General features: G+C 69.8%; 50 protein-coding genes, 1 tRNA gene and 3 pseudogenes (2 of these 54 only partly in view). 25 read left to right on the forward strand and 29 right to left on the reverse strand.

Features of this window, described 5'->3' with window-relative positions; all coding sequences use genetic code 11:
* The 3 genes in view from B079_RS0129840 to B079_RS0129850 are tightly spaced (at most 53 nt apart) and all read right to left on the reverse strand, a layout consistent with a single transcriptional unit that may run on beyond the window.
* A protein-coding gene (locus B079_RS0129840) for an alpha/beta hydrolase (protein ID WP_420705803.1) crosses the window boundary here: on the reverse strand, positions 1-312 show its 5' portion. The gene continues 648 nt to the left of window position 1, outside the view; 312 of the gene's 960 nt are visible here — the first part of the coding sequence; the start codon lies at positions 310-312; its stop codon lies beyond the left edge, outside the window.
* Positions 313-349: 37 nt separating this feature from the next.
* On the reverse strand, positions 350-1,279 hold the full coding sequence (locus B079_RS0129845; RefSeq protein ID WP_018549525.1) for an alpha/beta hydrolase: 930 nt from the start codon (positions 1,277-1,279) through the stop codon (positions 350-352).
* Positions 1,280-1,332: 53 nt separating this feature from the next.
* Positions 1,333-2,244, reverse strand: a complete 912-nt coding sequence (locus tag B079_RS0129850) for an alpha/beta hydrolase (protein WP_018549526.1) — start codon at positions 2,242-2,244, stop codon at positions 1,333-1,335.
* Between the two features lie 196 nt (positions 2,245-2,440).
* On the opposite strand from B079_RS0129850, the gene B079_RS0129855 reads away from it, so the two are divergent.
* Positions 2,441-3,319 carry a helix-turn-helix domain-containing protein gene (locus B079_RS0129855; RefSeq protein WP_018549527.1) on the forward strand — a complete coding sequence of 293 codons (879 nt, stop codon included), beginning with the start codon at positions 2,441-2,443 and terminating at the stop codon, positions 3,317-3,319.
* 125 nt (positions 3,320-3,444) lie between these two features.
* Positions 3,445-3,606, forward strand: a complete 162-nt coding sequence (locus tag B079_RS35385) for a hypothetical protein (RefSeq protein ID WP_158685067.1) — start codon at positions 3,445-3,447, stop codon at positions 3,604-3,606.
* Between the two features lie 223 nt (positions 3,607-3,829).
* Here the strand turns inward: B079_RS35385 and B079_RS0129865 are convergent, their stop codons facing one another.
* Entirely contained in the window at positions 3,830-5,446 is a 1,617-nt protein-coding gene (locus B079_RS0129865) for a cation acetate symporter (RefSeq protein WP_018549529.1), read from the reverse strand.
* Complete coding sequence (locus B079_RS0129870; RefSeq protein ID WP_018549530.1) at positions 5,443-5,883, reverse strand: DUF485 domain-containing protein; 441 nt, start codon at positions 5,881-5,883, stop codon at positions 5,443-5,445. The genes B079_RS0129865 and B079_RS0129870 overlap by 4 nt, the downstream gene beginning before the upstream one ends.
* A gap of 366 nt (positions 5,884-6,249) precedes the next feature.
* On the opposite strand from B079_RS0129870, the gene B079_RS33025 reads away from it, so the two are divergent.
* Both B079_RS33025 and B079_RS0129880 read left to right on the forward strand, forming a co-directional pair.
* The gene (locus tag B079_RS33025) at positions 6,250-6,657 is read left to right on the forward strand and encodes an FKBP-type peptidyl-prolyl cis-trans isomerase (protein WP_018549531.1); all 408 of its coding nucleotides are present in this window, start codon (positions 6,250-6,252) and stop codon (positions 6,655-6,657) included.
* A gap of 406 nt (positions 6,658-7,063) precedes the next feature.
* Positions 7,064-7,831, forward strand: a complete 768-nt coding sequence (locus tag B079_RS0129880) for an ArsR/SmtB family transcription factor (protein ID WP_018549532.1) — start codon at positions 7,064-7,066, stop codon at positions 7,829-7,831.
* An 85-nt stretch (positions 7,832-7,916) separates the two neighbouring features.
* Here the strand turns inward: B079_RS0129880 and B079_RS0129885 are convergent, their stop codons facing one another.
* Together B079_RS0129885 and B079_RS0129890 are read right to left on the reverse strand one after the other, a co-directional pair.
* On the reverse strand, positions 7,917-8,453 hold the full coding sequence (locus B079_RS0129885; protein WP_026249217.1) for a hypothetical protein: 537 nt from the start codon (positions 8,451-8,453) through the stop codon (positions 7,917-7,919).
* 187 nt (positions 8,454-8,640) lie between these two features.
* The gene (locus B079_RS0129890) at positions 8,641-9,513 is read right to left on the reverse strand and encodes an SDR family NAD(P)-dependent oxidoreductase (protein ID WP_018549534.1); all 873 of its coding nucleotides are present in this window, start codon (positions 9,511-9,513) and stop codon (positions 8,641-8,643) included.
* Between the two features lie 81 nt (positions 9,514-9,594).
* Here B079_RS0129890 and B079_RS0129895 point away from each other — a divergent pair, with 81 nt between their 5' ends.
* Entirely contained in the window at positions 9,595-10,302 is a 708-nt protein-coding gene (locus B079_RS0129895; protein WP_051095389.1) for a TetR/AcrR family transcriptional regulator, read from the forward strand.
* Positions 10,277-10,444, forward strand: a complete 168-nt coding sequence (locus tag B079_RS35390) for a hypothetical protein (protein WP_158685068.1) — start codon at positions 10,277-10,279, stop codon at positions 10,442-10,444. Before B079_RS0129895 ends, B079_RS35390 begins: the two co-directional genes overlap by 26 nt.
* Positions 10,445-10,528: 84 nt before the next feature.
* Here B079_RS35390 and B079_RS0129905 read toward each other — a convergent pair whose 3' ends face one another.
* Complete coding sequence (locus B079_RS0129905) at positions 10,529-11,680, reverse strand: ATP-binding protein (RefSeq protein ID WP_018549537.1); 1,152 nt, start codon at positions 11,678-11,680, stop codon at positions 10,529-10,531.
* Between the two features lie 386 nt (positions 11,681-12,066).
* On the opposite strand from B079_RS0129905, the gene B079_RS33030 reads away from it, so the two are divergent.
* The 4 genes from B079_RS33030 to B079_RS0129925 all read left to right on the forward strand — a co-directional run bounded on the left by B079_RS33030 (position 12,067) and on the right by B079_RS0129925 (position 16,647).
* Entirely contained in the window at positions 12,067-13,011 is a 945-nt protein-coding gene (locus B079_RS33030; protein ID WP_018549538.1) for an SDR family NAD(P)-dependent oxidoreductase, read from the forward strand.
* Complete coding sequence (locus tag B079_RS33430; RefSeq protein WP_018549539.1) at positions 13,008-13,643, forward strand: TetR/AcrR family transcriptional regulator; 636 nt, start codon at positions 13,008-13,010, stop codon at positions 13,641-13,643. The genes B079_RS33030 and B079_RS33430 overlap by 4 nt, the downstream gene beginning before the upstream one ends.
* A 529-nt stretch (positions 13,644-14,172) precedes the next feature.
* Entirely contained in the window at positions 14,173-15,375 is a 1,203-nt protein-coding gene (gene solA / locus B079_RS0129920; RefSeq protein ID WP_018549540.1) for an N-methyl-L-tryptophan oxidase, read from the forward strand.
* Positions 15,376-15,405: 30 nt separating this feature from the next.
* Positions 15,406-16,647 carry an MFS transporter gene (locus tag B079_RS0129925; protein WP_018549541.1) on the forward strand — a complete coding sequence of 414 codons (1,242 nt, stop codon included), beginning with the start codon at positions 15,406-15,408 and terminating at the stop codon, positions 16,645-16,647.
* Here the strand turns inward: B079_RS0129925 and B079_RS0129930 are convergent.
* Positions 16,609-17,250 carry a TetR/AcrR family transcriptional regulator gene (locus B079_RS0129930; protein ID WP_026249218.1) on the reverse strand — a complete coding sequence of 214 codons (642 nt, stop codon included), beginning with the start codon at positions 17,248-17,250 and terminating at the stop codon, positions 16,609-16,611. The genes B079_RS0129925 and B079_RS0129930 overlap by 39 nt on opposite strands.
* 112 nt (positions 17,251-17,362) lie before the next feature.
* Here B079_RS0129930 and B079_RS0129935 point away from each other — a divergent pair, with 112 nt between their 5' ends.
* The 9 genes from B079_RS0129935 (at position 17,363) to B079_RS33050 (ending at position 29,766) form a co-directional block, all read left to right on the forward strand.
* Complete coding sequence (locus tag B079_RS0129935; protein WP_018549543.1) at positions 17,363-18,853, forward strand: MFS transporter; 1,491 nt, start codon at positions 17,363-17,365, stop codon at positions 18,851-18,853.
* Positions 18,854-19,228: 375 nt separating this feature from the next.
* Positions 19,229-23,878: a non-ribosomal peptide synthetase gene (locus B079_RS33040; RefSeq protein WP_051095377.1), complete on the forward strand. Its 4,650-nt coding sequence runs from the start codon at positions 19,229-19,231 to the stop codon at positions 23,876-23,878.
* 71 nt (positions 23,879-23,949) lie between these two features.
* A complete protein-coding gene (locus B079_RS33045) occupies positions 23,950-24,639 on the forward strand; it encodes a thioesterase II family protein (protein WP_267880482.1) in 690 nt (229 codons plus the stop codon).
* 61 nt (positions 24,640-24,700) lie between these two features.
* A complete protein-coding gene (locus B079_RS34775) occupies positions 24,701-25,753 on the forward strand; it encodes an LLM class flavin-dependent oxidoreductase (RefSeq protein ID WP_026249219.1) in 1,053 nt (350 codons plus the stop codon).
* A gap of 2 nt (positions 25,754-25,755) precedes the next feature.
* The gene (locus B079_RS0129955; protein ID WP_106432416.1) at positions 25,756-27,399 is read left to right on the forward strand and encodes a (2,3-dihydroxybenzoyl)adenylate synthase; all 1,644 of its coding nucleotides are present in this window, start codon (positions 25,756-25,758) and stop codon (positions 27,397-27,399) included.
* Positions 27,399-28,661 carry a DegT/DnrJ/EryC1/StrS family aminotransferase gene (locus tag B079_RS0129960; RefSeq protein WP_018549547.1) on the forward strand — a complete coding sequence of 421 codons (1,263 nt, stop codon included), beginning with the start codon at positions 27,399-27,401 and terminating at the stop codon, positions 28,659-28,661. Before B079_RS0129955 ends, B079_RS0129960 begins: the two co-directional genes overlap by 1 nt.
* Positions 28,661-28,849: a tautomerase family protein gene (locus B079_RS0129965; protein WP_018549548.1), complete on the forward strand. Its 189-nt coding sequence runs from the start codon at positions 28,661-28,663 to the stop codon at positions 28,847-28,849. Before B079_RS0129960 ends, B079_RS0129965 begins: the two co-directional genes overlap by 1 nt.
* 12 nt (positions 28,850-28,861) lie before the next feature.
* A complete protein-coding gene (locus B079_RS0129970) occupies positions 28,862-29,254 on the forward strand; it encodes a hypothetical protein (protein WP_018549549.1) in 393 nt (130 codons plus the stop codon).
* Positions 29,251-29,766 carry a flavin reductase family protein gene (locus B079_RS33050; RefSeq protein WP_018549550.1) on the forward strand — a complete coding sequence of 172 codons (516 nt, stop codon included), beginning with the start codon at positions 29,251-29,253 and terminating at the stop codon, positions 29,764-29,766. The genes B079_RS0129970 and B079_RS33050 overlap by 4 nt, the downstream gene beginning before the upstream one ends.
* A gap of 158 nt (positions 29,767-29,924) precedes the next feature.
* Here the strand turns inward: B079_RS33050 and B079_RS0129980 are convergent, their stop codons facing one another.
* The 16 genes from B079_RS0129980 to B079_RS0130055 form a co-directional block, all read right to left on the reverse strand.
* Complete coding sequence (locus tag B079_RS0129980) at positions 29,925-30,647, reverse strand: HAD family hydrolase (RefSeq protein ID WP_018549551.1); 723 nt, start codon at positions 30,645-30,647, stop codon at positions 29,925-29,927.
* 657 nt (positions 30,648-31,304) lie between these two features.
* A complete protein-coding gene (locus tag B079_RS33435) occupies positions 31,305-33,677 on the reverse strand; it encodes a glycosyl hydrolase family 28-related protein (protein ID WP_018549552.1) in 2,373 nt (790 codons plus the stop codon).
* Positions 33,674-34,486, reverse strand: a complete 813-nt coding sequence (locus tag B079_RS33060; RefSeq protein WP_158685070.1) for an ABC transporter permease — start codon at positions 34,484-34,486, stop codon at positions 33,674-33,676. Before B079_RS33060 ends, B079_RS33435 begins: the two co-directional genes overlap by 4 nt.
* An 8-nt stretch (positions 34,487-34,494) precedes the next feature.
* Positions 34,495-35,268, reverse strand: a complete 774-nt coding sequence (locus B079_RS0129995; protein WP_018549554.1) for an ABC transporter permease — start codon at positions 35,266-35,268, stop codon at positions 34,495-34,497.
* A gap of 2 nt (positions 35,269-35,270) precedes the next feature.
* Positions 35,271-36,197, reverse strand: a complete 927-nt coding sequence (locus B079_RS0130000; RefSeq protein WP_018549555.1) for an ABC transporter ATP-binding protein — start codon at positions 36,195-36,197, stop codon at positions 35,271-35,273.
* Positions 36,198-36,287: 90 nt separating this feature from the next.
* On the reverse strand, positions 36,288-37,598 hold the full coding sequence (locus B079_RS0130005) for a glycosyltransferase family 4 protein (protein WP_018549556.1): 1,311 nt from the start codon (positions 37,596-37,598) through the stop codon (positions 36,288-36,290).
* A complete protein-coding gene (locus B079_RS0130010) occupies positions 37,598-38,509 on the reverse strand; it encodes an aminoacyl--tRNA ligase-related protein (protein ID WP_018549557.1) in 912 nt (303 codons plus the stop codon). Before B079_RS0130010 ends, B079_RS0130005 begins: the two co-directional genes overlap by 1 nt.
* Positions 38,506-39,072 carry an HAD-IIIA family hydrolase gene (locus tag B079_RS33065; RefSeq protein ID WP_018549558.1) on the reverse strand — a complete coding sequence of 189 codons (567 nt, stop codon included), beginning with the start codon at positions 39,070-39,072 and terminating at the stop codon, positions 38,506-38,508. The genes B079_RS0130010 and B079_RS33065 overlap by 4 nt, the downstream gene beginning before the upstream one ends.
* A 29-nt stretch (positions 39,073-39,101) precedes the next feature.
* The gene (locus B079_RS34480) at positions 39,102-40,406 is read right to left on the reverse strand and encodes a UDP binding domain-containing protein (protein WP_158685071.1); all 1,305 of its coding nucleotides are present in this window, start codon (positions 40,404-40,406) and stop codon (positions 39,102-39,104) included.
* Complete coding sequence (locus B079_RS0130025) at positions 40,399-41,358, reverse strand: NAD-dependent epimerase/dehydratase family protein (protein WP_018549560.1); 960 nt, start codon at positions 41,356-41,358, stop codon at positions 40,399-40,401. The genes B079_RS34480 and B079_RS0130025 overlap by 8 nt, the downstream gene beginning before the upstream one ends.
* Entirely contained in the window at positions 41,355-41,963 is a 609-nt protein-coding gene (locus tag B079_RS33440) for an SIS domain-containing protein (protein WP_018549561.1), read from the reverse strand. Before B079_RS33440 ends, B079_RS0130025 begins: the two co-directional genes overlap by 4 nt.
* A complete protein-coding gene (locus B079_RS33445) occupies positions 41,960-42,964 on the reverse strand; it encodes a Gfo/Idh/MocA family protein (RefSeq protein WP_018549562.1) in 1,005 nt (334 codons plus the stop codon). The genes B079_RS33440 and B079_RS33445 overlap by 4 nt, the downstream gene beginning before the upstream one ends.
* Positions 42,949-43,977: a hypothetical protein gene (locus B079_RS0130040; protein ID WP_078496134.1), complete on the reverse strand. Its 1,029-nt coding sequence runs from the start codon at positions 43,975-43,977 to the stop codon at positions 42,949-42,951. The genes B079_RS33445 and B079_RS0130040 overlap by 16 nt, the downstream gene beginning before the upstream one ends.
* Entirely contained in the window at positions 43,974-44,750 is a 777-nt protein-coding gene (locus tag B079_RS0130045; RefSeq protein ID WP_078496135.1) for an NTP transferase domain-containing protein, read from the reverse strand. The genes B079_RS0130040 and B079_RS0130045 overlap by 4 nt, the downstream gene beginning before the upstream one ends.
* Positions 44,747-45,913: a DegT/DnrJ/EryC1/StrS family aminotransferase gene (locus B079_RS0130050; protein WP_018549565.1), complete on the reverse strand. Its 1,167-nt coding sequence runs from the start codon at positions 45,911-45,913 to the stop codon at positions 44,747-44,749. Before B079_RS0130050 ends, B079_RS0130045 begins: the two co-directional genes overlap by 4 nt.
* Positions 45,910-46,557, reverse strand: a complete 648-nt coding sequence (locus tag B079_RS0130055) for a transaldolase family protein (protein ID WP_158685072.1) — start codon at positions 46,555-46,557, stop codon at positions 45,910-45,912. Before B079_RS0130055 ends, B079_RS0130050 begins: the two co-directional genes overlap by 4 nt.
* A 217-nt stretch (positions 46,558-46,774) precedes the next feature.
* Between B079_RS0130055 and B079_RS0130060 the strand changes: the two genes are divergently transcribed.
* Complete coding sequence (locus tag B079_RS0130060) at positions 46,775-47,266, forward strand: nucleotidyltransferase domain-containing protein (protein ID WP_018549567.1); 492 nt, start codon at positions 46,775-46,777, stop codon at positions 47,264-47,266.
* Between the two features lie 182 nt (positions 47,267-47,448).
* On the opposite strand, the pseudogene B079_RS34485 reads toward B079_RS0130060, so the two are convergent.
* Both B079_RS34485 and B079_RS0130065 read right to left on the reverse strand, forming a co-directional pair.
* Positions 47,449-47,838, reverse strand: a pseudogene (locus B079_RS34485) (family 1 glycosylhydrolase); the annotation flags it as partial.
* A 511-nt stretch (positions 47,839-48,349) separates the two neighbouring features.
* A tRNA-Pro gene (locus tag B079_RS0130065) sits at positions 48,350-48,423 on the reverse strand.
* A gap of 105 nt (positions 48,424-48,528) precedes the next feature.
* Here B079_RS0130065 and B079_RS0130070 point away from each other — a divergent pair.
* The 4 genes from B079_RS0130070 to B079_RS0130085 all read left to right on the forward strand — a co-directional run bounded on the left by B079_RS0130070 (position 48,529) and on the right by B079_RS0130085 (position 54,966).
* Positions 48,529-49,044, forward strand: coding sequence for a DUF309 domain-containing protein (locus tag B079_RS0130070; protein WP_018549568.1), 516 nt, complete (start codon positions 48,529-48,531; stop codon positions 49,042-49,044).
* Between the two features lie 117 nt (positions 49,045-49,161).
* On the forward strand, positions 49,162-49,935 hold the full coding sequence (cobF, locus tag B079_RS0130075; protein ID WP_018549569.1) for a precorrin-6A synthase (deacetylating): 774 nt from the start codon (positions 49,162-49,164) through the stop codon (positions 49,933-49,935).
* Between the two features lie 82 nt (positions 49,936-50,017).
* Positions 50,018-50,467 carry an effector-associated constant component EACC1 gene (locus B079_RS0130080; RefSeq protein ID WP_018549570.1) on the forward strand — a complete coding sequence of 150 codons (450 nt, stop codon included), beginning with the start codon at positions 50,018-50,020 and terminating at the stop codon, positions 50,465-50,467.
* Positions 50,464-54,966, forward strand: coding sequence for a caspase, EACC1-associated type (locus tag B079_RS0130085; RefSeq protein WP_018549571.1), 4,503 nt, complete (start codon positions 50,464-50,466; stop codon positions 54,964-54,966). Before B079_RS0130080 ends, B079_RS0130085 begins: the two co-directional genes overlap by 4 nt.
* A 195-nt stretch (positions 54,967-55,161) precedes the next feature.
* Here the strand turns inward: B079_RS0130085 and B079_RS36220 are convergent.
* A pseudogene (locus tag B079_RS36220) lies at positions 55,162-55,269 on the reverse strand (IS5/IS1182 family transposase); the annotation flags it as partial.
* Between the two features lie 20 nt (positions 55,270-55,289).
* A pseudogene (locus B079_RS36490) lies at positions 55,290-56,042 on the reverse strand (helix-turn-helix domain-containing protein); the annotation flags it as partial.
* Positions 56,043-56,095: 53 nt separating this feature from the next.
* Between B079_RS36490 and B079_RS0130095 the strand changes: the two are divergent.
* A protein-coding gene (locus B079_RS0130095) for an MDR family MFS transporter (protein WP_018549573.1) crosses the window boundary here: on the forward strand, positions 56,096-57,355 show its 5' portion. The gene runs 216 nt beyond the window's last position; only the first 1,260 of its 1,476 coding nucleotides appear in the window; it begins with the start codon at positions 56,096-56,098; the stop codon falls past the right edge of the window.

Consider the following 57,355-nt stretch of genomic DNA (forward strand, 5'->3'; position numbering starts at 1 on the left):
CTCGTCCCGCGAGATGAGGTACGACACCGCGTCCTTGACGTTCTCGCTGCGGATGAACGGGTCTTCCAGGAGGCGGGGTTCCCCCTCGCTCTCCCCCTGGAAGGCGGCGTCGAAGGTGAGGACCACGAATCCGTTCTCCACCAGACGCGCGGCGTAGAGCGCGGGAGACTGCTCTTTCACGCTGGTGACGGGATGCGAGATGACGATTCCCGACAATCCCGCACCGTCCGCCTTTTCCTGCGGAATGAACAGTTCTCCGGCGAGTTCCAATCCATTGCTGAGGAATGTGACTTTTTCTCGCATACGTCTCATCTTTTCACTCGCGTGGAGGACGGCCACCCCCGTGCGGCTACAGGTTCTCCGCGAAGAAGGACTCCAGCTTCTCCAGCGCCTGCGCGGTGTACTTCGGCTGGTCGTACAGGTCGTAGTGGCTCGCGCCCTGGACGACGAAGATGTCCTTCTTGGCCGAGCGGGCCCGGTCGAACAGCTCGAAGCCGTCGCGGTACGAACCGAAGGCGCCCGGCACGTCACCGACGATGACCTGGAGCGGCTGCGTCAGCAGCACCTCGGCGAGGTGGAAGGCATCGAAGCCCATCGCCGCCTCCAGGCCCGAGAAACGCAGCTTGTTCGGCGAGTTCGGGTTCTGCCCCCGGGGCGTGCGGTAGTACTCGACGGCGTTGACGATGTCCACGTCGCCGATGCCCGCCTTCTGCCGCTCCTCAGGGGAGTCGGGGATGTAGGTGGTGATCACCGGCTCGGCGCCGCGCGCCTCGGCGGTGCGCTGCTTGCCGATCGCCTCGATCGTCTCGATCGCCGCGTCCGGGGTCAGATTGCCCTCGCGCATGATCCGGCCGTAGTTCGCGGCGACCACGGTGCCGAGCGCCTTGATCCGGTGGTCCGTCATCGCGGCGTTCGCGGCGTAACCGCCACCGCCGCAGACGCCGACGACACCGATGCGGTCCTCGTCGACGTAGTCGAGCGTGACCAGGTGGTCCACGGCGCAGCGGAAGTCCTCCACGCGCGCGGCGGGGTCCTCCAGGTAACGGGGCTCACCGCCGCTCTCGCCCTGGTACGAGGCGTCGAACGCCAGGGTCACATAGCCCAGCTCGGTCAGCCGCTCGGCGTAGATGTCGCCCGAGGTCTGCTCCTTGCAGCTGCTGATCGGGTGGCCGCAGATGATGGCCGGGTACTTCTTCGCGGGGTCGAACCCGTCCGGGAGGCGCAGGTCGGCCGCCACGTCCCAGGTCCGGTTCCTGAAACGTACGGATTCCTTCTGCATGGTTCTGCTTCTTCCTTGGTGCGAGCCGTCGCGGGGCGGCGGCAGGGGGTGGCTCAGGCGGCCAGGTGCTCGCCGAAGAAGCCCGCGAGCCTGGCGATCGCCGGGGTGACGTACTCGTCCTTGTCGTACAGGTCGACATGGGTGGCGCCGTCCACGACGAACAGCTCGGCGTTGTCACCGGCCTCCGTGACGGCCTCACGGCTGAAGTAGCCGGTGTCCGCCTTCGAGCCGATGACCATCAGCAGCGGCCGGGGAGCGATGAGCCGGATCATCGCGTAGGAGTCGTACTGGGCGAGCTGGTCGATGCTGCGCAGCACCCAGCCGGTGTTCGAGCGGCAGTGGTGGCCGCGCTCCGTGTAGTAGTACTCGGAGCCCTCACGCCACAGGGTGCCCTCCGCCAGGCCGTCCTGCGACTCGGGCACCCAGTTCTCCATGGTGGGGGCCTCGCCGCGGGCCTCGGCGGTGCGCAGGGCACCGGCCTGGTCGAGCATGGCCTGAAGGACCTCCGGGCCCTGGGTGCGGCCGAGTCCGCGGCGGAACAGGTCGCCGGTGTCGGCGGCGCTGACGGTGCCGACGGCCTTGATCCGGTGGTCGGTCTGCGCGGCGAACGGCACGTAGCCGCCGGAGGCGCAGATGCCGAGCGCGCCGATGCGGGCGGGGTCGATGTCGTCACGGGTAGTCAGGTACGTGACGGCGGCGCGGACGTCCTCGGCGCGCTGGAAGGGGTTCTCCAGACCGCGCGGGGTGCCCTCGCTGTCGCCCTGGTAGGCGGCGTCGAAGACGAGGGCGGCGAAGCCCTCGCGGGCCAGGCGCTCGGCGTAGACGCTCGCGGTCTGCTCCTTCACACCGCCCGCGGGGTGGGACACGACGACGGCGGGCAGCGGGGCGCCGCTGTGCCCGTCCGGGGTGAACAAGGTTCCGGCCAGCTGCAGGCCGGCGCTGTCGAAAGTGACGTTCTGCTTCATGTCCTCGGTGTTTCCTTGGTGCGGCGGGGAATTCGCCGGTGGCCCGGAATATGGATCTCATGGCCACCGGCCATGCCATCGACATTCGCACGCGTCGGACTCTCGCGAAATGGGCCGCTCTTGTCCCCGGACAGTTCTGTCCTGGGACAGAACTGTCCCCCTCTCGGAAATCACCTTTCCTGGCATCATCGTCCACATGAGCAGCAGTACGCACCGGAACGAGCTGGGTGATTTCCTCAAGGCCCGGCGGAAGGATCTCAGCCCCGCCATGGTGGGGCTGGCGGACGACGGAGGAGGACGGCGCCGCGTCACGGGCCTGCGCCGGGAGGAGGTGGCCCTCCTCGCCTCGATCAGCACCGACTATTACACCCGCCTCGAACAGGGCCGCCGTCAGGCTTCGGCTGCGGTGCTGGACGTCATCGCCGATGTGCTGCGGCTCGACGAGGACGAGCGCGCGTACATGCTGGAACTGGCCGGGAAGGACGCGCACCGGCCGCGTCGGCAGGCCCCGCAGCGGGTCCAGCCGCAGCTGCGGCAGCTGCTGGACGATCTGTCCCACATCCCGGCCATGGTCCTGGGCCGCCGTATGGACGTCCTCGCCTGGAATCCGCTGGCCGCGGCGCTCCTCGGCGACTTCGACAACATCCCCGACAAGCAGCGCAACTACGTACGGATGGTCTTCCTCGACCCGGCGGTCAGGGCCCTCTACCGGGACTGGCCCGAGGTCGCCCAGACCGGCGTCGCCCAGCTGCGCATGGAGGCCGCCCGCGACCCGAAGGACCCGCGGCTGACCTCCCTGGTCGGCGAGCTGTCGATGCGGGACGAGGACTTCCGCCGCTGGTGGGGCGCCCACCGCGTCGCCACGCGCGGCATGGGCACCAAGGTGCTGCGCCATCCGGTCATCGGCGACCTCAGCCTCGACTGGAACACCCTCACCTGCGTCACCGACCCGGACCAGCAGCTGGTCACCTACACCGCCCCGCCCGGCACCCCCTCCCACGACGCCCTGCGCATACTGGCCTCCTGGACCACAAGCCCCCAGAACGCGGACCGCACGGGGCCCACACCACACTGACGGGTCTCCGCCCCATGATCCATCACCGGGACGTCGACGGCACCGAGCCCGCCTGGAGGTGCTGCGCGGCTTCTACGACCACCTGGACCGCGCCGCCCTCCCCCGCATCCACGCTGTCGAACAGCATGGCCCGCATGCTCCTGGCCGCCACCCCCGACTGGCACCGCTTCCTCGACCGGCTACTGACGGATAAACTCCCCACCGTAGCCACCCCGTTGACGGAAGACGTCCCCGCCTTCCCCGCTCTGGTGGACGACATCCGCGCCAGTACGCACCCGACCGCCTGACCGTCTGGCGCGAACTGCTCGACCTGGCCGCCGGTCGGACCCCCGCCGCACGCGCCGGGCTGCTGCGCACCTACGCCGAGATCATCGCCGTCCTGACCTGCGATCTGTACCTCCAGCCGGGCCAAGCGCTCCCGGCCGACGGGCACTACCAGTGGGCCGTGGCGGTTCTCCGCGAGTTGAAGTGGCGGCCCTGACGGTCCGCGTATCGGCCGGGCGCCCCGCCTCACCCCGTCCGGTCGCGTGACGGCGCCCCCGTCAGAAGGTGATGCTCGGCGGATTCGTAGCGGCCCCGTTCCCGGTCGGCGGCGGACTTGCCGGAGAGCAGGGTGGTGAGCCAGCCGGCCAGGAAGCCCGCGGGGATGGAGGCGAGGGCCGGAGTGTTGTAGGGGAACCAGTCGAAGTCGGCCTCGGGGAAAGCGGACAGGGGGGTTCCGGAGACGAGGGTGGTGCCCGGGGTGAGGGCGAGGACGGTGAGGGAGCCGACGATGAGCGTGGCGAGCAGGCCCGCGCGGGTGTAGCGGCGCCAGAAGAGGGTGTAGAGCAGCGCGGGCGCGATCGCGGAGGCGCCGAGGGTGAAGGAGAGGGTCGCCAGGGGCTGCAGGCTGCGGTGCTGGGCGAGGGCGGCGACCAGGATGACGGGGATGCCGACCAGCAGGGCGCACGAGCGGGCGAGGGCGAGTTCGCGCGCCGGTGGCAGCGGGGTGGGGCGGGAGGCCGTCAGGTCGTGGGCGAGGGCGTTGGCGCAGGCGAGCGTCATGCTCGCCACGGAGGCGAGCAGGGTGAGGAAGACGGCGGTGGTGACGGTCGCGAAGAGCAGGGCCTCGGGGCGGGACAGGCCGGTGCCGAACGCGGCACGGGCGCCGAGCAGATAGGCGGTGGTGCCGTGCGGGTCGGCCCCGGCGATGCGCGCGCGGCCGAGGAGGGCGGTGGCCCCGGTGCAGATCAGGACGAGCATCAGGATGAACAGGGTGACCGAGGAGACCGCCCAGGACATGGCCCGGCGCACCTGGCGCGGTGTCCCGGCGGTGTACATGCGCATGGTGACGTGCGGCAGACAGGCGGCGCCCAGCACGATCGCACACTGGGTGCTCGCCATGTCGAGCGCGGGATGCGGGCTGCTGGCGTACTGCAGTCCCCAGCGCAGATAGCCGGGCCCGGCTCCGCTGCGGCGTTCGGCGGTGCGGAACAGCGCCTCGGTGCTCCAGCCGAAGCCGTGCAGGATCAGCCCGCTGACGACGAGCCCGGAGGCGAGCAGCATCACCGTCTTGAAGATCTGGACGAGCGCGGTGCCCCGCATCCCGCCGAGGGCGGCGTAGCTGATCATGAGGATTCCGGCTCCGACCACGCAGCCGTTCTTCATGGCGGGTTCGGTGAACCCCAGGACGTAGGCGAGGAGTTCACCCACACCGGCGAGCTGGACGATCATCATCGGGACGAGCGCGACGAGAGTGACCGCGCAGGCCGTGACGCGGACGCTCCGCGCGGGATGGCGGTGGCCGAGAACGTCGCCCATGGTGTAGCGGCCGGTGTTGTGGAGCGGTTCGGCCAGCAGGAACATCAGCAGGAGCAAGGACAGTACGGCGCTGAGGGCGAGGACCACCCCGTCGTAGCCGCACAGCGCGATGATGCCGCCGATGGTGAGCACGGTGGCGGCGGAGATGTAGTCCCCGGCGATGGCGAGTCCGTTGCGCAGCGGCGAGAGGGACTTGTAGCCGGTGTAGAACTCGGCCAGGTCGTCCGTGTCCGGGCCGGTGAGCACGCAGAGCAGCAGGGTCAGCGCGACGACGGAGCAGAAGGCGGCCAGGGACCAGGACTGCGCGGGACCGCTGAACGCCGTCACCGGCCTCCTTCCTGGTGCCCGGGCGCCGGGTACGACTGGCGGACGCGCTGGGCCAGCGGGTCGACGACGGAGCGCGCGGAGGCTTCGTAGAGCAGGACGGCCAGCCAGGTGACGGGGATCTGTGCGAGGGCCAGGACCAGACCGGTGGGCAGGCCGCCGGGCCCCGGGCGGGTCATGAGTCCCGGGGCCTTGACCGTCAGGGCGAGGAACCCGGCGAAGTAGCCCAGCGCGGTGAGGGACGGCACACGCCGCTGCCAGCGGTAGGCGCGGCGCAGCAGGCGCAGGGTGCGGTGCGGGCTGGAGCGCCGGCCCGTCGGCTCGGGTCCGGATGCTCCGTCCCCCTGCGACCAACTGGGGGTGTGCGGGGGCGCGCCGGTGGGGTGGGGCTGGTCGGTGGGCGGTGGGCCGGGGGGAAACTCGGAGCTGTCGTGGGACATTTCGGAATCTCCTGGCGGGGACTGGGTCCGGGACGCGCGGATCGGCGGATCGGAGTCGTGGGCCCCTCGCACATAGTGCGGGTCGAGGTCGTGGAGTGCGCGAATATGTCGGCCGACAGGGACAGTTACCCATGACCTTATGTCGACATGTTTCCAGTCGACGGCCGTTATCGGCCAAAGCGAGGAGCGGCTCACCGCGTCGGGCTCTCATGCCAGGTGCTGGGTGCGGGAGTGCGGGCGGGGACGGGGTGGTGACGAGGTGGTGGGCTTCGCCCACGGGGCTCCCGCGACCGGAGCGGCCCTTCTCGGTAGCGTGATCACCAGCGCGCGTGGGCTGTCCACGCACCGGAGATTGCTGAGGCCGCGATGACTGAACCGACGAAGCCCGAGGTCGACATCCCGGAGGGCGACGCTCCCACCGAGCTGACCGTCCGGGACCTGATCGTCGGTGACGGGCCCGAGGTGAGGCCCGGCATGGTGGTCAGGGTCCACTACGTCGGGGTGACCTTCGCGTCCGGCAAGGAGTTCGACGCCTCCTGGGACCGCGGTGAGCCGTACAAGTTCGCCCTGGGCGACGGCAAGGTCATCAAGGGCTGGGACCGGGGTGTGCGGGGGATGAGGGTCGGCGGTCGCCGCGAGATCATCGTCCCCCCGCGCCTCGGCTACGGCAATCAGTCACCGTCGTCCTTGATCCCGCCGGGCTCGACACTCGTCTTCGTGGTGGACCTGCTGGACGCGTACTCCAGCACGACGGGGTGGAGCAAGGGGCAGTAGCTCCGGCCGGTCCTCCCGTACGACGCGCGTCGTCCGTCCAGGGAGGTTGGCGCCCCCGTGCCCCGCAGACGCGCCGTCAGAGAACCGGCGCCCGGGCGCCCAGCTGCCGCTGTCGGGAGCCGAACACCTCCAACACTGCACCTCCCGGACACGCCGCTTGCCTTCGGGCAGGGGATTCCCGGGCACGGGCATGACGCCCATGGGGCTGCCGTCGGGCGGGAGCCCAGTTTCAGCCCACCACGCGCCGCGGCAGCGCACCCAGACCCCGCCTCCGCCGACCGATACCCACCCCGGCCACCCCTGGCGAGCATCGCGAACAGCCCGGCCGGCCCCAGGGCGTCCGACCGCGCCACCCCGCATTGACATGCAGGCATTTACCTGCATTATTGAAGGTGTGAGCAGCGAGATGGACCGGGTCTTCAAGGCCCTGGCCGATCCGACCAGGCGGTTCGTGCTGGACAAGCTGCGCGAGAACAACGGCAGGACGCTGGGCGAGCTGTGCGAGAGCGTGCGGATGACCCGGCAGTCACTGACCCAGCACCTCGGTGTGCTGGAGGCCGCCCACCTCGTCAGCACCGTCCGCAAGGGCCGCGAGAAGTTGCACTACCTCAACCCCGTACCGCTCCACGAGATCCAGGAGCGGTGGATCAGCGCCTTCGACCAGCCCCGGCTGGACGCGCTGAGCACACTGAAGCAGAAAGCGGAGTCCGCCATGAGCGCCGAGAACGAGCCGCGCCCCGAGTTCGTCCACACCACCTACATCGCCGCCACCCCGGAGAAGGTCTGGGAATGCCTCATGGACCCCGAGGCGACGGCGGCGTACTGGTACCACCACAACGTCTCCGACTGGCAGCCCGGCTCCCCCTGGGCACACCGCCGCCTGGACGAGTCCGGCACCGACGACGTCGTCGGCACCGTGGTGGAGATCGACGCACCGCGCCGCCTGGTGCTGACCTGGGCCGGGCCCGGCGAGGAGCGCCCGCACGGCCCGTCCCGGGTGACCTTCGAGCTCAAGCCGTACGGCGACACCGTGCAGCTCACCGTGACGCACGTCAACCTGCGCGACGAGCAGGAGCTGCGCCAGATCTCGGGCGGCTGGAACTTCGTCCTGTCCAACCTCAAGACGTACGCCGAGACGGGCAGCACTCTGCCGGTCCCGGCCTGGAACGCCTGAGGCCGACCGGGCTCCGGCAGATCACGGGAGGGGCCGTACCTGAGCCCACACCCCACGAGCTGCCGAAGCCCGGCGCACGCCGCCGTCAGGCCTGGTCCGCTCCGGACAGCGCCTCGACGATCAGGCGGGTGGCGAAGTCGCGGTCGTCGGTGACCCGGTTGACGTGTTCCGCGAGCAGGACGGTCGTCGCCTCCAGGGGGTTCATCTCGGCGTCGGACCAGCGTCCGTACTGGGCGCGCCACAGGTTGGGGCTCAGGCCGGTGCCCGCCGCGACCAGCAGACCGGCCATGATGGGAACGACCTCGGGCGGGAAGGTCTTGGGCATCTTGCGCATCGTGGCGACGAGCGGGACCACCACGTACTCCATGACGTCCTTGTCCTCCGCCTCACACGCCATCCGCAGCCATTTCATGAACACGTAGATGAGCGTGCAGGTGCCGTCGAGCAGGTCGTCGAGGCCCGTGGGGCCCAGGGCCGCGGCGAACCGGTCGAGCAGCTCCCGCTGTTCGGGGTCGGCCTCGGTCTTGTCGTCGTAGAGGGTTTGGAGCCGGGAGTCGATCATCATGAGCGCCGCGCTCACATCACCTACGGGAGCGCGTGCCGGATCACAGGGAGATGACACAGGGCTCCTCCTTGCGGGGCCGCAGCTGACAGTACGTCATGACGTCACGTTAGACCGCCGGACGGCCGAGGGTCGGGCATTCTCGGCACCCGGCGTTATCCTCCCGAATCCCCCACCCTCCCCGGCGCCGCCGCCACCGCGCGCATCGACCGCCTGACCAGCGGCGCGGCGGCCGTAAGCCGGACTTTCAGGGCAGCTCCACCGGATAGGGCTGCCCGAAGTCGGCCGAGCGGCTGACCTTCTCCCAGGCGGTGGCCTCGGCGATCTGGTGACGGGAGTGGTCCAGCGCCATGACCGCCGCGTTCACACCGAGGGGCAGGTGGCCCGGGACCTCGTCGCGGTGGACCGTACGGACGATGATCTCCGCGGCGCGGGCCGGGTCGCCGGCCGCACCGGCCGTGTTCTGCCGCATACGGCGGTTCATCTCGCCGACCGTCGCGTCGTACGCCTCGGGGATGTCGTGCACCGTCATCGACGAGCCCGCCCAGTCGGTGGCGAAGCCGCTCGGCTCGACGACCATCACCCGCACCCCGAACGGCGCCGTCTCCGCCGCCAGGACCCGGCTGAAGCCGTCGACCGCGAACTTGGCCGCCTGGTACGAGGCGATGCCCGGCGAACCGCCGACGCGGCCGCCGATCGAGGAGATCTGCACGACCGTGCCCGAGCCCTGACGGCGCAGGACGGGCAGGGCCGCCTTCGTGACGTGGTAGACACCCCAGAAATTGGTTTCGAACTGCGCGTGGAAGTCGGCGTCGGCCGAGGTCTCGATCGGTGACACGTTCGCGTACCCCGCGTTGTTCACGAGCACGTCGATACGACCGAAGCGGTCCAGGGCCGCGTCGATCGCGGCGCGCGCCGCCGCCGGGTCCGTGACGTCCAGGGCGAGGGGGAGCACGCGGTCGTTGTCCTCGCCGAACGCCTCGGCAAGGACCTCGGGGTGGCGTGCGGTGGCCACGACGAGGTCGCCCGCCTCCAGTGCGGCGGCGGCCAGGGCGCGGCCGAGCCCTCGGGACGAACCGGTGATGAACCAGACCTGCTGCTGCTCGTTCTTGCTGCTCATGTCGGCACTCATGAGTTTAGTGAAACACCGTTGCCGTATTAACGCAACACCGTTTCACTAGCCCCGCCTATCATGGCGTCCATGACTGATCAGGCCTCCTTCCAGCGCGCTCGCAGCGCCCAGGCCAAGCAGGCGCGCGAGGCCGCCATCCTGGACGCGGCCCGCACGCTCGGGCGCCGGCACGGCATCCGGGAGGTCACGCTCACCGACATCGCCGCCGAGGTCGGCATGCACAAGTCGGCACTCCTGCGGTACTTCGAGACGCGGGAGCAGATCTTCCTCGAACTCACCGCGGAGGGCTGGCAGGAGTGGTCCGCCGCACTGCGCGCGGACCTCGGGACACGGGGACAGGCCACACCCGCGACGGTCTCCGCCGCCTTCGCCGCCACCCTGTCCGCCCGCCCCCTCTTCTGCGACCTGCTCGCCCAGGCACCCCTGAACCTGGAACGCAACGTCTCCATCGAGGCGGTACGCCGCTTCAAGCTCGTCACACTGGAGGAAGTCGCCCTGATCGCCCGGGAATTGGACCGACTCCTCGGCCTGACCGAACAACAGGCCGTCGACACCATCGCCACCGCCACCGGCCTGGCCGGAGCCCTGTGGCAGATGGCCACCCCGGGCCCGCGCCTACGGGAGCTGTACACGAGCGATCCCCGCCTCGGCCACGCCATCGTCGAGGTGGAACCACGCCTGCACCGGGTCCTCACGGGGCTGCTCACCGGGCTGGAGAGGGCCGGGGGCCGAGCAGTGACAAGATGCGCCGATGGGGATGACCGACAGCGGCGATGAGGCCGCACACGGCGTCGACTGCCGCGCTCTGCGGTCCGCAGACCCGGGACGGGTCGTCCACGAGGACGACGTACAGATCGTGGTCGTGCCCCACGCACGGGACGCGGCTGCTGTCCACGAGCGCACCAACACCCGGAAGTGACGCGGGGCGCGACCAGGTCGCGGGGCAGGTATCGCGCCAGTTCGGGGTGGATTCACGGGTGGGTCCGCGGCTCATGTACCGCTGTCAGTCGCGGGCGGTCGTCGGGATCCGGGCGAGGACGGCCGTCGCGTGTGCCGGGTTGGTGCGGAGCCAGGCGGTCAGGTGCTCTCGGACGGCCTCGGTGACGCAGGCGCGGACGGGTGGGTTGCTCAGTCGGTTGCGGGTCGGTCCCTCGAATTCGGGCTGGTCGAGCTTGACCGATACGACCGCTGTCAGGCCCGCGCCGAGCTGGGCGGGGGTGAAGCCGGGGTCGGACGAGCTGAGCAGCTGCCGTTCCCGGGCGCAGGCGGTGAGCGCGGTCGCCAGGCCGTCTCTGAAGCCGAGTTCGTGTGTGCCGCCGCCGGTGGTCGGCAGGCTGTTGGCGTAGGTCGCGATCCGTTCGTCGTGGCGGTCACACCAGCGCAGGGCCACCTCCACGGTTCCCGCCATCTCGGGGTACTCGCGCTCGAAGCCGATGACGTCCGGGTGGAGCGGGGCGCGCTGTTCCGCGATGTACTCCGCCGGGCCGCCGGGGAAGCGGAAGCGGATGGCCCGGGGCGCGGCGGGGTCGCGGTCGTCGGTCAAGGTGATGTCCAACTCACGGTTCAGGAAGGCCACTTCCCTGAAGCGCTCGGCCAGTGCGTCGTACGAGAATTCCAGCGTCTCGAAGATCTCGGCGTCGGGCCGGAAGGTGATCACGGTTCCGCTGTCGTCGGCCGGTCCGGTGCGGGTGGGCACCCCGAGCGGCACGCCCCGCTCGTACTCCAGCACCCAGCGGGCGCCGTCGCGCCGTACCTCTGCCGTCAGACGGCTCGACAAGGCGTTGACGACGGCCAGTCCCACGCCGAAGTGGCCGCCGGACAGCAAGCGCCGGTCGGCGGGCGTCGTCCCGCACCACAGCTCGGTCAACCGGGTCTCCACCGTAGGCCCGTCACCGTGACCGGCGTGCCCGACCGCGAGCCCCGCGCCGTCGTCGGCGACACGGACACAGCCGTCTGCGGTGAGGGCGATCCCGACACGGTCGGCGCTGCCGCCGAGGATCTCGTTCAGCGCCCGCTCGGCGACCTCGAACACGAGGCGGCGAAGACCGCGTTCACCGACCGACCCGACATACATGCCGGGCCGCTTCCGAACGGCCTCCAGACCCTCCAGAACCACGATCGCACTGGCGTCGTACGTATGGGATTCCTCGCTCATGATGCCCCCTCCGAGGGTGTCCGACAGCGCGCTCTCAACCTAGGGGATTTCGAAGAAAACACCAGGTCAGAGCCGATATAGCGAGGCTGCGGACAGACTCCTGACAGGCGATCAGGAACGGTGGGCGGGAGGAGTCCAGGCCGACGCGGTAAGGCCGCCGGTGACCCTGCGAGGGGCGCCTGCGGCGCTGTTCCGGGCGGCTCCAGAGCCACGAATTCCAAGGAATTTCCACCTCGGCCCGGTGTGACCGCGCAGGGCGTCATGGATGCGCTCCACCGTGCCGTCGTCGCGCCATCACACCGCAACGGATGTTCCTCTCGACGCCCACCCTCCGGACCCGTTACGGTACTGAGTACCACATGGAACTCGATACCGAGGAGCCTGTCATGGACAGCCGGACCATCGTGTTGACCGGAGTGACCCGTGGTTTCGGCCGCGAGGCCGTCGAGTTGCTGATCCGGGGACGGCCGCAGGACCACTACGTCGTGCTGGCTCGCCGGGGCGGTGAACGCCTCGCCGCGGAACTCGCCGAGGCCACCGGCGCCTCCGGGGTCACCGGCGTGGACTGTGACCTCGCTTCGCTCGCCGAGATCAGGCGGGCGGCGGAGGAGATTGCGCGGGGGCTCGACACCGGGCACCTCCCGCCGCTCGGCGGCTATCTCGGCAACGCGGGCCTGACGGTCACGACGACCGGGGAACGCACCACGGACGGGTACGAGATGACGTTCGGAGTCAACGTACTGTCCCATTACCTGCTCGTCAGGGAGCTGCTGCCCCGGTTCACCGGCCCGGGCTGGATCGTCCTCACCACGAGCGACTGCCACTTCGGGCAGTTCCGCTACACCCTCGGCGCCACGGCGGCGCCGCGCTGGGAGGCGCCGGAACGACTGGCCACGCCGCGTACCGGTGGCGCGCGGGAGGCCGGGCGGGCGTACGCGACCAGCAAACTCGGCGTCATCCACCTGACCCACGCGCTGGCCCGCCGCCTGCCCGACAACGTCGGCGTCTACTCCTACAACCCGGCGCTCGTCGCGGGCACCGACTTCTTCCGCCACGCCCCGGGGCCCGTACGGGGCGTGCTCAACGGGTTCTTCCAGCTTCAGCGGTTCCTCGGCCGGGGCATGACGCCGCAGCAGGCGGGCGCCCGGCTCGCCGAGACGATCCTCGCCGGACCGACCGCCCGGACGGGGTCCTACCTCGATCGCGGACGCGACGTCCCGTCGTCGCCGGAGTCGTACGACGAGGCCCGCGAGGAGGAGCTGTGGCGCGAGGCGGCCCGCCTCGTCGACGCTGATCGCCGGGCGGAAGGGGCGGATATCCTGGCCGAATGAGCGTGAACGAGTTTCCGGTGGAGTCCTTGCGGGACCGCAAACGCCGCCAGACCCGGGAACGGATCATCGAGACGGCCTTCGCGCTCTTCAGGGAGCGCGGGTTCGATGCCGTCACCGTGGACGAGATCGCCCAGCGGGCCGAGATCGGCCGCACCACCTTCTTCCGCTACTTCGGCGACAAGCAGGAAGTCGTCTTCTCCACCGAGGACGACTTCCTGACCGCGCTCACCACGGCCATGCGCGAGGCGCCCACCGAACCGCTCCAGACTCTCGCGCGGGCACTGGCCACATCGAGGCGGCTACTACTCGCGCTCTGCACCGAGGCCGCCCGCGACCCCGGCCACTACGCGGTCTACCACCGCCTGGTCACAGAGCACCCCGAACTCGAAGACCGCCACACCCGCAAGACCCGGCTCTACGCCGACCTCCTCGAAAAACACCTCCTCGCCCACGGCACCCCACCCCCCACCGCCACCCTCGCCGCCCAACTGACCCTCGCCTGCTACCAGACGGCATGGCGCCTGGGCGGCCACGACGCTACGGCGGTGCTTCGCGAGGCGAATGACGCCTTCGACCTCCTACTGGGCGCCACCCCGTCCGTGCAACCGGCTGACAAACCGTCGCCCAGCTGACCGCCGCGCTCGTAGCTCTCGCTCCCTACCGAGCCCGATTGTCATGCCCCGCTGACCCCGGTCAAGGGCGCTGGTCCCCAAGAGTGTGACCGTGAGGTGGGCATCCAAGGGCTGCCCCCGGGTCAATGTGCCAGCTCACCACGGCCTGTCACAGCCTGAGCCACGCAGCGCCGCTGCCCCTTCAGGTCTCAAGAACAGTGCTCCGTCGAGTCGTTGAAGGACGCCGCTTCATCAAGCACAAGCGCTTAATCAACACCGACGCTGCGAGAGCACCGGTGTGCACCAGAGACTGGTCCCCAGGCCAACGCCACGACACCGGTCAACGAACACGGAATGATCAGCCAGGGCGGGGTCACGGTACGGACTTGCACACGCCTCCGGTGGTGCCCGCACAGCGGGGCATCCAGTAGCGAGGACATCGGTGCTCGGCGCGCCGTCACTTCCCTGGCCTGATCCGCGCCCTCGGCCCGCCGCGCCACGCGGCGCCCTGGCTACGGTTGCCCTCGGCTTCACGGAGGTGGTGGGTGAGATGGCGGTGAGCGGTTTGGACGCCGAGGTCGCGGTGGTCGGCCTCGGAGCCTGGGGCTCCGCAGCTCTGTGGCAACTGGCGGCGCGAGGGGTGGACGTGATCGGGATCGACCGGTTCGCGCCGGGACACGCGTGGGGAGCCTCGCACGGTGGGTCGCGGATGTTCCGGATCACCTGCCTGGAGCATCCGGGCCTGGTACCGCTGGCTCGGCGCTCCGAGGAGCTGTGGCGCGACCTGGAGAAGGCGTCGGACGAGAAGCTCTTCGTGCGCTCGGGCGGACTGCTGATCGGGCCGCCGGACGGGCCGATCACCGGGGGGACACTGCGCGCGGCCGAGGCACACGGGGTTGAGGTGGAGGTGATGACCGCCGCCGAACTGGCGGACCGGTACCCGCTCCACGCGGCGGTACCGGCGGGACACATCGGCGTCCGGGAGCCGAGCGCAGGCATCGTACGGCCTGAAGCGACAATACGGGCCGCCCTGGAACAGGCCCGTGCCGCGGGCGCACGCGTGCTGACGGGAAGCCAGGTGACCGGCCTCTCGACGGTGGGCGGCATGGTGGACGTGGCGATGTCCCCGGGCACGCTGCGTGTCCGGCGGGCCGTGGTCACCGTAGGGGCCTGGCTGCCCACCCTCGTACCCGGCCTGCCCCTGGAAACCGTCCGGATGCCGATCTGCTGGTTCCACCCCGGCGGGGGTGGCAAAAGCTTCGAACTCGATCAGTTCCCGGTGTTCATGCGGGAGATCGACGGCGGCCGGGTGTTGTGGGGCAACGGCCGCGAGAACGGACACGACGTCAAGCTCGGTCTGGAATACGGCGGCGGCGGTTTCCGCCCCATGGACCCGGAGGACACCGACCGGTCCGTGGGAGCCGAGGACTGGTCGGAGCTCACGCAACTGCTGGCCGCGTATGTCCCCGGCCTGGACCCGGCGCCGGCGAGGGTGGCGGTCGGCATGTTCTCCCGCACCCCGGACGGCCAGTTCGTGATCGGCAGCCCGGGCGGCGATCCCGGCCTGATCGTCGCGGGCGGCTGCAACGCGCACGGGGGCAAGCACGCTCTGGGAATCGGTGAGGCGCTGGCCGATCTGGTGACAGAGGGCGAGACCAGGATGCTGCTGGATTTCACCGACGTGGACCGAGACTTCTTACCCGCCCCGGCGATTTCCGGTCACATTAGCGACCGCCGTTCTCAAATAAGTTAGGCTCCCCTTACTTGACTCTGGGGAGGATGGATGACCAGGCGCACCCGGCTGCTGACCCTGATGGCTCTCTACGCCGGCCAATACCTGGCGATGAGCCCTCTGACAGCCCTTCCGGCGATCCTGCGGGCCGAGGGCGCACCGCTCCGAGAGGTCGGTGCCGTATCCCTCGTGAACTTCATGGTCATCGCGAAGGTGTTGTGGGCCCCACTCGTCGACCGCTACGGCCGCCGCCCTCGCGGTCACTACCGCACCTGGTTGGCCGTGACCCAACCGTCGATCGCGGCTCTGCTCCTGGCCCTCGCCGCCGTGGACGTCACCAGGGACTTCGCCCTGCTGATGACGATGGCCTGCCTCCTCGGCGCCCTGATCGGCACCCAGGACATCGCCACCGACGGCCTCGCCGTCCGCCTGATCGACCCCGACGACCGCGGGCGCGCCAACGCCGTACAGGTCGGCGCGGGCTTCGCCGGCGCAGCCGTCGGTGGCGCCGGGCTGCTCGCCGTCGTCGAAGATGCCGGATGGTCGTGGTCGGTCATCGCCCTGGCCTGCGTCTGCCTGCTACCGATGGCCGTGCTGCCCCGCATCACCGAGACCATGGAGCCGCCGTCTCCCCGGGCGCCCGCCACCCGCCCCGGTCGGCGGGCCGTGCGGTCACTGGTGCGCCAGCCGGGGGTCGCCGTATGGGCGGGCGTCCTCGTGCCACTGGTATGGATGGGCATCATGCTGCCACAGTCGCTCATCCCGCCGCTGCTGGTGGACCGGGGCTGGCCGCTCGGCCGCATCGGACTGCTGACCGTCCTGCTCGGTGGGGCGGCCGGGATCGCAGGCGCGTCCGTCACCGGGCGGCTGACCGCCCGACTGGGGCGCGGCCGGGTACTGCTCGCGGGCTGTGGGGTACAACTGGCCGCAACAGCAGTGCTGTTGACGGTGGCCATAGGGGCGAGAGGCGTGGTCGCGGCGGTCGCGGTCGCCGCGCTCGGCCTGGCTCGTGGTGCGCTCAATACCGTGATCTTCACGGTCTTCATGGACTTCTGCCGACCGGCCACCGCGGGTACCGACTTCACCCTCCTGTCGGCCTGGGGCTTCGCCGTCGCCGTGGCAGCGCAGTCCGCCGGGCCGCCGCTCGCCGGGGCCGTCGGCTACGGGGCCGCCGTCATGGTCGCGGGGGTGATGACCGTCGCTGCCCTGGTGTGGGCACGGGCACTGCACGGTCGTGAGGCGTCGGTTTCGCCGTCAGGGAGTGCCGAGCATGCCGTCCAGGACGCGAGGTAAAGCCCAGACCAAATCGTCGCGGGAGGTACTCGCCGCGTGAGGGCCGGGGGCCGGCACGGTGTCCGGCTCCTCGCTCTTGTCGGCACTTTCGAGGCCGGCACCCTCGGAGTGGGTGTGACCCACCGGGTGGACGTTGAGCACGTGACCGAGCAGCAGATGCCACAACACCCGGTACACGCGGGCGAGATCGGCCCGCGATTCCTGCGCGCCCCCCGCCAGCACCCTCAGTGCGTCGAGCGCGCTCTCGGCGAAGGCCGAGGCACCGTCCGCCACATGCTCGCCCTCGGCGATGATCCGAGCCGCCCAGCGATGTTGTGACAGGTAGTCATACGCGTCGAGCCACTGACCGATGACTTGTTCGCGGACATCCGGGCACTCCTTCGGGCCCGGGAGATGGACGGCGACGTCCTCCGCGAGGAGGCGGAGCAGTTCGTCGCGGTCCTCGATGTGGCGGTAGAGGGACGCCTGTCCGGTGCCGAGGCGCTGTGCGACCCGTCGCACGGTCAGCGCGTCCAGCCCCTCATCGTCCGCAATACGCCGCGCCATGGTGACGATGCGTTCACGGGACAGGATGCGCGGTCGGCCAGGAGCACGTGCGTTCACAGGAGCACCCTACCCGTCGCCCTCCCCTGCGGGACTTGTGGCCCAGGGCGAGGGATGCCTATCCTCGTAATTAGCGAACACTGGTCGCAAATTACGAACGCCGAGGTGCCCCTTGACAGCCCCCGCCGCCGCAGCCCCCGCCCGATCAGGGACGAAAGCCCTGCTGGCTCTCATCCTGGCCGTCCTGTCCTACTCGCTCGTGCAGACGATGCTGGTGCCCACGCTGGGCATCCTGCAGACCGAGCTCGACACGAGTGCCGCGGGCGCCTCCTGGGCAGTGCTCAGTTCCACACTGCTGGCGAGTGCGGTCTTCACCCCGCTCATCAGCCGGCTCGGCGACAGTCACGGCAAGCGGCGCGTACTGCTGGCCACGCTGACGCTGCACCTGCTGGGCAACATCGGCGCGGCGGCCGCCTGGAACGTCGACTCGCTCATCGCCTTCCGCGCCGTCCAGGGCGTCAGCCTCGCGCTGCTTCCGCTGTCCCTGGGGCTGATCCGCGAGGCACTCCCCCCGCACCGGGTGGCGTTCGGACTGGGCCTCACCTCGGGTCTGGTGGGCGGCGCAGCCGGCCTCGGCCTGCTGGTCGGCGGCCTGATCGTCGACCACGCTTCATGGCGGTGGCTGTTCGTCGCGGGCGGGGCACTGGTTTTACTGGCCCTGGTCACTGTGGCGCGGTACGTGCCCGAGAGCCGCTTGAGCGCACCGGCGCGGCCAGACCTGACCGGTGCCGTTCTACTGGGCGTGGCCCTGGTCTGTGCGCTACTGGGACTGACCGAGGGGCCGTCCTGGGGCTGGTCCTCCAGCCAGGTGCTCGGGCTCTTCGTCGGCGCCGTGCTGTTCTCCGCGGTGTTCTTGCGGTGGGAGCGCTGGGTGCCGCACCCGCTGATCGACCCGACCCTGCTGCTCGGCCGCCCGATCGCGGGTGCCCACATCGGCGCCTTCCTTCTGGGCGCCACCCAGTTCGTCTTCTACGTCCTGGTACCCAAGCTCGCCGAGCTGCCGACGGGACTGCCGCCGGAAGCGGCGCGTCTCGTCGACTACGGCTTCGGGGCGTCGGTCACAGTGGCCGGCCTGATCCTCATCCCCGGGACACTCCTCGGACTGCCGGCCAGCTCGGCCGTCGGACGAGTGGAGGGCCGACTGGGCCCGCGCGCCCCGCTGATGCTCGGGCTCGCGCTGAGCACTGCGGGCGGGGCGGTCATGGCGCTGTTCCACGCCCGGGAGTGGCAGGCAATGGCGGCGTACGGCGTGATCGGCACCGGGTTCGGGTTCGCCATGGCGGCGCTGCCCAAACTGATCCACGACGCCGCCCCGCCACACGCCATAGCCACAGCCAACGGCATCAACACGGTAGCCCGGACCGTGGGCGGAGCCGTAGGCAGCCAGCTCGCCGCGGCAGTCCTGGCCTCCCACACGATCTCCGGCACCCCACTCCCCGACAACTCGGGCTTCACGCTCGCGTTCTGGATTGCCACCGCCATAGCCGCATCGGGGGCTCTCTATACCCTGATGACCGGCAATCGTTTGACCACCGAAAAAGAAAATGGTCAGCAATCCATCAGGCCACAAAGGGAGGTCGCCGACCAGGTAATGGGGGAATGAAAAAATAGCCGACTGCCGGGTCCACCAACGCTACCGAGTCCGCCAGACAAGTCACCCAAAACGAAGAGATGCCTGACGGGAAGGCACTCAACAGGCAAGTAAGGGTACCCTACCTTGGCATGAGGCGAGTGTAGTGTCAACCACTCAAACGACCCTGCCAAATGGCCGAGAAATGACTCTGCGAACACCGGTCGCAATCCATCATTGATCAACTCTTGCCAGACCCATCAGGCATGTGCTGATACTTGGGCGGCCCGGGAAAGTTTCAACCATGTCGCAATCCCGGGACATCCGAAACGCACAGGAAAACCGTCCTGGCCTGGAGGAGTCTTGCCTGGTTCCGCCCGTCACACCGCACCGTCCGCTGACCTTCCCATGAGCCAGGAGGAGTTACGCCGGCACCTCGCGCGCAGACTCCGGCTGGACCCCGCGGAGATCGGCGACGACGACGATCTCGTCGGCCTCGGCCTGGACTCCGTGACCGCCATGGCGATGGTCGGAGCCTGGCGGGACGCAGGCCTGACGGTCACCTATCGCGAGTTCACCGTCAGCCCGACGGTGTCCGACTGGTGGGCCCTGCTAGCCGACGGCCGGCCCGAGAAGCCACCCGTCGCCGAGGCCGCCGAGACGGTCGCCGCCATCGATCCGGCGGCTCCCTTCCTGCTGACGCCCGTCCAGTACGCGTACTGGATCGGGCGGAACGAGGGGCAGGTGCTCGGCGGGGTCGCCTGCCACGGGTATTTCGAGTTCGATGGGCCCGGCGCCGACCCTGCCCGTCTGGAGGACGCCGTCCACCGGCTGACCGAGCGCCACGGGATGCTCCGGGCGGTGATACGGGATGACGGCCGCCAGCAGATCACGGCCCGCTCTCCGTGGCCCGGTCTCATCTATCACGACCTGCGGTCGCTGAGCACGGAAGCCGTGGAGAAGCGACTGCGGGCCATCCGGGACGAGTTGTCCCACCGGCTGCTCGACATCCGGACCGGTGAGGTCTTCGACATCCAGCTGTCCCTGCTGCCCGGCGGCGGTGCCCGGCTGCACCTCAACGTCGACCTGATCATCGCCGACGTCATGAGTATCCAAGTGCTCCTCGCGGACCTCGCAGCCCTGTACCGGGGCGTCGACCTCCCGCCACTCACGCTGAGCTTCGCCGAGTACCTGGCCGACCGCACGAACCGCCGCCGTGCGGAGCGGGAGCAGGCGCGGGCCCACTGGCGGGAGCGCTCCGAGCGGCTGACCGTCGGCGGCCCGCGCCTGCCGCTCGCCACCGACCCGGCCCGGGTGGCGCGGCCGCGCTTCCGGCGCCGCTCCCACTTGCTGGAACAGGCCCGCTTCGACCAGCTCAAGGAACGGGCCCGTGCCCACCGCGTGACCCCCTCGATGGTGCTGGCGACGGCATTCGCGGAGGCCCTCGGCCAGTGGAGCGAGAACCGGCGATTCCTGCTCAGCGTCCCGCTGTTCGACCGACAAGCGGGCGACCCCGACACCGAGCGGATGATCGCCGACTTCACCAACCTGATCCTGCTCGAGGTGGAGACCGGCGGCACCGCGCCCTTCGTGGACCGGGTGCGCGCGCTCCAGGACCGCTTCCAGCAGGACGTGTCGTACGCCGCCTACTCCGCGGTCGAGGTGCTGCGCGATCTCGCCCGGGGCCGGACGGACGGCCCGGTCTCCGCTCCCGTCGTCTTCGCCAGCAGCATCGGCGAACTCTTCGTGGACGACGACTTCCGCGGCCTCTTCGGCGAGATGAGCTGGATGCTCTCGCAGACCCCGCAGGTGTGGCTGGACCACCAGCTCTATGAGACCACCGACGGACTGCTGCTCACCTGGGACACCGTGGACGCCCTGTTCCCCGACGGCCTGGTGGACGCGATGTTCGCCGCCTACACGGACCTGGTCCAGCGCCTGGCGGAGGACGAACGGGCATGGACCGGCCCCGTCGCGCGGGCGCTGCCACCCGCCCAGGCCGCCCGCCGCGCGAAGATCAACGCCACCACCGCACCCGTACCGGAGGGGCTGTTGCACGACGGCGTGATCACCCAGGCCCGGCGCACCCCCGACCGCACCGCTGTCGTCGCCGCAGACCGCAGCCTCACCTACGGCGAACTCCTCGGCCGCGCCGAGGCCGTCGCCGAACTGCTGCGGGAGCGAGGTCGATGTACCACCGGGGAGATCGTGGCCGTCGCGATGCCCAAGGGCTGGCAGCAGATCGTCGGCGTGATCGGCGCCCTCTTAGCGGGCTGCGCCTACCTCCCGCTCGACACCGCCCAGCCGACCGCGCGCAGGGACCGGATCCTGGCGGACGCCGGCGTCCGTCAGGTCCTGGTGTGTGAGAGTGGCCCCGGCCCGGCCGACTGGCCCGAGCAGGTCCGCGTCGACGCGGTCGACGGTCTCACCTCCGCCGCCACACCGTCGTACGGCGAACGGCCGCGGCCCGAGGACCTGGCGTACGTCATCTACACTTCCGGCTCGTCCGGCACGCCCAAGGGCGTCATGATCAGCCACCGCAGTGCGCTCAACACGGTCGTCGACATCAACACTCGGCACGGCGTGGACGAGGACGACCGGATCCTCGGTCTGGCCGGCCTCGGCTTCGACCTCTCCGTCTACGACGTCTTCGGCCCCCTGGCCCGGGGCGGTGCCCTGGTACTACCCGATCCGGACCGGCGCGGCGACCCCTCCCACTGGGCGGCGCTGATCCACGAGCACCGCGTCACGCTGTGGAACTCCGTCCCTGCGCAGCTGCAGATGCTCGACGACTGTCTTGGCCCCACCGCCGAGTGGGACCTGTCCCGGCTGCGGCTGGCTCTGATCAGCGGCGATTGGATCCCGGTCACGCTGCCCGACTCGATCCGCAGCAAGCTGCCGGGACTGTGTGTGATCAGCCTGGGCGGTGCCACCGAGGCGGCGATCTGGTCCATCCACTTCCCCATCGACACCGTCGACGAGGAGTGGACCAGCATCCCGTACGGCACCCCGCTGGCCAACCAGACCTTCCACGTCCTGGACGCCGAGGACCCCGCGCTGCCCCCGCGTCCCGACTGGGTCACCGGCGAGCTGTATATCGGGGGCATCGGGCTCGCCCTGGGATATCTCGGCGACCCGGAGCGCACAGCCGAGCGGTTCGTCCACCACCCGGTCACGGGCGAACGGCTCTACCGCACCGGCGATCTGGGACGCTACCGCCCCGACGGCGTCATCGAGTTCCTCGGCCGGGCGGACTCCCAGGTCAAGGTGCTCGGGCACCGCATCGAGCCGGGCGAGATCGAGTCGACCCTGGAACGGCATCCCTCGGTCGGGGTCGCCTGCGTGCTGGCCGACGGCGGCCGTACGGACCGCCGCCTGGTCGCCTTCGTGACCGGTCGCCACCGCACCCCGGCCGCCGGCTCCGCAGCGGAGTTGGCGGCAGCCTCCGACGCCGCCGGGCGCTCCGCCGCGAAGGCCCCGGACGCGGCCCGGATGCGCGCCTTCCACGCCGCGCTCGACGAGGCCGTGCTGCTCACCGTCGGCCATGCGCTGCGGGAGGCCCTTGCCGAAGGGCGTACCGCAGACGAGATGCTGCGGCTGATGCGGGCCGTGCCCCGGCACCGCTGGATCGTGCACCGCTGGCTCGGCCTGCTGCACGAGGCGGGCCAAGTGACCCACGATCCCATGACCGGCATGTACACCGCCGTCCCCGGGGCGCTGCCGGACAGCCGGTCCGAGGTCGACGCGGCCTGGCGGCGGGTGCGTGAGCTGCACGCCTACGGCCACGACCAGTGGTCGCCGGAGGCGGTCGCTCTGTTCGAACGCAGCGGAGCCCGCCTGCCCGAGCTGGTCAGCGGCGCCCAGGACGAGGTCCACTTGTTGTTCCCCGAGGGCCGGGCGGACACCGCCGTGTCACTCTTCACCGACAGCCTGATCGCGCGCTACACCAATGCCGCCACCGCCGGAGCCCTGCGGGAGATCGCACTGAGTCACAGTCCGGACCACGGCCCGCTGCGGGTGCTGGAGGTGGGAGCAGGCGTCGGCGGCACCAGCGCGGCAGCCTTCGAGGCCCTGGCCGACCAGGACGTGGAGTACCTGTTCACGGATGTGTCGCCGTTCTTCCTCAACGGAGCACAGGAACGTTTCGCCGACGTCCCCTTCGTGGACTACGGCCTGTTCGACATGAACGCCGACCCGCGCTCCCAGGGTCTGGCCCCGAACTCCTTCGACGTGATCGTCGCCGCGAACGTCCTGCACAACGCGCGGAACGCGGCTACAATGCTCGGCCGGCTGCGGGAGCTGCTCACCCCCGGCGGGTGGCTGCTGTTCACCGAGCCGACGCGGGAGAGCGCAGAACTCATGATCTTCATGGCCTTTCTGATGGACGTGGGTGAGACGGGCGTCGACTTCACGGACGTGCGACGCGGCCAGGACCGGATGCTGCTCGACCGGGAGGAGTGGACCCAGTTACTGCAGCGGGCGGGCGCCACCGAGCTGTGGCACCTGCCGCAGGATCCCGGCCCGGATGCCGATCGGCTCCCGCCGTCCCTCGGACAGGTGCTGCTCGCCGCCCGTTTCAAGGCCGATCAGACCCGGGTGAGCCCCGACGCCCTCGGCACGTACCTGGCCGACCAGCTGCCGGCGCACATGGTGCCCTCCCGCACCCACGTGCTCGACGCCCTGCCGCTGACCGCCAACGGCAAGGTGGACCGGGGGGCGCTGGCCGCCTGGCTGCGGGCTGCCCCGGATCCGGCCGCCACCCGCAAGAAGGCGCTCCCGCCGCGGGACGCGCTGGAGGACGCGATCGCCGGCCTATGGGCCGAAGTACTGGGGGCCGGTGAGCAGGTCGGCGTCGACCAGGACTTCTTCGCGGTCGGCGGCGATTCCCTGCTGGCCGCCCAGCTGATCGGCAACGTCCGTGAACAGGTGCCCGGGGCGGCCGGGCACGGCTTCGAGGTCCTGTTGAGGTGCCTGATCGAGTACCGGTCGATCGAGGCTCTCGCCGCAGCCGTACGACAACCTCCGGTCTCGGCGTCCGGTGCGGAGCCGGGCCGGTGAATGCCGTCCCGTCGCGTCGGTCCGGCCTGTTGCAGCGTCACACTTCCGGGCCCCGAGGCCGGACCCGGCTGGTGTGCCTGCCGCACGCCGGAGCCGTACCCGGCATGTTCGTACCCTGGGCCGACAATCTGGGCCCGGACGTGGACCTCGTCTCGGCGCGGTACAGCACGCCCGATGATGTCCCCGGCAGCGTGGCAGACCTCGCCGATCGCATCGCAGGAGAGCTGGAGCGCCTGCCCCGACGTCCCACCACGCTGTTCGGCCACAGCATGGGCGGCATCGTCGCCTACGAGGTGGCCCGCCGCTGCTCGGCCCGAGCCGGCCTGGTCCGCCTGGTTGTGTCGGGGACGGTATCTCCCACCGCGCACCTGCCGGGCGGCACCCACCTGCTCGACGACGCCGCGTTCGTTGCGGAGGTGCTCGCCCTCGGCGGCACCGCCCCGGAGCTGTTCGCGGACCCCGCCTCCCGCGCCGTATGGCTGCCGCCGATCCGTCAGGACTTCCGACTGATCGACACCTACCGGCACCGGTCCGGACCACCGCTCTCGTGCCCGGTCACCACGATGGCCGGGCAGCACGACCACGAGGCACCGCCGGACCTCATGCGGCCCTGGCGGGACATCACGTCCGCCGACTTCGATCTGAGGGTCTTTCCCGGCGGCCACTTCTATCTGCTGGACGCTCGGCACGCGGTCGTCGCCGAACTGCGGCGCCGACTGGAGCGACCGAGCGCCATGCCGTCCTCGCTCGCGCTGCCCTGACCGACGGCACGCCACTGGACGCGCCGATCCCCCACACACGCACACCCGCAAGGAGTTGCCCATGCAGTTTGGCCTGAACTTCTTCCCCGTCATCGCCCCAGCTCGCAAGAGCGCCCCGCAGTATTACCGGGAAACAATCCAACTGGCCGTGCTCGGCGAGTCATTGGGCTTCGAACACGTACAAACGGTGGAGCACTACGGCTCACCGTACGGCGGCTACTGTCCCGACCCGGTCACCCTGCTCACCGCCATCGCTGCCAGGACCAGCACGATCCGCATCACCACCGGCGCCGTCATCGCCGCCCTCAACCACCCGCTGAAGACGGCGGCCAAACTGGCCATGCTCGACAACCTTTCGGGGGGACGACTCGACGCCGGCTTCGGCCGGGGATTCCTGCCCGACGAGTTCGAATGGTTCCAGGTGCCCATGGCCGAGAGCCGGGCCAGGTTCGCCGAGATGGTCGACGCGTGCGTCGCCCTGTGGTCCGAGGAAAGCGTCACATGGACCGGGGAATTCTACCGGTTCGGCCCGGTCTCCCTGCTGCCCCGCCCCGTGCAGCGACCGCACCCGCCGGTGTTCGTCGCCTCCGCGACCAGCGCCGAGTCCTGCGCGGCCGCCGGCAAGGCCGGCCACCACCTCCAGGTCGTGCCGTCCGTCACCTCGCGCGAGCAACTGCGGGAAATGCTGGCGGCCTACCGCGAGGCATGGACGGCGAGCGCCCACCCCGGCCGTCCGCGCATCCAGATCAAGTACACCTGCTACCTCTCCGAGGACCGGGCCGAGGCGCTCGACGCGGCCGAGCGGTTCGAGCGCAATTACGTCGAGCACATGGCGGGCGCGGTGGCCGGCTGGGCGGGAGCCCGCAGCGACCAGTACCCCGGCTACGAGAAGTTCGTCGAGAAGGTCCGCGACTACGATTTCGCGGCCTCTCTGGCCGCCACGAAGGTGCTGGCCGGCACCCCGGCCGAGGTTCGCGACCAGCTCGCGGCCATCACAGAGTGGTACGGCGACGACCTGACTGTCAGCATCCAGGTCAGCCCCGGCCACATGCCCTACGAACAGAGCGAACGCGCCCTGCGGCTGTTCGCCGACCACGTGATGGCGGAGGTGTGACCGTGCTCGACGGATGCGTTGCCAGGCCGCAGGCGGAGATCGCCCGCTACCGCGCCGCCGGTTACTGGACCGGCGAGCCGCTCGGCACCGCGCTGCGGCGCTGGGCCACCACTCACCGGGACCGCACCGCCCTGGTCGGGGAGGGACGACGCATCTCGTACGCCGAACTCGACGCCTGGGCCGACCGGTTGGCGGCCGGGCTGCGCGGGATCGGCGTCGGCCCCGGCGACCGGGTGGTCGTCCAACTGCCCAATGCCCCCGACTTCGTGGCCGTCTGCTTCGGCCTCTTCCGGGTCGGCGCGGTGCCCGTGTTCTCGCTTCCCGCCCACCGGTCGTACGAGGTGCGTCACCTGTGCGAGCTGTCCGGGGCGGTCGCCCATGTCGTACCCGGGTCGAAGCGGGGTTTCGACCACGTGGAGATGTCCGTGGCCCTGCGCAAGGAGGTGCCGTCCCTCCGGCACACGCTGATGGTGGGCGAACCACGGCCCGGGACGCCGGAGAACGTCATCCTGTTGGACGACCTCACCGGGGCTCCCGGAGAAGCGTACGCGCCGGACTCCACGGACGCGGCGTTCTTCCTGCTCTCCGGCGGTACGACGGCCCTTCCCAAGCTGATCCCGCGGACGCACGACGACTACGGCTACCAGATCCGCGCCACCGCCGAGGTGTGCGGCCTGGGACCGGAGACCGTGTATCTGGCGGTTCTGCCGGTGGAGTTCAACTTCACCTGGGGGTGTCCCGGCATCCTCGGCACCCTGGGCGCCGGAGGCACTGTGGTGTTCGCTCCCGACCCGAGCCCCGGCACCTGCTTCCCCCTGATCGCCGCAGAAAGGGTCACCCTGACCTCCGTGGTGCCCACCATCGCGCACCTATGGATGGGCGGGAACGAGCACACCCGGCATGACCTGTCGAGCCTGGAGTGCCTCCAGATCGGCAGCGCCAAGCTGCACCGGCACGTCGCGGAACAGGTACGTCCGGTGCTCGGATGCGCGCTCCAGCAGGTCTTCGGGATGGCCGAGGGGCTACTGACCATGACCCGGCGCGACGACCCGGACGACGTCGTCCTAGCCACCCAGGGCCGGCCAGTCTCGCCGGTCGACGAGATACGCGTGGTCGATCCGGTGACGGGGGCTGAGACGGCGCCCGGCAGGGTGGGCGAACTCGTCACGCGCGGTCCCTACACGCTGCGCGGCTACTACCGGGCAGCGGAGCACAATCGAACCGCGTTCACCGACGACGGCTTCTTCCGCTCTGGTGACCTGGTCCGGCTCACCCCGCGAGGCGATCTGGTGGTCGAGGGCCGGGTGAAGGATGTAGTGATCCGGGGCGGCGACAAGGTGTCCGCGACTGAACTCGAAGGCCACCTGACCCGGCACCCCCGTGTCGCTCAGGCAGCCGTCGTGGCCGTTCCCGACCCGGCGTTGGGCGAGGCGATCTGCGCGTGCGTCATGCCCGACGGCGATCCACCGGGCATGCCGGAGCTGCGGCGCATACTGCGGGAGAGGGGCGTGGCCGACTTCAAACTCCCCGATCTGCTGGAGATCTACGACGCCTTCCCGCTCACCGGTCTGGGAAAGGTCGACAAGAAGGCACTCGCGGCCGACGCCGCCGACCGGCGGGCGGCGCGCGGCGAGGAGGACCACTGATGCGCGGCGACCGTGTATACGACGTGCCCTTCGCGCGCCGGGGAAGCGTATTGGACGACACCGAGTTCCAGGCGCTGACCGAGGTGCTCCACTCCGATGCCCCGCTGTCCATGGGAGAGTGGCGCACCGCGTTCGAGGAGGAGTTCCGCACCCTTGTCGGCGCCCGGCACGCCCTGTCGGTGACAAGCGGGACCGTCGCCCTGGAGATCGCGATCGCGCTGCTCGACCTGCGTCCCGGTGACGAGGTCGTGGCCAGCCCGCAGACCTTCCCGGCGACGATCCAGCCACTGCTCGACCTCGATGTTCGGGTGCGGTTCTGCGATGTCGACCCGTACTCGCTCAACATGGACCCGAACCGGCTGGCCGACCTGCTCACCGAGCGGACCCGTGCCGTCCTCCTGGTCCACTACGGGGGCTGGCCCGCCGAGATGGAGGCTGTGATGGACCTGGCGCGTGCCCGGGGCATCGTGGTCCTGGAGGACTGCGCGCACGCCCTCGGTGCCGAGTACCGGGGACGCCGGCCAGGAGCCTTGGCCGACATCGCCTGTTTCAGTTTCCACTCCTCCAAGAACATCACCACCCTCGGCGAGGGCGGCATGATCACCACCGACCGAGACGACTGGGCGAAGCGCATTGAGCGCCGCCGCTCCAACCAAGTCGATGGCGTGTTCACCAAGTCCCCCGCCCCGCCCGGTGACGTTCCCGCGCTGCTGCCATGGATGCAGTACTCCGCCTACATCTATCGGGAGTCGTGCGAGTCGGTGCGCAGGTCGGGCACCAACGCCACCCTGTCCGAGGCGGCCGCCGCCGTCGGCTCTGCCCAGCTGGCCAAGCTGGACGCCTTCGTCGCCCGCCGTCGGCAGATAGCCGCCCAGCTCGACAAGGTGGCGTCGGCTCATCCCGGGGTCCGCGTCCAGCGGCCCGGCAGCGACATCGGGCACGCCTACCACCTCTACACCTGTTTCGTGCGAGGCGCCCCCGAGGCACGCACCCAGCTGGTACGGGCCCTGGATGAGCGAGGCGTGGAGATCCAGCTCCGGTACTTCCCGCTCCACCTCGTCCCGGAGTGGCGGGCCAGGGGCCACGGCCTCGGGGAGTGCCCCACCGCCGAGCGGCTGTGGTTCACGGAACAGCTGAATCTCCCTTGCCATCCGGGGTTGACACCCCATCAAGTCGACTATCTCGTCGGGGCGTTCTCCGACAGCCTGGACGAGGTCATGCCCGTCGACGCCGTGTCCCTACCGCAAGGAGGCCGTTTCTGATGCCCTTGATCGAAGTCAAGCTGTACGAGAAGCGGGTCACGCACGAAACGCACAGGCTACTGATCGAGCGACTGACCGACGCCGCGGCGGAAGTGCTGGGGGAGCAAGTACGGGAGCACACCTGGGTCGTGCTGCATCCGGTGCCCGAGACGCACTGGGGAATCGCCGGCAAGCCGGGCGGCGACTGAGAGGCGGCTCGCATGAAGACCCGATTCGACGACTGGCCCGTCGTGACCCTCGTCGCCGAGGGGGAGCCCCCGGGCGCGGTCCGTGACGCCGTACTAGGCCTGCTCCACTCAGCGCTGGAACGGGGGCAGCCGTTCGCGGCCGTCCTCGACCTAACGGCAACGGAAGCTGCGAAGGAGGCCGACCACGCCCCCCGGACCGCGGAACACGCAAAAGCGGTCAAGGAGATACGGCCGGCCCTGGCGAACCGGTGCCGCGGCCTGGCATTCGTCGGGGGCGAGCGGGCTCCCGCCCCGGAAGCGGGGCTCCGGTTCTGGGGCTGTCCTGTGGTGCAGTCGACGGACTTCGAGGAGGCTGCATCCTGGGCCCGGGAGAGCTTGGCAGCCGCGGACCGGGAGAACATGTGAGGTCAGCGGCGCGCGCCTGCACGGAGATCGACAGGGCCCAGCTGCGCAGAGCCCTGTCAGCAGTTCCGACCTGTGTGACCGTGGTCTCCGCAGCCGACGGTGAGGTGCCGTTCGGCCTGGTCGCGGGGTCGTTCGTCTCGATATCCCTGGAGCCACCGCTGGTGGGCTTCTTCGTGGCCACCTCCTCCACCAGCTGGCCGAACATGGCGCGGGCGGGTCGCTTCGCGGTCAACGTCCTGGCGGCCGGCCAGGACAGCCTGTGCGCCCGGTTCGCGCGCTCGGGAGGGGACAAGTTCACCGGAGTGCGGTGGATCCGCTCCGCCCTCGGCAACCCGTTGCTGCCCGGAGCGGTGCTCTGGATCGACTGCTGGCTGTGGGAGACCAGGGTGCTCGGCGACCACCTCCTGGTGGTGGGCCGGGTCGTCACCTTTGAGGAACCTGGCTCGACGACGGGCGTGCCGCTGGTCTTTCACAGCAATGACCTTCGCGCTCTTCCACCCGAATGGGCCTAGACGAGAAGCCCCAGACCAGTGATCTGGGGCTTCTCCCTGGAGCGGGTGATGAGAATCGAACTCTCGCTCTCGGCTTGGGGATCTGAGCTTCACCTCGTCGATCTCGCCGCACTCCGGGTGAACGGCCGCCACGCGGGACCAGGCGATCCTCCACGTCCTTACCGTGGCCGGGCTGTACGCGTGGTGCACCTCGTAATCAGTGCGAGCAGGTGCTGGGTGTCAGTGAGATCCGGCATGACGTGGCGGGCTCCGGCGGCTACGAGCTCCTGGGAGCTGGTGGTTCCGGAGGCCACCGCGATGACGGTGGCGCCCCCTTCCCGCCCTGTGCGGATGTCTTCCAGTGAGTCACCAATGATCACCGTCGTATCGCGGGTGAAGTCGCCGTGGTAGCGAGTACCAGCTCGCTCTTGCGCCACGCGCACGAGAGCGGGGCGGTGAGCGTCGTCGGACGCGTATCCGCCACAGGCAAGATCGAGGTGCTTGTCCAGGCCCAGCGCCTTGAGCTTGATCTCGGCGCTGCCTTGCAGATTGCCGGTGACCACGGTCGGTACAGTCTCCGGGTCTCGGGCGACGGCAGCGAGTGCTGCGGGAGCACCGGGCATCACCCGGCCCTTGCGGACGAGGTCGTCGTGGTGACGGTCGAGCTGGGTCGGCATACGCGCGACGATCCGCTGGGCGAACTCCTCGACCCGCTCGGGCTCCACCGCGTTGGCGCGCAGGAGTTCTCGCACGGCCATCGGCATGGTCACGCCCGTTCCGCGCGCGGGAAGGCGCTCGGCGGGTCGGCCGACCACTTCCTCGAACAGCTCCCGGTAGACCTGCCGGTCGGTATCCCCGGTATATAGCAGGGTGCGGTCGATGTCCCACAGTACGAGGATCATGCGGCGGCTCGCTCCTTCAGGACGGTGCGCCCGCGGTCGAGGAGACCCCTGACCCGTTGGTGAGGTGGCGTAGGTGCTGGCTTCGCTCAGCATATTCTGAAGGTGGTCGTCGAAGGGGGCGGAGCAGACACCGTCGACCAGGTGGGAACCTCGTGGGCGGTGGTGCAGCTGGCGTCGGCATCCCCAGCGCGCATCTGCGCCATGGCGGCGCGCGTGCGGCGCAGACCGCACGGTCCGGTTACCGAGATCGAGGTAGCAGCTACCGATTTGCCTGAGGAACTCACCTGGGTTGATCCAGTACAGCCCGTGCGGGTCATCCTCTCCCGGGCGGGCTTGGCGGGTGAGGAGCAGGGGTGGAGGGCAAGGAAGCCCAAGGCGCCGACGCGTAGACGAGAGTCGCCGGAGGCGTGGGCTGCCCGCAGAGCGCCGAGAAAGAGGCGCTGGGCGGCATCGTGGTTGCCGCTGTCGAAGGTGTACCAGCGGCGCGAACCAGCACGAAGGTCGTTGCGATCGGCGACCACCTCCGTCCGTATCCCTGGCCGACAGACCGGCCGAGGGCTGCGTCCTGTCCGTTCCGGCACTCGGAGTTGCTACCGCACGCTCCGGGCTGACGGAGCCTCATCGTGGACGTCGTCGTGGTCTGCGCGGAATCCGCCGTCAGTCATCCGCCGCGTACACCTCGAAGGCGGAGAGGGCTGCCCCGGCCCACGCCGTGTTGTGGGTGACCTGTAAACGGACGAACCGGGCCGTGTGAGCGAGCGGGAGAACGACGGTATTGCGCAGCTCCGGAGCGAATCGGCAGGCTACGGCGGGGGTGGCGGGTACGAGATCGTCCTCCGTGAGCCCGATGTGGACGGCCAGCGTCTCGGTGCGTTCGTCCCAGCTCCGCGGAGTCCGCAGGACGATGCGCGCGAGAGGCACAGGCTCGCCGAGGTCCACCTGGAGCCACTGCGGAAACCCCATGCCGTCGCTCTGCCACCACGTCCTCTCGGTACCGTCGACGGTGGATTCGGGCGGAAAGCCCCCCATCGCCGTACTTGCCCTGACGCGCCGCCCGAGAGCTCTGTCCCCGGTGGGGTCGAAGCCGACGCCGGTCAGGTCGACGTGGAGCGGACTGCGAGGTGCGTTCGAGTGCACGGTGAGTACCCCGGTACGCCGGCCGGTACGCGAGGGGGTGAATCCCACGGTGAGCACGGCACTCGCTCCGGGCGCGACCATGTCCCGAGTGGGCGACGCTGCGGTGAAGTCACCGGTGAGTTCGACGCGTTGGACGATGACCTGCCGAGGACCGGGATTGTGGAGTTCCAGGCGTTGAGGAGCGCCGGAGGTGAACGGCATGGTTGCTTCGAAGTCGAGGCGGGTGACCGACGCGTGGAGGGCACCGTCCGGTGGCAGTTCGGGCAGCTCTGCGTCCCAGCCCTCGTTGCCCGTGCCGCGCAGGAGATCGAATCCCGGAGCGGCGCGGTGTATCCCGGTCACGCCGAGCCGTACGGCGCTGACCCGGGCGAAACGGGCGGAGCCGGTCGCCTCCAGATGGACCGCGCAGGTGCCCGCGCCCTCGATGGTCATCCCGTCCACGGCCACGCCGTCGATCCGGCCACCACTCAACTGCACGGCCGCATAGGGGCTATTGGTCAGGATGTTCCCGCTGATCGTCACGTCAGCCGTCATGGGGGCGTCGTCGGCCAGTAGCCACAAGGCGCCCACTCCCGCGCGGTATCGAGGGTGATAGGAGCCTGTCCGGATCAGGAAGTTTCCTTCGACGAGGGTTTTCCCCGCGAGGGGAACGGCGCCGTAGCGGTTGGCGATGTGGATCCCGCCGCCCTCGGCGACCGAGTCGGCCAGCAGGTTTCCCGTGATCCGGTTGTCGTGACCGCCGTAGACGGCGATGTGATTGGCCAGTATCGGCAGCACGATGGTGTTCGCGTGCACCGTGTTGTGGTGAGTGGCCATCCCGTCTGACCACAGGGCGATGGCGTCGTCGCCGGTGTTGCGTATGTGGCAGCCGGTGATAGTGACGTCCGAGACCCCGCGGTGCAGATTGATGCCGTCCGCAGTGGTGTTCATGATCCGAACATTCCGGATGGTCAGATCCTCGAAAGGCCCGTCCAACCACATGCCGCACTTGGTGTGGGCGATCCACACATCCTCGATGGTGGAACCACCGCCCAACGCGCCTCCGATGCCGTTGTGTTGCGCCGCATCGTCGCGCTCGGTGACATTGCCGAAGATCGCGAGTCCGGACACGTGCACGCCGGTGCTGGGGCTGGGCGCCGAGTGCCCGTACAGACCGACCCCGGCACCGCGCAGTTCGGTGTACCAAGGGCCGGCACCGCGGATCGTGACCCGGTCCAGGAGGATGTGGTCGGTCACCGTATAGACGCCCCGGGGCAGCCAGACGGTGCGCTCGGTCCCGGTGGCTGTCTCGACAGCGGTCCGGATGGCCGAGGTCGAATCGGCGGTACCCGTCGGGTCCGCACCGAAGTCGAGCACCGACAGGGCGTCCTGCGGCGGCGATACGGGTCCGCCGGTCTCCTCGAAGCAGGCGATGTCGACGGTGACCGGCACTTCCGCCTCGGCCACGGGCCGCAGGGTGATGCGTGTGCCCGGCGGGCATCTCCGGCCGAGGAGTACGTGCACGTCGTCGTAGAGATGGTGTGCCCGGCCGGCTGCCGGGTCGTTGGTGAACGGATATCCGCCGTAATACCAGGAGAAGCGGGAACTCAGGGTCAGCCGATGGCATTCCTCTCCGTCGATGTACAGGACCAACCGCTCGATGCGTCCGCCGCCCGTGGGGGCGTCGGGGAGCGAATAGCGCAGGGTCAGCGCGTCGGCGGGAGCCACCAGGTGGAATTCGAGGTACTCCTCGGGGCCGGAGAGCCGTACGACGGCTCGGGCCACCGATTCCTCGACCAGGCGGGCATCTGGTCCGGAAGCGTCGACGCGTGTGCCGTTGGTCCGGGCGTCCGCGGCCCGGTACAGGTCCGGGCCCTTTTCCGCTCCCGCGGTGCGGGCGGGGTTGGCGGTCATGCGCGCAGGATCCTCTCCACTCGGTGGCCGGCGAGGAGCAGCCCGGCCGCCATCAGGACGAGCAGATAGACAATGGGGCGTGCCGTGGCCCAGCCGACGGTGTCGAGCGCCAGGCTCCGGACCAGATCGACGGCCTGGGCCAGGGGCGTGCACTGAGCGAGGAGGCCGAGCGTCGCGGGGTAGCCCTCGGTCGGCGTGAACGTGCCGGAGAAGACGAACATGCTGAAGGTCACCAGGTTGACTCGGTCGAAGTCGTAGGTGCCTCGTAGGAACGTGGACAGGGCAAGACCCATGGCCGAGAACGCGGCGCTCACCAGGAGAGCAGCGATGAACAGCGTCGGCAGGCGCGCGGGTTGGACCAGGTCGAGAGCGCACATGAAGGCCAGGAACGACACGGCGTGCACGGCACTCGTGGCGACGTTCCACAGCATCTCGCTGCAGACGATCGCGAGTGACGAGACAGGAGTGCAGGCCGTGGCGTCGTGGATCTTCGTCATTCTGAGCCTGGTGAAGAAGGTGAACGTCGACTCCGACACGGCACCGTTCATGAGAGAGGACGCGAGCATCGCCGGAGCCACGAACGTGGCGTAGCTGACCTCGTGGCCGTAGACGGTCAGATCGCCGACCAGGGTGCCGACGCCGAGGCCGATCGCGCCGAGGAAGAAGACGGGCTCGAAGAGTCCGGACAGCAGGACCCACAGGTATGACGCATGGCGGGCCGCCTCGACGTTGCGCAGGAACACCGCCCAGACATGGGCCGCCCGGACGGTTTCCGTCCGACCGGGCGCCGCGGCCGTGGATACAGGCACAGACCCTCCTAGTCCGAGAAGCGTCGAGAGAAGGCGCGACGGGCGAGAGCGAGTCCGGCGACGGCCCAGACAGCCAGACAGAGCAGGTCCACGGCCGCGTCCCGGGCGGTACCGGAGCCGAGCAGCAGCATGCGGGACAGGTCGGCGGCGTGCGTCAGGGGCAGGGCCAGTACCACGGCATGGGGCAGGGCTGGCAGGACGTCGAGCGGGAAGTAGACACCGCTGAACATGGCCATGGGAACGATGCCGATACGGAAGAGGACGTCGAACATCCCGGCGCTCCGCACAGTGGCGCTGAACGCCATGACCGGAGCGGCGATCGAGACGGCGAACATCGGCAGAAGCGGGACGACTGCCAAGGCGGTCCACCGGTGTCCGATGCCGAAGAGCTCGATGACGATCAGGAAGCTGAGTCCGCCGAGGGTCGCACGCCCGACGACCGCGGCCAGATGCCCCGTCATGATGTCTGTCGGCCTGGCCGGTGTGAGCCGCATGGCGTGATAGATACGACCCCACTCGAAGCCGCCGAAGACTGCCCAGGCGGACTCGGCGGCACTGATCTGGACGACGGATGTGGCCAGAAGTCCGGCACCGACGAAGGCGAAGTAGGAGACGCCGGGTTGAGGCTCGTCACCGACGTACCGACCCACCGACCAACCGATGCCGGTGAGCAGGCACAGCGGCAGCAGGAACGAATTGAACACCGAGTCGAGCCAGGTACGGCGGTAGGTGGTGAGCAGATGGGCGGTGACGGCGACAACTCGGGAATCGGTCAGGGCCACGGTCAGTCCACCAGGGTTCGGCCGGTCAGGTGCAGGAAGACGTCTTCGAGTCCGCCGCGGCGGACCAGGACGCTGCGGACCTCGATGCCGTTCCGGTGGACGGCGGAGGCCGCGGCCTCACCGTCGTCGGCGTAGATCAGCGCTCGGTCGGGCAGCGTTTCGACCCGGAGTCCCAATCGGTTCAGTTCGTCCATGGGCGCGTCGGCCTGCCGAAGGCGCAGTTCGACGACCTCTTTGGTGCAGTGCTGAGCGATCAGTCCGCTGGGTGTACCGGTTGCGACGATCCGGCCGCTGTCGACGACGACCAGCCAGTCGCACAGCTGCTCCGCCTCGTCCATGTAGTGCGTGGTGAGTATCTGGGTGATGCCCCGTCGGCGGAGCCGGTCCAGGCGTTCCCAGAGGAGATGACGGGCCTGGGGGTCGAGTCCTGTGGTGGGCTCGTCCAGGAGAATCAGCTCAGGATCGTTGATCATCGCGCGGGCGATGCTCAGACGCCGTTTCATGCCGCCGGACAGCGAATCGACGCGATGGCCGGCCCGGTCCTCGAGATGGACGAACGCCAGCAGTTCGGCGGCGCGTGCGGCCGCTGTCGCACGCGAGATCCTGAAGTAGCGCGCGAAGACGGTGAGGTTCTGCAGCAGACTCAGTTCGGGGTCGAGTGTGTCCTGTTGGGGACAGACTCCGATCCTCGCGCGTATCGCGGGTCCGTTGGCGACCGCGTCCATGCCGAATATGCGCAGCGTGCCCTCCGTCGGCTTGGAGATACAGCTGATCATGCGCATCGTGGAGGACTTTCCCGCTCCGTTCGGTCCGAGCAGGCCGAAGACCTGGCCCGGCCGGACCTCGAACTCGACGCCGCCCAGTGCGGTGAAGTCCCCATAACGCTTCACCAGTGCCTCGGCGTGGACGAGCGGTTCTTGGGCCGGCATGTGTCGTGGTTCCTTCCACTGTCTTCGTGGCTGTGAGCTGTGCCCTGTCCGGTCTCGGACCGACGACAGGACACGTCCGCGCTCCGTTTCTCATACCGGCGCTCCGCTGTGGAGCGGAGCACCGGCCACCGACAGATGCCGGTCGAGCATGGCCTGGAAGGAGCGCCGCCAGTTCGTGCGGAAGTCGTGTTCCCGGCGGGCGCGCTCCAGGGCCGCCTGGCTGAGGTCCGTTCTCTCCTTCAGGGTCAGCTCGGTCACTGCTGTGAGCATGGCCGCGGCGTCAGCGGTGCCCCGGCCGGCCGCCACCAGGCCGCTGACACCGAGTTCGACGAGTTCCGGGTAGACGCCGGTGGGCAGTACAGCGACGACGAGGCCCTTCCCGTTGTTCATCAGCGCCGCCTCCACCGGGGTGACGGAGGCGGCCTCCCGCTCGGACAGAAAGGCCGCGGACAGGGTTCGCGGCCATTGGCAGAGAGCGGTGAGGACTCGGTCGTCCTGACCGTGAAGGAGCACTGCCGGTGATCCGGTGTTCCGGACATGCTCCTCCAGGTCGGCGTAGGGGCGCGGGTTGAGGATCACCGGGACCAGCCGGTCCCCGGCCAGGCGAGCGGCGTCGACCAGCTTGTGGAAGCCCTTCTCGGCAACCCCCCGGCCCCAACTGATCACCAGATCACGGTCGGTGGGGATTCCGAGTTCGCGCAGGAGTGCGGGGTCCGGTGGACCCGGCCGGAACTTGGCGTCGTCGGTGGGCACCCCGGCACGGGCGTAGAGGGTCTTGTCGTCCGGGATGCCGTAGACCTGCTGATATTGGTGGCGCATCCAGTGCGACTCCCAGCCGATGCACACGCGGGGGTCCGAGCGGGCCAGGTGTCCCATCACCGAGTCGGCGTACGTCTCGGGCAACTCGGCGTCGCCGTCGGGGCGCAGGACGGGGTTGTGGGTCATGTGCACGTAGCTCGCCGCAAGCCCGAACTGGTCGGCGGCCCGGACGACGAAGCGTGCGGCCATGGCGAACATGCTCATCCCGGAGATGACGAGGAGGGAGTCCGCCTCGCGGCCCACCGTGAGGGCGACTTGACCCGCTGCAGAGCCGAGGGCCATGCAGTGCTCGAAGTGGTCCACCTCCCAACTGTGGGCCCGCGGGTCGGCCAACGGGTGATAACGCACGGCTCCGCGGTGTACGTATCGGTCCAGGGCCTGAGCGAAGCACTTCTCGTCCAGGCCCGCGCAGTTGGCACGTTCGGCGACGTGCCACTCCACCTGGACCCCGCGTTCGTCGGCGATCGTGGCGACGTCGTCACGGGAGTCGAGGATGTTGTGGATGTACCGGGCCACGCCGCCGTCGACCTGTCGGAAGCCTTCGTTGGTCAGGAGCAGAACCGCCAGCCGGTGGTCAGACATCAAAGCTCCTTGAGGGCGGCGTCGAACCCGTGCTGGTAGAGGTAGGCCACGACGAGCCGGTTCAGGCCGATACCGCAGCAGCCGCTCCACAGCTCCTGGCCTTCCACCGTGATGTGGAAGCTCTCGGTCTGGTGGGTGCCCTCGGCGGAGCAGCCAGAGATCTCCCGGAGGTCGAACCGCTCGTCGAAGTGGTCCGCCCAGCCCGGGCGGGCCCGGCCGGGGCGGTTGCTGCTGAGCGGGACCTCGATGTCCTGCACGGGCACCTCGTCGGCGGTCTCCGCGTCGTCCTGCGCCGCGACGAGGGAGGGTATTTCCATGCAGCCCTCCGCGGCGACGACCTGCCAGCTCAGTCCCCAGCCGGAGAGGAGCTCGGTCAGTGTCCGGCGCACCTGGCCGCGGGTGGCCCGGACCTGCTCACGGGTGCCGAAGAAGACGTGCTCGATACGGAGGAACTCGCGCGCTTTGATGGGGCCGTCCAGGTCTGCGGAGTACTCGTTGCGCCAGGTCCAGCCGCCGAGGGTCTCCACGATGCGCAGCGGCAGCTCGTCCAGCGACAGTTGCCGGCCGCGCATGAGGTGGTAGAGGCTGATGCACTGGACCGGATCGAGGACCTGGTCACCGTCCACGCCTGCCGGGACGAGGAGTTCGGGCGCGTACTGGCTCAGCCGGAAGTCGTCGAGTGCCTGCCGCGGGATCAGGCGCGGGAACAGCCACTCCTCGAAGTCGTTGGCGTAGGCACGATCGAGGATCTCGCTCTGCAGGCGTCGCAGCAGGCGGACCCAGGGGGCACGGTAGACGTACTGGCCCTCCGCGAAGTTCTCGATCCACTTTCGGTCCAGCGCTTCGGCCACGATGTCGCCGCCGTGCAGGTCGCCGAACTCGGACATGTCGAGAATGGTGCCGAGCTTCATCGGGCTGACTCCTTGGGTGAAGGTGTTCCGTTGACGTGCCGGGCAGTTCGGGAACGGCGGTGACGCAGGACGGTGTGGGCGGCTTCCAGGAGACTCGGGGCGTAGTGCACGCCGGTCACCGTGCTGGCCCGCGGCGGGGTGCGTGGGCTGATCAGGACCGTGGTGCATCCGGCGTTCAGACCGGCTTGTGCGTCGGTGGGACGGTCCCCGACGAGGTAACTGCCCTCGAGGTCCAACGACAGGTCGACGGCGGCCTGGCGCAGCAGCACGCTGGAGGGCTTGCGGCACCGGCAGCGGTGCCGCGCGCTGTGGGAGCACACGTAGACGCCGTCGAGCCGGCCCAGTCGGCGGTGCATCCGATCGAGCGCGGAGCGGTCGATCAGTCCTCGGGACAGGTCGGGCTGGTTCGTGAAGAGGGCGATCAGGGCACCGGCCCCACGCAGTTGGGTGAAGCATTCCTGGACGCCGGGCAGGGTGGTCCATTCCTGTGTGTGACGCGGGGAGGTGCGCCGTCCGCTCCGTAGGACGTGGGTGTTGAGCGTGCCGTCCCGGTCGAAGAACACGCACCATCCCCGGCCCCGTGCGGCAGTGGTCAGCTGTTCCACAGGTCCACCGACTTCCACCCGCGCGGGGTCGGTACACGGCTGCGACGCTCCGCCTGGGTCAGCCGCAGCAGCAAGGCGTGCCGCGGAGTGGCACTCTCGAAGAACGCCGGTTCGGTGAAGGCCGGATGCTCCACCGTCAGTACCACGCAGTCGGCATCGGCCGCTGCCTCGGTGAACGTGGTGCAGCGGTGCAGGTCCCGGAGGTCGGCGGTCTCGGCGATCGGATCGAAGGCGGTGACCCTGGCGCCCTGTGCGTGCAGTTCGTCGGCCAACCGCAGGGCCGCGGAGTCGCGGAGCGTGGACACCCCGGGCTTGTAGGTGAGGCCGAGCAGGCAGACTGTCCGCTCGGCGACGCCTTCGAGGTGCTTGTCCAGGGCTGCCAGCGGAGCCAGCGCGTGGACGGCGTTGGCATGGGCCACGGCGCGGAAGAGGCCGTCACGGCCGATGGGTTCACCGTGTTCCACGAGAGCGCGCACGTCACGGTGCAGGGTGGCGCCCGCGTACGGTTCTCCGGGTCGCAGCGGGGCTCCGGCGGCGACACGTTCGTCGGCGCGGACGCCGTCGAGGACGGTCACCGGATCGGCGCCGAAATGGCCGGCGATGGTCCCCAGCTCGTTGGCGAGGGTGATGCACAGAGCGAGATAGGCGTTGGTGCCGTGCTTGACCAGCTCTGCCTCGACGAGTCGCATGTGCAGCTCGTCGCAAGATCCGAGGCGCTCCAGCAAGTCACTTACAGCTTGGGGAAGTTGGGGAGCGTTGCATCCTACGACGGTCCGTACGGGGTGCAGGAAGTCGGTGATCGCTCGGCCCAGACGCAGGTTCTCGGGAATGTGGATGAGGTCGGGGCTGTCCACCGGCAGGCCTGCGGTGGCGAGGGCGGTGTCGCAGGTGCCCGCGCGGAGTTGGCTCGCAACGACGACGGGCCCGTGTCGCCGATGGTCCCCGAGCAGTCGACGCAGTGCGGTGACGGGCCGGGTGTCGGTGACGGTGCCGTCGGCGGCGGTTCCGGTGTCGTGGACGACAACGCTCATGTCGGCGTGCCGCAGGACCTGGGCGGCCTGCGCCTCGCCGAGCACCGGTCGCAGGGTGCCTTTCTCTCGCGCGGTGGCGAGAATTCCCGCGATCTCGGGTTCGTCGCCGCAGCGGTGCCCACGGGTGAGGGCGTCGAAGGCTGCTCGGTCCGGTGTTTCGACGGCGTCAGGCCATAGGTGGACCGTGTAACCGAGCCGTGTCAGCCCGGCAGCAGTCACCGACGCGAGGTGCCAGTCGCCGATCAGCAGGACGTCAGGCATGCCCGGCTTCACCTATCTGGCGGCGTACCGCCTCACGGATGGCGTCCTCGGACTCACGCGAGCTGTGCCAGCCCATGGAGTGGGCCTTGGACAGGTCGAACTCCACCACCGGAACGTCGCCGGGCCAGCCGCGCTTGCCACCGCCGTACTCGATCTCCGAGTCCAGGCCGAGTTCTTCCAACACGATCGCGGCGATCCTGGCGACGGTGACGGTCTCGGTGGAGCCCAGGTTGGCGACAAGGATGTCAGTCTTCGCCGCGGCGGCCAGGTCGACGATGCCGCGGGCGCAGTCCTCGGCGAGGAAGTAGTTCTTGCGCTGGTGTCCGTCACCCAGGATGTGGAGCCGACTCGGGTCCTCGCGCAGCTTTTTGAGGAAGTCGTAGATGACTCCGTGGTTCATGCGTCCGCCGACCACGTTGCCGAAGCGGAAGATGCTCGCCCGGAAGCCGTAGAGGTGGCAGTAGGAGGAGATCAGCGCTTCGGCGCCGAGTTTGGCCGCGCCGTAGACGGAGATGGGCAGCATGGGGCCGTGGTGCTCGGCGGTGGGGCGCTGCGCGAGTTCGCCGTAGACGGTCGAGGAGGAGGAGAAGACGATCTGTCTCACGTCGGCCCGCCGCATGGCTTCCAGGACCGAGCGGGTTCCCAGAACCGACTGCTGGATGTCGACCCAGTTGTCCTCGAGGCCGACGCGCATGTCGACGCTGGCGGCCAGGTGGATGACCTGGTCCACGCCGTCCGACATCACCTCGGTCAGCCGGTCGGTTTCCAGGATGTCCAGTTCGTGGACGACGACAGTGCTGTCACGCTCGTGAGGTTCGATCCACGTGCGGGTGGTGTTGGAGAAATTGTCGACCACCACCACGGGTGTGCTGTCCGCGGCGACCAGGTGGTCGACGACATGGCTTCCGATGAAACCGGCGCCGCCGGTCACCAGGGTGCGAGGTCGGGTCATCGCTTTTCTCCATCGGTGAGGGCAAGACAGAGGGCGTGGGCGACGAGGAGGTGCACGGACTCGATACCGGGCGTGGCGAGCGGCTCACGGTCCAGCGGGACGTTGATGTGCACATCGGCCAGATCGGAGGTGGCTCCCCCGTCGAAGCCGGTCACGGCGATCACCGTGACACCTCGTTTGCGGGCGAAGGCGGCCAGCTCCACCAGACCGCGTGAGACGGAGCCGTCGCGGGCGCCACCGTGCACGGAGAAGAGCACAACGGCGTCGCGGGCCTCGGCGTGGCTGGGCAGCCATGGTTCAGCCAGGTAGGCCAAGGCCAGGCCGGGGTCGTCGTCATTGGTCCATGCCGTATGGCAGGCGATGTTGTCCAGCAGGGCGACGGCGCGCAGATGCGGCTCGTGGGGGGTGCGGGTGAATTTGGTCAGGTCGGCGGCGAAGTGGGAGGCGGTGGAGCTGGATCCGCCGATCCCGGCGGTCAGGACGACACCACGGGTCGCACGGCAGTCGGCGAGCACCCCTACGGCCGCAGCGAGCGCGTCCGTGTCCAGGCCGGCCGTGACGGTGGCGGCCGCGTCGCGGAGCGCTGTGATGCTGGACAGACTCATGGTGTCTCCTTCGTGACGGGGGTCCAGCGGCCTCGGTGGGTGGAGCGGTAGGCGGCCTCGACGACGGCAAGGGCACGTCGGCCGGCCGGATCAGGGGGCGGCGCGGGGTCCTGTGCGATCGTCTCCCGGAAGTGGGTCCATTCCGCGGCCCAGGACCGGTCGGCGCCGCGGAACCGGGTGACCTGCGCGCCGAACGGCCCGTCGTCGCGGTGTTCGACCGTCAGGGTCTGCTCGCCGTAAGAGCCGGTCAGGCCGTCGATCCGCACGGTGGCCCGTTCGAAGGTGACTTCGAACAGGAAGCGGTTGTGCCACTGGCTCAGGCTGCTGCGGACCATGGCGACCTGGCCGACGGCCGATCGCAGCATGACGTGGGCGTCGTCCTCGATACCGGTCGGCAGGCCGAACGAGTGCTGGGTGTGAGCGATCACGTCGTCGATCGGCCACAGCAGTCCGTCGATCAGGTCGATCAGGTGAATGCCCTGTTCCATCAGTTGCCCGCCCGACACGACGCCCGGGTCGGCGCGCCACTCCTCCGAGTAACCCTCGCGGATGCCGTAGCCATACACGCCCAGGGCGGAGAGGGGTCTGCCGTACTCGCCATCGGCCACGATCCGGGCCAGAGCACGGACGGCGGGGTGGAAGCGGTGGTTGAACCCGCAGTGCAAGGCCCTCCCCTGGTCGCGTGCCACGGCCTCCATCCGGGCCGCCTCCTCGCTGCTGCGAGCGAGCGGCTTCTCGCACAGGACGTGTTTTCCGGCTGTGAGAGCCGCAATGGTCGCCGCGAGGTGCGAGTCGGGTGGCGTCGCGACGATGACCGCGTCCAGTCCGGGCTGCGCGAGGAGTTGGTCCCAGTGGTCGAACACGCGGGCTCTGACCGAGTGGGCGCGCGCCCAGCTCTCGTCCGCTTCGGGTGCGGCGATACCGACCAACTCGTCGTCCGACTCCAGTGCTGAAAGACGCCGCCCGCACTGCAGCCCGGCACCGATCACGCCGACGCGCATGTGTCCCCCTCGCATCGGCCGAGTTCCGCCGTCGACCAGGTGCTGTCCAGGCCCTGTTGGGAAATCTGTAAGGGGACGCGCGTGAGGCCAAGGCCGTCCAGAAAAGCCCGGGCGCGTTCGCTGCGAGGGGGATCGGCCGCGATGAGCACGTGCCCACCGCCTCCGGCGCCGATCAGTTTGAACCCGGCTATTCCGTCGGCGTCCCGAGCTTCCCCGATCCGTCGGCACACGGGGTGGTCGGTGGCCGGATTGGCGACGATCTTCCGGGCCCAGTGCGCCCGGAGGGCTGCTCCGACCACGGCGATGTCACCGCTCAGGAAGGCTTCCTCGGTGAGCGCCGCGGCGCCCGTCGCCTGCCGGTGGTGTTCGGGGGTGACTTCTGGGGCCCGGGACAGGACACGGGAGGCATCGCGGGTGCCGGGGAGCCGGTAGAGCAGCAGACCGTTGTCGATGAGCCGGGCCAGCGCAGAGTTCAAAGGGGGACTGGGGGTGGCGGTGACGGAACCGTCGGGTTCGAAGCGGAGGCGCTGCACGCCGCCCAGTGCTGCTGCCCAGGCGTCCTGCTGTCCGATCGTGCGGCCGAGTACCTCGCGTTCGAGCCGGAACGCCAGGGAAGCGGTCTTCTGCGGCGACAGAGAACGACCACTCCAGCGAGCGAGCGCGTCAACGAGGGCGACGGAGTAGGCGCCGGAACCGCCGAGTCCCGAACCGGGCGGTACGAGGGAGCCCACGGCGATGCTGGGCAGGCTGCTCAACCCGAGGACGACCGCCGCGGCCGCGGGATACGGGTGCCGCGCGGCGTCGGCGGGCGGCAGGAAGTAATGCCACGGGGTGCCTGTCGCGTTCAGCTCGGCCAACGCGCGGGCCGGCCGGTCGGCGACACTGACGTGAACACGCAGCGACAGGGCTGCCGCAACGACGGTGGTGGGGCCGTGGCGGTAGTACTCGGGTAGGTCGGTGCCTCCGCCGGCGATGCTGACGCGCATCGGAGCGGAGCTGCGAACCGTCGTCATCGGCGCTGTCTCTCGGCTCGGGAGGGCGTGATGCACGGCCCGCTGGGAAGATCGGCCAGGGTGGCGCAAGCGTGCCGCCAGCGATCCGGGGTGCCGATCTCGATGATCGACTCGTCGCAGATCCAGTGGGCGAGCCCGCGTCGGGCGGCAAGAGCCCCGAAGAACGGACTGTCGCTGTCGCCGGGATGGGACTCCAGCGCGTCGCGGCGAAGGAACCGGACCCCGCGGTCGATGTACGGCGCGCCGGATCCCTTGTCGTAGCGGTCGACCCACGGCCCGTCGACGCTGATGTTGCCCGGATCATGTGAACGGCTCGTGGGGGCGACCGACATGACGGCCTGTGCCTGTTGTCGACGCAGGATGCCGCTGAGGGCTTGCCACAAGTCTCTTCTGTCGGGCGGAAGGACGTCCCCGAGAACGAGGAGGAACTCCTCGTCGAGGCGGGACAACGCTTCGCGCAGCGCCCCGACGGGACCGGCAGGCGCGGCTTCCACGAGGGTCTCCACGTGAAGAGGTGTTTCGGTTCCGGGAAGTGGGATGGACGGCAATTCTCCCTGATGAGGTGGCTGCCAGGCCCGAGCCAGCTCCCGTACGGAACGGGCGTCGTGCCCCGCGAGAAGCAGGACTCGGTCGACAGGCGGCCGGACGGCCCGGTCCAGTACGTGGCTCAGGAAGGGACGGCCTGCGACGGGAAGCATGCACTTCTGCACACCACCGCTGACCGACGCCATCCGGGTTCCGAGCCCGCCGCAGAGAACGACCAACTGGGTCATCGCGGACCGGTGACTCGCCGAAGTTCGTCCGTCAGGGCCGCGATGACGGAGTCCACATCCTCGTTCGTCATCGCCGGGAAGAGCGGCAGCGACAAAAGCCTTCGGTAGGCGGCGGCGGCGACAGGGAAGGCACGGGCGGCGGAAGGCAGTTCGGCACGGTAGTAGCTGAACTGGTGCAGCGGTCTGAAGTGGACGCTGGTTCCGATGCCGCGTCGGCGGAGCCGGTCCGCCACGTCATCACGGTCGACACCCTCGGGCAACTGGACGGCGTAGAGGTACCACGATGAACTGTCCGATGCGGTGTCGGCGAGCGGCAGCAGCAGGCCGGTCAGGGATGCGAGACCCTTCGCGTAGCGCTCCGCGATCGCACGGCGGCGTTCGTGCAGCGCGTCGCAGCGATCCAACTGGCAGCGCAACAGCGCCGCGGCCACATCCGGCATGTTGTATTTCATGCCGGCCGCGACGACGTCGTAGTGCGGCGACCGTCCCGAATGGTGCCGCGCGAACGCGTCGCGGTCGATGCCGTGGGCACTCAGCGTCCGGGCCCTTGCCACCAGGTCCGCGCGACGGCAGACCAGGAGGCCGCCTTCGGCGCTGGTGAGTGGCTTCGTGACGAAGAACGAGAACGCCGTGGCGTCCGCGAGCCGGCCGGGCGTCACCCCGTCCCGTTCGGCGGGCAGAGCGTGGGCCGAGTCCTCGATGAGGGCCACGCCGTGTTCGTCGCACAGTCGGCGTAGTGCTCGCATGTCGGCCATGCGGCCGGCGAAGTGAACGGCCATCACGGCGCGCGTGCGCCTGGTGAGATGCTGTCGCACCTGGTCCAGGTCGATGGTGAGCCTGTGCGGCTCGACATCGACCAGCACAGGGGTGGCGCCCGCGTGCACAACCGTGGCCGCGGATGCCGTGAAGGTCGTCGTGGGCACGATGACCTCGTCGCCCGGACCCACTCTGAGCGCCAGAAGTGCGAGATGCAGCGCCGCGGTACCGGAGTTGAGCAGCAGGGAGTGCTCGACACCGAGGTAGCGGCTGAAGCGGTTCTCGGTGTCCCGCGCGACGGAACCCGTGCCGATCCATCCGCCGCGCAATACCTCGGTGACGGCGGAGATCTCCTCTTCCCCAATGAAAGGGGCCGCGAACGGTACCTGTGCCGGGACCTCGGTCATGCGACGAGTCCCTCGGCATCCGTGACGAATTGACGGGCCATCTCCACGCTGCGTGGATGGTCGATCCACTGCTCCAGGACGGCCGGGGGCACGGTGACGATGTCGCAGGGAGTGTCGAGTGCCGCGGTGACGTCGGCGGGTTCGCGGATGCTTCCGATGACCAGGCGCGTACCGGTGCTGGTCAGGGAACGACGGGTTGCCACGGCACGGACCGCCTGAGCGGGGTCCTCCCCCGCGTCGCGCGTGCGGCACCAGAGAAGGCTCAGATACTCGGGCTGCAACAACAGGGCCGCGTACAACTCGGCGCGCGAGGTGCAGACGGTGACGTTCACCTTGACCCCGGCGTCACGCACTCGACGGATGAGTCCGGCCCGGCACCGTCCTGCCGAGGTCACGAAGGGAATCTTCACCCGAACCCGCGGATCGAGACTGGCCAACGCCATCGCCTGCTGATAGGCGTCCGCGTCCGCCTCGGAGAGAACCTGCGCATGCACTTCGGCGGTCCCACTGTCAAGGATCCGCTTGACGGTCGAGGACACCGAGGTGGCGCCGGCCTTCGCTACAAGGGTCGAGTTGGTGGTCACGCCGTGGATGAGCCCGGTCTGTAACCAGTCGATGCAGTGCCCGGCGGTGGCTGAGTCCAAGTACAGCAAGTTATCCACCTTGGTAGGTCGGATGAGCTGACTGGATGAGCAAACTAATGACAGAACTTCGAAAATTCAAGACTGTCATTCGTCAACGCCCATCAGTGGGCTGATTTTCGACGCGCAGACCACACCGACATATCGCACATATATTATTTTTTCACATGTATTCACATGTATCTTGCGAACGGTTCGGCTTCCTGGTTGGGTTGACTTGATGGACATCACCGATCTCTTCGACCTGCTCGACATCCTGGAGTCCGCCGACGCTCCGTACTGGGTCGCCGGCGGGTGGGGAGTGGACGTCCTCGTGGGGCGTCAGACGCGCCAACACCGAGATGTGGACCTCGCGTTGGACGCCAGGAGCGAGACTGCGACAGTCGACGCGCTGGAAGCGTTCGGTTACCGGGTGGAGACGGAACAGCGTCCTACACGTGTGGAACTCGCGGCTCCCGGACGACGCTGGGTGGATCTGCATCCGGTCGTCTTCGACACTGAAGGAGTGGGGCGACAGGCCGACCTCGACGGCGGCGTCTTCCTGTATCCCCACGGCGCCTTCACCGTCGGGACGCTCCAGGGCCGGGCCGTCCCGTGCCTGTCGGTCTCGAAACAACTCGGCTTCCGCCGCGGCTACACGCTCAGGGACGTCGACCATCACGACATCGCACTTCTCGAAAGCTTGAACGTTCACCAAAGCGGCGGCCGCTGACGACGACGGTCGCGGAGGCCGCACATCACGAGAACTGGCCAGAAAGCGCACCGGATCCACAGCGAAAAGGATCCAAGCCACGCCACGGCTTCTCCGGTCATCAGTGCGCCCTGAGGCCCCCTGCGAGCACGACCGGGCTTCTCTACCTGCCGATCCCCAGCCCTGCTCGGGCCTCACACGTGCTTGCTGTGTCCGTAGCTCCACTCGAAGTTGTCCAGCAGGGACCACAAGAAGCAGCCCTGTATGTCGACTCCCGCCACGATCGGCCGGCTTGCCGTCCGGGGTGACGTAGTCGTCGAACACCGCCCCGTTCTCGGTGATCATCAGAGGTGCCGCGGGGAGGTCCGCCTTCAGCCGCATCAGCAGGTCGTACAGCCCGCTGGGGTCGACCGCTCACCCCATCGTGGTGGTGCTGTGCGCGGGGCGGTGGAAGGCGATCCGGTCAGCGCCCGGCCAGGGACTTGATCGCTCATCCCGTGGCCGTCGGAACCATGGCTGACCTCACCCATGGCAGAGGACACAAGCCTGGGCGTGTAGTAGTTGACGTCCAGGAAATCCAGCGGCTGGTGGATCGTCCCGGACTGCGCCAGGTGTTCCAGACGCGGGCTGGCCATGTTGGTGCGGTCTCACTGGTCTGCGCGCTCGCCCCGTCGACGGGTGTGCTAATCACGGCCCACGCCCTACAGGGCCTCGGTGCTCAGCCCCGTAACACTCGCGATCCTGGGTGAACGGTGCGGGCGCTGCTCTGGATCAATGCATCCATCATCGCGGCCGATCTGCTACTCACCCACGCCCTGGTCCCCGCCCTGCCGCAGCTCGTCCGCACTGCCGAGGCTCGCCTGCAACACGTCACGCTTCTGTTGCAGGCGGCCCGCTCCGCAAAGCCGGTGAGGAGTTCACCATCGAGGGCCGCGCAATCGCCTCAACGGCAGCTACTGGCGCCCAACCGCACTGTTCCTGGTCCCGGTCGATGAGCCCGGCCTCCGGTTCGATGGCCGCTGGTCCCCCACCGGTCCCCCAAGAACGGCCGAGGGCCGGTTTCGGATTTCTCCGAAACCGGCCCTCACCTGCGACTCTCACGAGTCGGGACGACAGGATTTGAACCTGCGACCCCTTGACCCCCAGTCAAGTGCGCTACCAAGCTGCGCCACGTCCCGATGCGCTCACTCACGGTGACCCGCGTGATCGCGCGAACAGCACTTTACCCCACGTGGCGGGGTGGGCCGAAGTCGGTTTCCGGTGGGGAGGGGAGAATCGGTCGTATGGGAGACGCGGACGCGAGGCCGGTGGGTGACGGGCGGGACCGGGACATGGAGGGGCGGGCGCGGAATGCGCGGCCCCGCGACGGGCTGGGGCGGCCGTTGCCGTACGGCGCGGACGGGGTGGAGCGGCAGCCGGAGGGGGTCGTGCGGTCGCCCGGGGAGACGGTCGTGGAGGCGCAGGCGCTGCTGGACGCGGGGAAGCCGTTCCATGCGCACGAGGTGTTCGAGGATGCGTGGAAGTCGGGGCCCGAGAGCGAGCGAGAGCTGTGGCGGGGGCTGGCGCAGGTCGCCGTGGGGCTCACCCACGCGGCCCGGGGGAACACCAAGGGCGGTGCCCGGCTGCTGCGGCGCGGTGCGGGGGCCGTGCGGGCGTGGGGGGTGGAGAGCGGGGAGCCCCGGCCGTACGGGATCGATCTCGGCGGGGTCGGGGTGTGGGCCGTGGGGCTGGCCGAGCGGGTGGAGAAGGAGGGTGGAGTCGTCGACGCGGGGGTGGAGGCGCCCAGGCTCCGTCCCTGAGCGTCCCTGAGTGCTCATGGGCGTCCCTGAGTGCATCTGAGGGCGCCTGATGCGGGCCCCGGAGCCGCAGCTCGGCCCGGCCCGATCCCCCGCGTACCCGTACGGCACACTCGACCCGTGCGAAAGATTCATGTCATCGGGATCGGTGCCGGCGACCCCGACCAGCTGACGTTGCAGGCGGTCAAGGCGCTGCGCGGTACCGACGTGTTCTTCCTGCTGGACAAGGGGGAGGCGAAGAGCGATCTGACGGGGCTGCGCCGGGAGATCCTGGACGCGCATCTGGAGCCGGGGTCGTACCGGGTGGTGGCGGCGCGTGACCCGGAGCGGGACCGGACGGCGGGCGGCGCGGGGTACTCGCCTGCGGTCGGGGACTGGCGGAGCGCGCGGGCCGGGATCTATGAGCGGCTCATCGAGCACGAGGTCGGTGCGGACGGCACGGGGGCCTTCCTGGTCTGGGGCGACCCGGCGCTGTACGACAGCACGCTCGGGATTCTGGAGGAGGTGCTGGCGCGGGGCGCGGTGGAGTTCTCGTACGACGTGATCCCCGGGATCAGCAGCGTCTCCTCGCTGGTCGCCCGGCACCGCACGGGGCTGAACCGGGTCGGTCGGCCGGTGCAGATCACGACCGGGCGGCGGCTGGCGGGGGGCTTCCCCGACGGGGTGGACGACGTCGTGGTGATGCTGGACGCCCACCAGACCTTCCGGCGGTACGCCGAGGAGGACATGGACATCTACTGGGGCGCGTACATCGGCACCCCGGACGAGATCCTGGTCTCCGGCCCTCTCGCCGAAGCGGCGCCTCGCATCGAGGAGTTGAGGGCGGCGGCACGCGAGCGCAAGGGCTGGATCATGGACACGTATCTGCTGCGCAGGCACGTCGACGAGAGCTGACTCCGGGGCGCGCCCGAGGTGTCCGGCGGGGATTCGCGCAAGTGCCGTTCCCCGGGCGGGTGTCGGGTGCCAGGATGACAGCGTGACGTACCGCACGGAGGATGCCGGAGCCACTGTGGTGCTGACCGTCGACGGCGAGGCGGGCGCCGATGAACTGCGTTCGCTGCACGCGTGGTTGGCCGATGTCGACGAGCTGCGGGGCCGTGCCGGGCTGGCGGAGTCGCCGCCGGTGCCGGGCACGTTGGGGCCGGTGGTGGACGGGGTGCTGGTGCTGCTCGGGCCGGGCGGTGCGGTCACGGCGCTGGCGACCGCCGTGGTCGCCTGGATCCGGCACCGGCACAGTGACGTGATCGTGAAGGTGACCCGTCGCGGGGGCGCGTCCGTCGAACTCACGGGCAAGCGGGTCCAGTCGCTGAGCAGTGCCGAACTGCGGGAGTTCGTAGGGCTGTTGAGCGAGCAGTTGGACGCCGACCGCCAGGCCGCGGACGGTGGCCGACCCCACAGCGACGCCCCGGACGCCGACGCGTCGTGACGGGCCTGTCGGGGGAGGGCGTACGCGTCCTGCTGATCGGTACGGAGAACCACCCCGGGCCGACGCTGACCTCCGTACCCGCCGTCTCCCGCACGGTGGAGGCGCTGCGCCACCGGCTCACGACGGTCTGCGGGGTCGCGCCCGGTTCGATCCGTACGCTGCTCGACCCGGCCGATGCCCGCACGATGGCGGCGGCCGTGGCGGAGGAGGCCCAGCGGGCCCACACCGTGCTGCTGATCCACTATGTCGGGCACGGGCTGATCGGCCCCGGCGACGAGTTGCACCTCGCGGCGAGCAGCACCGACCGGCTGACCCCGGGTCTCGCCGCCCATCAGGCGCTGTCGCTCACCGCGTTGCGGCAGGCGCTCACGCTCTGCCGGGCCCCGTCGGTCGTCGTGGTGCTCGACTGCTGCTTCTCCGGGCGCGCGGGTCTCGGCGGCCCCGCACCGAGACCGGCGATCACGCTTCCGGCGGCCCACGGGGTCCATCTCCTGGCGTCCGCCGAGCAGTTGGCACTCGCCCCGGAGGACGCCGCATACACGACCTTCACCGGCGAACTGATCCGCTTGCTCGACCACGGCGACCCGCGCGGCCCCCGGCTGCTGACCCTGGACGCCGTCTACGACTTCCTGTTCCGTAGCCTGCGCGCCAAGGGTGGACCGCTCCCCCGCCGCCAAGCCGGTGACCGCTCGGGCGAGTTGGTGTTCGCGGTCAATCCCGCTCAGCCGGTCGCGGTGGACGACCCCGATCCACCGGACGGCGACAACTCTGGCACCGCGCCGAGCCGATGCCCCTACCTCGGTCTCGAAGCGTTCGCGGTGGACGACGCCGACCTCTTCCACGGGCGGGAACGGCTGGTCGAGGAGTTGCTGGAGACCTCCGCCTCGGCCATGGCCGCCGGGCAACCGGTGGTCGTGGTCGGGCCATCGGGCGCGGGCAAGACCTCGCTGCTGCACGCCGGGCTGCTGGCGGCGCTGGGCCGGGGCACCCCGTGGCTGCCGGGCTCCGGCGGCTGGCCCTGGCTGGTGCTCACGCCGGGCGACGATCCGTTGGGCACGCTGGCCGCCGTACTGGGCGCGGAGGGGCCGGACGGGGCCGACGCCCTCGCCGAAGTCCCGTCCACGGCAGCCGTGTTGGCTCGCCGACTGCTCCAAGAGCGGGAGCAGGAGCGGCTGGTGCTGGTGGTCGACCGGCTGGAGGAGCTGTTCACGGCCGGTGAGCGCGAACGGACCGCGTTCTGCGCGGCGTTGGCGGCACTGGCCGGAGAGGACGGGCGGGCCCTCGTCGTCCTGGCCCTGCGTGCCGACTTCTACGGCCAGGCGCAGTCGCTCCCCCACCTCGCCGAGGCCCTGCGCCGTCACCAGGTGCAGGCCGCCCCCATGCGTCTGGACGAGCTGCGGGCCGCGATCGAGCGTCCCGCGGCGACGGTCGGGGTCCGGCTGGACGAGGGCCTTGCGGACCTGATGCTGCACGAGCTGGACGCCGTACGGCCGCCGGGGCCGAGGTCCGGCACGCTGCCTCTGCTCTCCCACGCGCTGTGGGCGACCTGGGCCGAGAGCGGCCGGGCGCGGCTCACCGTGGCCGGTTACCGCGCGAGTGGCGGAGTCGCGACCGCGCTCAGGACCACCGCCGAGCGCGTGTACGACGCCCTCGACCCTGCGGGTCGGACCGCTCTGCGGCGCATGATGCCGCGCCTGGTGCGGATCGGCGACGGCACAGTGGACACCGGGCGCCCGGCCGAGCGCGACGCGCTTCTGGACGGCGTCGCGGACCGGCGGGCGGCCGAGGACGCGCTGCACCGCATGGCCCGGGCGCGGCTGGTGGTGCTGCACGAGAGCACCGTCCGGCTCGGCCACGACGCGCTGCTCACGGCGTGGCCGAGGCTGCACGACTGGATCGAGGCGGACCGCGACTGGTTACGGCCCCGGCAGCAGCTGGCCGCCGACACCGACGCGTGGCTGCTCGCGGGCCGCGACCGGGATCTGCTGTACCGGGGGACCAAGCTGGCGGCGGCCGTGGAGAGCGCCGACCGGGCGGCCCGTGACCAGAACGACGAGCCCCGGCTGACGGAATTCCTCGACGCGTCCGTGCGCGAGGAGAAGCGCGCCGCGCGCACCCGGAACACCGTGATCTCGATCCTCGTCGTCCTGCTTCTGATCGCGACGGGCGGCGGGATCACCGCCACCGTCTATCAGCACGAGGCCGCTTCGCAGCGCGGCCGGGCCGTCGCCCGCCTCATGGCGAACGAGGCCGTGAGCCTGCGCGACACCCAGCCGGGTCTGGCCAAGCAACTCAGCGTCGCCGCCTACCGGTTGGACCCGGAACTCAGCGTCGCCCCGCTCCTGTCCATGCTGGAGACCCCCGGCGTCTACGACGGTCAGGACAACGTGGTCGACCTCGCCCGCACCGGCGACGGGCGGCTGCTGGCCCTGTCGACCGGCCGGTCCGTGGTCCTGTGGCGCACTCCGGGCGGGCGGCTGGCGACCGTACGGCTGACCGGTGCGCGCGGGGTCGCGTTGAGTCCGGACGGACGGCTGCTGGCGGCGCTCGCCTCGACCGGGGAGTCGGCATCGGGGTCCACGTCGGGTTCGGGACCGGAGTCGGCCGCGCGCAAGCTGTCCGCGACGGTGCGTCTGTGGTCCCTCGCCGATCCGGCGAAGCCCGTCCAACTCCCTTTGCCCCACGGCCTTTCCCGCACCGCCACCGCGCTCGCCTTCTCCTCCGACGGCCACTCGCTCGCCCTCGGCACCGCCTCCGGGGCCGTACGGCGCTGGGACCTCCGCGATACCCGGGCGCCCCGGTCCTTGCCGGACCTCACCGGGCCGAAGGGCCCGCTGGACTCCCTCGCCTTCGCACCCGTGGGACATCTGCTGGCCGCCTCGGGGGCGGACGGCCGGGTCCGGCTGTGGGACACCGCCGAGGCGGGCCGCACCGCGCCGGTGTCGACGGTGGCCGGGGCACCGCTGCCCGGCTCGACCCCGCTCGGTGTGCCGCACCGCGTCGCCTTCCGCCCCGACGGCGCCGTACTGGCCGGACCCGGCGAGGGTGTACGCCTGTGGAAGGTGTCCGACCCGCGAAAGCCGGAGCCGCTGGGAAAGGTGGGCACGCAGGACACGGTGGGATCGTGCCAACAGGCGCTGATCTCGGCGGCGTTCAGTCCGGACGGGCATCTGCTCGCCACACCCTGCGGGACCGACCTGCACCTCTGGGACGTGACGCACCCGGCGCACATCAGCGAGGCCAACGCGCTCATCGAACCGGATGCCTACACGAGCGGTCCCGTACCGGCGCTCTTCGCCCCGAGCCGCGACCCCGTGATCCTCTTGCACGCCACGGCCACCGGCGTCCATCTGTGGGACGTCACCAAGGCACCCCGTCCCGGCGCGGCTTCCAGTCTGGGCACCGTGCCCTCGGGATTCGGGCTCACCACGAAGTTCAGCGGCGGCCCCCGGCGGCTGCTCGTCGCACATGGCGCCGACCGGACCGTCCTCTGGGACATGTCCGGGCTGCCACCGCACCGCAAACTGGCCGACCTGCCCGGCAGCGGCGACATCTTCGCCGGGGCGGCGGAGTTCAGCCCCGACGGGAAAGTGCTGGCCGAGGCCGAACGCGCGGGCGACGCACCGGTGGTCCGCCTGCGCGACACGGCGCATCCCACGTCGGTGCTCTCAACTCTCCGCTCCCCCGCGGACGGTGTGGAAAGCATCACCTTCAGCGCGGACGGCCGTGTCCTGGCCGTCTCGGACACCGGTTACTCCACTCATCACAAAACTCCGCCCGCGATACGGCTGTTCGACGTGAGCCGACCGGAACGGCCCCGGCGGCTCGCCGTGATCCACGACACCGCCTTCCACCTGGCCTTCTCGCCCCGAGGTCGGCTGCTCGTCGGCAGCTTCGACGACCGGCTGCTCCTGTGGGACATTTCCGATGCCCGACACCCGGTCGCGAAGACCCCGCGCCTGCTGTCCCCCGGCTCTCTCGACGCCGTACCCGCGTTCCGCCGCGACGGACGTCTGCTGGCCGTCTCGGACTCGGGAAACGCCGTACGACTGTGGCGCGTTGAGCACGGCGACCTTGCCGAGAAGCCGGTCGGCGAGATCCGTGCGCTCGGCACCGGCGGCTCCCTCGCGTTCACCCCGGACGGGCGCACGCTCGCCGTGGCCAGCACGGGCACACTCAGGAGCTTCACCGGCGAGACCCTGGGCCACATCGAGCTGTGGGACGTGACCGATCCCGCGACGCCTGTCTGGCGTGCGTCGTTCGGCTACAACGAAGCGGACCTCGGGCTCGGCAGCCTCTCCTACAGTCCACAGGGCCGCACCCACTATCTCGCGTCGGCAAGCCGCGTCCTCGCCGTCTGGAACACCGACCCGCGCACGCTCGCGGACCAGTTGTGCCAGAGCGCCGGTGATCCGATCAGCAAGGCGGAGTGGAAGCGGTATGCCCCGGACACCGAGTTCCGAGCGCCGTGCCCTGAGGGCAAGGCACCCGCCTCCTGAGCACTCCCTTTATCACTGAACGCCAGGTGTCCCGAACCCGAGGGAACCCACAGTGCCGGCCTGAATCACCGGGCCGTGCTGCACGCCCCCGCTGATCACGTTGTGGACTTCCGTGGCTTGTCGAGCAGTCCTGTCGGCTGTCCATTCATCGATCAGAGCGATCACGGGCTTGCGCCCACGAATCCACCGCCAGCTGATGACGAGGGCTGCGAGTGGGACGGTGCCGAAGTAGGTGGAGGCGCGTTTCTCGTAGCGAGTGGCGACGGCGCGGAAGCCCTTGAGGCGGTTGACGGTGCGTTCGACGGTTGGGGCAGGTAGGTGCCGGGAGTCTGGCCGGTGACCCGGCGGAACGCTGCGATGAAGGCGCTGGGTTTGCGGTAGCCGACCGCTCGGGCGGCGCCGCCCACCGGTGTGCCGTCGACCAGCAGGGGAATGGCGGCGCGGATGCGGATGTGCGTGCGCCAGGTGGCGAAGTTGAGCCCTGTCTCGGCACGGAACAGCCGGGACAGGGTGCGGACGCTGGCGTGGACGTGGTCGGCCCAGCCGACGAGGTCGCGCTGATCGGCCGGGCGGGCGATGAGTTGTTCGGCAACCGCGCGGGCTCGAGGATCGGTGGGCATCGCGATGCGGATGTCATGCGCGGGCAGCGGGGACAACAGCTCGAACATGAGTGTCTCGGCGGCCGAACGGCTGCGGTCGTCGGGAGCGGCATCGTGCAGGTGGGTGATGATCTCGCCCAGCAGCGATCCGACGGCGAAGCACGTGGGCTCTGTCCAGTCGAGCGGGCGGCGGTCTGCGGCGAAGGTGATGGTCACCATTTCGCCCGCGTGCAGCACGGCGCCGGAGTGTTCGATGCCGCCGGGCACCCAGAGTCCGTAGCCAGGCGGAATCAGCCAGTCACGGCCGGCGACGGTCCCTATCAGCGTCGCGGTCGAGCTCCACGTGAGCATCGGCTCCGGGTGCGCGTGCAGGTCCAGCCGTTCGTGCTCGTGGGCGGTGTCCGGGTCGATGTTCAGGATCGGTGAGACCGCTGGGCCGCCCAGGTTGGCCGGTTCGGGGTATTGGTTGGCCTCCATGCGCACAACGGCCAGCCTAGCGTGGCAACGGCTGACCTGAGGAGTGCGTGCCAATGAACGATGTGACAACCGGGGCTGAGTCCACGGAGCGGTTTTCGCCTGCGCTGCGCCGGGCGGTCGGGGTCGTGATGATCGGCGCGTCGCTGTCTTTCCTGGACGCGACGATCGTCAACGTCGCCGTGCACAGCCTCTCGGTCGGCTTGCACGCCGGTCTGGGCACTGTGCAGTGGGTGGTGACCGCCTACCTCCTCGCGCTCGCGGCGGTCATCCCCTTCACCGGCTGGGCGGCCCGCCGGTTCGGCGCCACCCGGCTGTACTGCGCCGCACTGGTGGTGTTCACCGTCGGATCGGTGCTGTGCGCGTGCTCGACGAGCGTGGGGATGCTGATCGCCTCCCGCGCGCTGCAGGGCATCGGCGGCGGTGCGATCATGCCGGTCGGTACGATCATCTGGACCGCGCGGTCCTCCAAGGCGCAGATGGGGCGGGTCATGGCCTTCCTCGCGATCCCGATCATCCTCGCCCCGGCACTCGGGCCCGCCCTCGGTGGCCTGCTCATCCAAGGCATCGGCTGGCGGGCGATCTTCTGGCTCAACGTCCCCATCGGCATCGCCGGTGTCCTGCTCGCCCTGTGGCTCCTGCCTCGAGAGAAGGGAAGCGACGCGGGGCGACTGGATGTGACCGGGCTGACCCTCGCCTCACTCGGGGTCGTCGGCATCACCTACGGCTTGGCGCAGTTCGGTGCCGGGGCCGGGCTCGGCACCGCCGCCGCCCTCACGCTCCTGGTCGGACTGGCGTCGCTGGGCGGCTTCGTCACGCACGCCCTGCGGGCGAAGCATCCGCTGCTCGATGTCCGGCTGTACACGAGCAGGGCCTTCACCGCCGCGTCGATCGCCACGTTCGCGCTCGGCGCCGCGAACTACGGCGGGATGATCCTCATGCCTCTCTACCTCCAGACGGTCCGCGGCGAAGGCGTGATCATCGCCGGGCTCCTGGTCGCACCGACCGCGGTAGGCGCGCTGATCGCCGCGCCCTTCACCGACCGTCATGGCGCCGGGATCACCGCTTTCACAGGCGCCGCCGTCCTGGCGCTCTCGACCGTCCCCTTCGTGTTCCTGACCGCCACCACGTCCTACTGGCTGCTCTGTATCGTGATGATCATGCGAGGCGTCGGATTCGGCCTGTCGATCATCCCGGCGATGACCGCCGCCTATCAGGCCCTGCCGCCGCACAAGATCCCCGACGCCACCCCGCAGCTCAACGTCCTCCAGCGCGTCGGCGGCGCGATCGGCACCGCCGTACTCTCCGTCGTCCTC

Source organism: Streptomyces sp. LaPpAH-108 (genome assembly GCF_000373625.1).
GTDB lineage: Bacteria > Actinomycetota > Actinomycetes > Streptomycetales > Streptomycetaceae > Streptomyces.

Excerpts from the sequence above, each read along its gene's own strand:
- B079_RS0129845 (WP_018549525.1), bottom strand. The coding sequence starts at position 1,279 with ATGCAGAAGGAATCCGTACGTTTCAGGAACCGGACCTGGGACGTGGCG.
- B079_RS0129850 (WP_018549526.1), bottom strand. The coding sequence starts at position 2,244 with ATGAAGCAGAACGTCACTTTCGACAGCGCCGGCCTGCAGCTGGCCGGA.
- B079_RS0129855 (WP_018549527.1), top strand. The coding sequence starts at position 2,441 with ATGAGCAGCAGTACGCACCGGAACGAGCTGGGTGATTTCCTCAAGGCC.
- B079_RS35385 (WP_158685067.1), top strand. The coding sequence starts at position 3,445 with ATGGCCCGCATGCTCCTGGCCGCCACCCCCGACTGGCACCGCTTCCTC.
- B079_RS0129870 (WP_018549530.1), bottom strand. The coding sequence starts at position 5,883 with ATGTCCCACGACAGCTCCGAGTTTCCCCCCGGCCCACCGCCCACCGAC.
- B079_RS33025 (WP_018549531.1), top strand. The coding sequence starts at position 6,250 with ATGACTGAACCGACGAAGCCCGAGGTCGACATCCCGGAGGGCGACGCT.
- B079_RS0129880 (WP_018549532.1), top strand. The coding sequence starts at position 7,064 with ATGGACCGGGTCTTCAAGGCCCTGGCCGATCCGACCAGGCGGTTCGTG.
- B079_RS0129890 (WP_018549534.1), bottom strand. The coding sequence starts at position 9,513 with ATGAGCAGCAAGAACGAGCAGCAGCAGGTCTGGTTCATCACCGGTTCG.
- B079_RS0129895 (WP_051095389.1), top strand. The coding sequence starts at position 9,595 with ATGACTGATCAGGCCTCCTTCCAGCGCGCTCGCAGCGCCCAGGCCAAG.
- B079_RS35390 (WP_158685068.1), top strand. The coding sequence starts at position 10,277 with ATGGGGATGACCGACAGCGGCGATGAGGCCGCACACGGCGTCGACTGC.
- B079_RS0129905 (WP_018549537.1), bottom strand. The coding sequence starts at position 11,680 with ATGAGCGAGGAATCCCATACGTACGACGCCAGTGCGATCGTGGTTCTG.
- B079_RS33030 (WP_018549538.1), top strand. The coding sequence starts at position 12,067 with ATGGACAGCCGGACCATCGTGTTGACCGGAGTGACCCGTGGTTTCGGC.
- B079_RS33430 (WP_018549539.1), top strand. The coding sequence starts at position 13,008 with ATGAGCGTGAACGAGTTTCCGGTGGAGTCCTTGCGGGACCGCAAACGC.
- solA (WP_018549540.1), top strand. The coding sequence starts at position 14,173 with ATGGCGGTGAGCGGTTTGGACGCCGAGGTCGCGGTGGTCGGCCTCGGA.
- B079_RS0129925 (WP_018549541.1), top strand. The coding sequence starts at position 15,406 with ATGACCAGGCGCACCCGGCTGCTGACCCTGATGGCTCTCTACGCCGGC.
- B079_RS33040 (WP_051095377.1), top strand. The coding sequence starts at position 19,229 with ATGAGCCAGGAGGAGTTACGCCGGCACCTCGCGCGCAGACTCCGGCTG.
- B079_RS34775 (WP_026249219.1), top strand. The coding sequence starts at position 24,701 with ATGCAGTTTGGCCTGAACTTCTTCCCCGTCATCGCCCCAGCTCGCAAG.
- B079_RS0129960 (WP_018549547.1), top strand. The coding sequence starts at position 27,399 with ATGCGCGGCGACCGTGTATACGACGTGCCCTTCGCGCGCCGGGGAAGC.
- B079_RS0129965 (WP_018549548.1), top strand. The coding sequence starts at position 28,661 with ATGCCCTTGATCGAAGTCAAGCTGTACGAGAAGCGGGTCACGCACGAA.
- B079_RS0129970 (WP_018549549.1), top strand. The coding sequence starts at position 28,862 with ATGAAGACCCGATTCGACGACTGGCCCGTCGTGACCCTCGTCGCCGAG.
- B079_RS0129980 (WP_018549551.1), bottom strand. The coding sequence starts at position 30,647 with ATGATCCTCGTACTGTGGGACATCGACCGCACCCTGCTATATACCGGG.
- B079_RS33435 (WP_018549552.1), bottom strand. The coding sequence starts at position 33,677 with ATGACCGCCAACCCCGCCCGCACCGCGGGAGCGGAAAAGGGCCCGGAC.
- B079_RS0130000 (WP_018549555.1), bottom strand. The coding sequence starts at position 36,197 with ATGCCGGCCCAAGAACCGCTCGTCCACGCCGAGGCACTGGTGAAGCGT.
- B079_RS0130005 (WP_018549556.1), bottom strand. The coding sequence starts at position 37,598 with ATGTCTGACCACCGGCTGGCGGTTCTGCTCCTGACCAACGAAGGCTTC.
- B079_RS0130010 (WP_018549557.1), bottom strand. The coding sequence starts at position 38,509 with ATGAAGCTCGGCACCATTCTCGACATGTCCGAGTTCGGCGACCTGCAC.
- B079_RS34480 (WP_158685071.1), bottom strand. The coding sequence starts at position 40,406 with ATGCCTGACGTCCTGCTGATCGGCGACTGGCACCTCGCGTCGGTGACT.
- B079_RS0130025 (WP_018549560.1), bottom strand. The coding sequence starts at position 41,358 with ATGACCCGACCTCGCACCCTGGTGACCGGCGGCGCCGGTTTCATCGGA.
- B079_RS33440 (WP_018549561.1), bottom strand. The coding sequence starts at position 41,963 with ATGAGTCTGTCCAGCATCACAGCGCTCCGCGACGCGGCCGCCACCGTC.
- B079_RS33445 (WP_018549562.1), bottom strand. The coding sequence starts at position 42,964 with ATGCGCGTCGGCGTGATCGGTGCCGGGCTGCAGTGCGGGCGGCGTCTT.
- B079_RS0130040 (WP_078496134.1), bottom strand. The coding sequence starts at position 43,977 with ATGACGACGGTTCGCAGCTCCGCTCCGATGCGCGTCAGCATCGCCGGC.
- B079_RS0130045 (WP_078496135.1), bottom strand. The coding sequence starts at position 44,750 with ATGACCCAGTTGGTCGTTCTCTGCGGCGGGCTCGGAACCCGGATGGCG.
- B079_RS0130050 (WP_018549565.1), bottom strand. The coding sequence starts at position 45,913 with ATGACCGAGGTCCCGGCACAGGTACCGTTCGCGGCCCCTTTCATTGGG.
- B079_RS0130060 (WP_018549567.1), top strand. The coding sequence starts at position 46,775 with ATGGACATCACCGATCTCTTCGACCTGCTCGACATCCTGGAGTCCGCC.
- B079_RS0130070 (WP_018549568.1), top strand. The coding sequence starts at position 48,529 with ATGGGAGACGCGGACGCGAGGCCGGTGGGTGACGGGCGGGACCGGGAC.